The sequence below is a fragment of the Actinomadura sp. NBRC 104425 genome (genome assembly GCF_030269545.1).
GTDB classification, from domain to species: Bacteria; Actinomycetota; Actinomycetes; order Streptosporangiales; family Streptosporangiaceae; genus Spirillospora; species Spirillospora keratinilytica.
Window position 1 is genome coordinate 1 of the sequence record NZ_BSTN01000021.1, and the last position, 57,330, is coordinate 57,330.

47 protein-coding genes, 1 tRNA gene and 1 riboswitch (1 of these 49 only partly in view) are annotated in these 57,330 nt (G+C 72.7%); of the genes, 26 read left to right on the plus strand and 22 right to left on the minus strand.

Annotated elements, in window-relative coordinates; genetic code table 11:
• From QSK22_RS25270 to QSK22_RS25280, 3 genes are all read right to left on the minus strand, one after another.
• Positions 1-1,675: condensation domain-containing protein (locus QSK22_RS25270; protein WP_285496857.1), on the minus strand; the 1,675-nt coding region annotated here is incomplete at its 3' end.
• Positions 1,676-2,001: 326 nt separating this feature from the next.
• On the minus strand, positions 2,002-4,320 hold the full coding sequence (locus tag QSK22_RS25275) for an ABC transporter permease (protein ID WP_285496858.1): 2,319 nt from the start codon (positions 4,318-4,320) through the stop codon (positions 2,002-2,004).
• Positions 4,305-5,018 (minus strand): ABC transporter ATP-binding protein, encoded by a 714-nt coding sequence (locus QSK22_RS25280; protein WP_285496859.1) that lies wholly within the window; start codon positions 5,016-5,018, stop codon positions 4,305-4,307. Before QSK22_RS25280 ends, QSK22_RS25275 begins: the two co-directional genes overlap by 16 nt.
• 76 nt (positions 5,019-5,094) lie before the next feature.
• Here QSK22_RS25280 and QSK22_RS25285 point away from each other — a divergent pair, with 76 nt between their 5' ends.
• Complete coding sequence (locus QSK22_RS25285; RefSeq protein ID WP_285496860.1) at positions 5,095-6,024, plus strand: sulfotransferase domain-containing protein; 930 nt, start codon at positions 5,095-5,097, stop codon at positions 6,022-6,024.
• A gap of 43 nt (positions 6,025-6,067) precedes the next feature.
• Complete coding sequence (locus tag QSK22_RS25290; RefSeq protein WP_285496943.1) at positions 6,068-6,877, plus strand: sulfotransferase family protein; 810 nt, start codon at positions 6,068-6,070, stop codon at positions 6,875-6,877.
• Positions 6,878-6,978: 101 nt separating this feature from the next.
• Here the strand turns inward: QSK22_RS25290 and QSK22_RS25295 are convergent, their stop codons facing one another.
• The 5 genes from QSK22_RS25295 to QSK22_RS25315 form a co-directional block, all read right to left on the minus strand.
• Positions 6,979-8,175 carry an ABC transporter permease gene (locus QSK22_RS25295; protein ID WP_285496861.1) on the minus strand — a complete coding sequence of 399 codons (1,197 nt, stop codon included), beginning with the start codon at positions 8,173-8,175 and terminating at the stop codon, positions 6,979-6,981.
• Positions 8,172-8,882 carry an ABC transporter ATP-binding protein gene (locus QSK22_RS25300; RefSeq protein WP_285496863.1) on the minus strand — a complete coding sequence of 237 codons (711 nt, stop codon included), beginning with the start codon at positions 8,880-8,882 and terminating at the stop codon, positions 8,172-8,174. The genes QSK22_RS25295 and QSK22_RS25300 overlap by 4 nt, the downstream gene beginning before the upstream one ends.
• Positions 8,879-10,015, minus strand: coding sequence for an efflux RND transporter periplasmic adaptor subunit (locus tag QSK22_RS25305; protein ID WP_285496864.1), 1,137 nt, complete (start codon positions 10,013-10,015; stop codon positions 8,879-8,881). Before QSK22_RS25305 ends, QSK22_RS25300 begins: the two co-directional genes overlap by 4 nt.
• 225 nt (positions 10,016-10,240) lie before the next feature.
• Positions 10,241-11,044 (minus strand): alpha/beta fold hydrolase, encoded by an 804-nt coding sequence (locus tag QSK22_RS25310; protein ID WP_285496865.1) that lies wholly within the window; start codon positions 11,042-11,044, stop codon positions 10,241-10,243.
• A 15-nt stretch (positions 11,045-11,059) separates the two neighbouring features.
• Positions 11,060-12,652 (minus strand): MBL fold metallo-hydrolase, encoded by a 1,593-nt coding sequence (locus tag QSK22_RS25315; RefSeq protein ID WP_285496866.1) that lies wholly within the window; start codon positions 12,650-12,652, stop codon positions 11,060-11,062.
• Between the two features lie 377 nt (positions 12,653-13,029).
• Between QSK22_RS25315 and QSK22_RS25320 the strand changes: the two genes are divergently transcribed.
• The 3 genes from QSK22_RS25320 (at position 13,030) to QSK22_RS25330 (ending at position 15,171) form a co-directional block, all read left to right on the plus strand.
• Entirely contained in the window at positions 13,030-13,242 is a 213-nt protein-coding gene (locus tag QSK22_RS25320) for an MbtH family protein (RefSeq protein ID WP_285496867.1), read from the plus strand.
• Between the two features lie 79 nt (positions 13,243-13,321).
• A complete protein-coding gene (locus QSK22_RS25325; RefSeq protein ID WP_285496869.1) occupies positions 13,322-14,266 on the plus strand; it encodes a TauD/TfdA family dioxygenase in 945 nt (314 codons plus the stop codon).
• Positions 14,267-14,712: 446 nt separating this feature from the next.
• Positions 14,713-15,171: a hypothetical protein gene (locus QSK22_RS25330; RefSeq protein WP_285496870.1), complete on the plus strand. Its 459-nt coding sequence runs from the start codon at positions 14,713-14,715 to the stop codon at positions 15,169-15,171.
• Positions 15,172-15,255: 84 nt separating this feature from the next.
• Here the strand turns inward: QSK22_RS25330 and QSK22_RS25335 are convergent, their stop codons facing one another.
• A complete protein-coding gene (locus QSK22_RS25335) occupies positions 15,256-21,714 on the minus strand; it encodes a non-ribosomal peptide synthetase (protein WP_285496871.1) in 6,459 nt (2,152 codons plus the stop codon).
• A 256-nt stretch (positions 21,715-21,970) separates the two neighbouring features.
• Here QSK22_RS25335 and QSK22_RS25340 point away from each other — a divergent pair, with 256 nt between their 5' ends.
• The 4 genes from QSK22_RS25340 to QSK22_RS25355 all read left to right on the plus strand — a co-directional run bounded on the left by QSK22_RS25340 (position 21,971) and on the right by QSK22_RS25355 (position 27,322).
• On the plus strand, positions 21,971-23,218 hold the full coding sequence (locus tag QSK22_RS25340) for a cytochrome P450 (RefSeq protein ID WP_285496873.1): 1,248 nt from the start codon (positions 21,971-21,973) through the stop codon (positions 23,216-23,218).
• Between the two features lie 88 nt (positions 23,219-23,306).
• Entirely contained in the window at positions 23,307-25,034 is a 1,728-nt protein-coding gene (locus QSK22_RS25345) for a fatty acyl-AMP ligase (protein ID WP_285496874.1), read from the plus strand.
• A 20-nt stretch (positions 25,035-25,054) separates the two neighbouring features.
• Positions 25,055-25,339: an acyl carrier protein gene (locus QSK22_RS25350; RefSeq protein ID WP_285496875.1), complete on the plus strand. Its 285-nt coding sequence runs from the start codon at positions 25,055-25,057 to the stop codon at positions 25,337-25,339.
• Between the two features lie 45 nt (positions 25,340-25,384).
• Positions 25,385-27,322 carry an ABC transporter ATP-binding protein gene (locus QSK22_RS25355; RefSeq protein WP_285496944.1) on the plus strand — a complete coding sequence of 646 codons (1,938 nt, stop codon included), beginning with the start codon at positions 25,385-25,387 and terminating at the stop codon, positions 27,320-27,322.
• A 148-nt stretch (positions 27,323-27,470) separates the two neighbouring features.
• Here QSK22_RS25355 and QSK22_RS25360 read toward each other — a convergent pair whose 3' ends face one another.
• The 4 genes from QSK22_RS25360 to QSK22_RS25375 all read right to left on the minus strand — a co-directional run bounded on the left by QSK22_RS25360 (position 27,471) and on the right by QSK22_RS25375 (position 32,626).
• Positions 27,471-28,421, minus strand: coding sequence for a ParB/RepB/Spo0J family partition protein (locus QSK22_RS25360; protein ID WP_285496876.1), 951 nt, complete (start codon positions 28,419-28,421; stop codon positions 27,471-27,473).
• Between the two features lie 256 nt (positions 28,422-28,677).
• A complete protein-coding gene (locus QSK22_RS25365) occupies positions 28,678-29,439 on the minus strand; it encodes an SDR family oxidoreductase (RefSeq protein WP_285496877.1) in 762 nt (253 codons plus the stop codon).
• Positions 29,440-29,900: 461 nt separating this feature from the next.
• Positions 29,901-31,184, minus strand: coding sequence for a cation:proton antiporter (locus tag QSK22_RS25370; protein WP_285496878.1), 1,284 nt, complete (start codon positions 31,182-31,184; stop codon positions 29,901-29,903).
• Between the two features lie 1,211 nt (positions 31,185-32,395).
• Positions 32,396-32,626, minus strand: a complete 231-nt coding sequence (locus QSK22_RS25375; RefSeq protein ID WP_285496879.1) for a cytochrome P450 — start codon at positions 32,624-32,626, stop codon at positions 32,396-32,398.
• Positions 32,627-32,835: 209 nt separating this feature from the next.
• Between QSK22_RS25375 and QSK22_RS25380 the strand changes: the two genes are divergently transcribed.
• Positions 32,836-33,642, plus strand: coding sequence for a mycofactocin-coupled SDR family oxidoreductase (locus tag QSK22_RS25380; protein ID WP_285496880.1), 807 nt, complete (start codon positions 32,836-32,838; stop codon positions 33,640-33,642).
• Positions 33,643-33,685: 43 nt separating this feature from the next.
• On the opposite strand, the gene QSK22_RS25385 is transcribed toward QSK22_RS25380, so the two are convergent.
• Both QSK22_RS25385 and QSK22_RS25390 read right to left on the minus strand, forming a co-directional pair.
• Complete coding sequence (locus tag QSK22_RS25385; RefSeq protein ID WP_285496881.1) at positions 33,686-34,765, minus strand: tartrate dehydrogenase; 1,080 nt, start codon at positions 34,763-34,765, stop codon at positions 33,686-33,688.
• A gap of 133 nt (positions 34,766-34,898) precedes the next feature.
• Positions 34,899-35,813, minus strand: coding sequence for a LysR family transcriptional regulator (locus QSK22_RS25390; RefSeq protein WP_285496882.1), 915 nt, complete (start codon positions 35,811-35,813; stop codon positions 34,899-34,901).
• 165 nt (positions 35,814-35,978) lie between these two features.
• On the opposite strand from QSK22_RS25390, the gene dctA reads away from it, so the two are divergent.
• The 5 genes from dctA to QSK22_RS25415 all read left to right on the plus strand — a co-directional run bounded on the left by dctA (position 35,979) and on the right by QSK22_RS25415 (position 40,751).
• Positions 35,979-37,436, plus strand: a complete 1,458-nt coding sequence (dctA, locus tag QSK22_RS25395; RefSeq protein WP_285496883.1) for a C4-dicarboxylate transporter DctA — start codon at positions 35,979-35,981, stop codon at positions 37,434-37,436.
• 144 nt (positions 37,437-37,580) lie between these two features.
• Entirely contained in the window at positions 37,581-38,111 is a 531-nt protein-coding gene (locus QSK22_RS25400; protein WP_285496884.1) for a PadR family transcriptional regulator, read from the plus strand.
• A complete protein-coding gene (locus QSK22_RS25405; protein WP_285496885.1) occupies positions 38,108-38,788 on the plus strand; it encodes an ABC transporter ATP-binding protein in 681 nt (226 codons plus the stop codon). Before QSK22_RS25400 ends, QSK22_RS25405 begins: the two co-directional genes overlap by 4 nt.
• Positions 38,785-40,143 (plus strand): FtsX-like permease family protein, encoded by a 1,359-nt coding sequence (locus QSK22_RS25410; protein WP_285496886.1) that lies wholly within the window; start codon positions 38,785-38,787, stop codon positions 40,141-40,143. Before QSK22_RS25405 ends, QSK22_RS25410 begins: the two co-directional genes overlap by 4 nt.
• Positions 40,144-40,340: 197 nt before the next feature.
• Positions 40,341-40,751 carry a hypothetical protein gene (locus QSK22_RS25415; protein ID WP_285496887.1) on the plus strand — a complete coding sequence of 137 codons (411 nt, stop codon included), beginning with the start codon at positions 40,341-40,343 and terminating at the stop codon, positions 40,749-40,751.
• 528 nt (positions 40,752-41,279) lie between these two features.
• Here the strand turns inward: QSK22_RS25415 and QSK22_RS25420 are convergent.
• Together QSK22_RS25420 and QSK22_RS25425 are read right to left on the minus strand one after the other, a co-directional pair.
• Positions 41,280-42,302, minus strand: coding sequence for a cytochrome d ubiquinol oxidase subunit II (locus tag QSK22_RS25420; protein WP_285496888.1), 1,023 nt, complete (start codon positions 42,300-42,302; stop codon positions 41,280-41,282).
• Entirely contained in the window at positions 42,299-43,654 is a 1,356-nt protein-coding gene (locus tag QSK22_RS25425) for a cytochrome ubiquinol oxidase subunit I (RefSeq protein ID WP_285496889.1), read from the minus strand. Before QSK22_RS25425 ends, QSK22_RS25420 begins: the two co-directional genes overlap by 4 nt.
• Positions 43,655-44,233: 579 nt before the next feature.
• A riboswitch (cyclic di-AMP (ydaO/yuaA leader) is annotated at positions 44,234-44,382 on the plus strand.
• 330 nt (positions 44,383-44,712) lie between these two features.
• On the opposite strand from QSK22_RS25425, the gene QSK22_RS25430 reads away from it, so the two are divergent.
• The 4 genes from QSK22_RS25430 (at position 44,713) to QSK22_RS25445 (ending at position 47,698) form a co-directional block, all read left to right on the plus strand.
• Positions 44,713-45,516 (plus strand): peptidoglycan recognition protein family protein, encoded by an 804-nt coding sequence (locus tag QSK22_RS25430; RefSeq protein WP_285496890.1) that lies wholly within the window; start codon positions 44,713-44,715, stop codon positions 45,514-45,516.
• A 263-nt stretch (positions 45,517-45,779) separates the two neighbouring features.
• Positions 45,780-46,274: a hypothetical protein gene (locus QSK22_RS25435; RefSeq protein ID WP_285496891.1), complete on the plus strand. Its 495-nt coding sequence runs from the start codon at positions 45,780-45,782 to the stop codon at positions 46,272-46,274.
• The gene (locus tag QSK22_RS25440) at positions 46,169-46,936 is read left to right on the plus strand and encodes a hypothetical protein (protein WP_285496892.1); all 768 of its coding nucleotides are present in this window, start codon (positions 46,169-46,171) and stop codon (positions 46,934-46,936) included. Before QSK22_RS25435 ends, QSK22_RS25440 begins: the two co-directional genes overlap by 106 nt.
• 51 nt (positions 46,937-46,987) lie before the next feature.
• On the plus strand, positions 46,988-47,698 hold the full coding sequence (locus tag QSK22_RS25445; RefSeq protein ID WP_285496893.1) for a hypothetical protein: 711 nt from the start codon (positions 46,988-46,990) through the stop codon (positions 47,696-47,698).
• A 31-nt stretch (positions 47,699-47,729) separates the two neighbouring features.
• Here the strand turns inward: QSK22_RS25445 and QSK22_RS25450 are convergent, their stop codons facing one another.
• Positions 47,730-48,407, minus strand: coding sequence for an IclR family transcriptional regulator (locus QSK22_RS25450; protein ID WP_285496894.1), 678 nt, complete (start codon positions 48,405-48,407; stop codon positions 47,730-47,732).
• Between the two features lie 127 nt (positions 48,408-48,534).
• On the opposite strand from QSK22_RS25450, the gene QSK22_RS25455 reads away from it, so the two are divergent.
• From QSK22_RS25455 to QSK22_RS25475, 5 genes are all read left to right on the plus strand, one after another.
• Positions 48,535-49,026: a nuclear transport factor 2 family protein gene (locus QSK22_RS25455; protein ID WP_285496895.1), complete on the plus strand. Its 492-nt coding sequence runs from the start codon at positions 48,535-48,537 to the stop codon at positions 49,024-49,026.
• Positions 49,023-49,859, plus strand: coding sequence for an SDR family NAD(P)-dependent oxidoreductase (locus QSK22_RS25460; protein ID WP_285496896.1), 837 nt, complete (start codon positions 49,023-49,025; stop codon positions 49,857-49,859). Before QSK22_RS25455 ends, QSK22_RS25460 begins: the two co-directional genes overlap by 4 nt.
• Entirely contained in the window at positions 49,852-50,652 is an 801-nt protein-coding gene (locus QSK22_RS25465) for an SDR family NAD(P)-dependent oxidoreductase (protein ID WP_285496897.1), read from the plus strand. Before QSK22_RS25460 ends, QSK22_RS25465 begins: the two co-directional genes overlap by 8 nt.
• The gene (locus QSK22_RS25470) at positions 50,649-52,064 is read left to right on the plus strand and encodes an FAD-dependent oxidoreductase (RefSeq protein ID WP_285496898.1); all 1,416 of its coding nucleotides are present in this window, start codon (positions 50,649-50,651) and stop codon (positions 52,062-52,064) included. The genes QSK22_RS25465 and QSK22_RS25470 overlap by 4 nt, the downstream gene beginning before the upstream one ends.
• Positions 52,065-52,157: 93 nt before the next feature.
• On the plus strand, positions 52,158-53,474 hold the full coding sequence (locus QSK22_RS25475; RefSeq protein WP_285496899.1) for an MFS transporter: 1,317 nt from the start codon (positions 52,158-52,160) through the stop codon (positions 53,472-53,474).
• 92 nt (positions 53,475-53,566) lie between these two features.
• Here QSK22_RS25475 and QSK22_RS25480 read toward each other — a convergent pair whose 3' ends face one another.
• Complete coding sequence (locus QSK22_RS25480; protein ID WP_285496900.1) at positions 53,567-54,046, minus strand: DUF8820 family protein; 480 nt, start codon at positions 54,044-54,046, stop codon at positions 53,567-53,569.
• Positions 54,047-54,077: 31 nt separating this feature from the next.
• Positions 54,078-55,235 carry a DUF6745 domain-containing protein gene (locus QSK22_RS25485; protein ID WP_285496901.1) on the minus strand — a complete coding sequence of 386 codons (1,158 nt, stop codon included), beginning with the start codon at positions 55,233-55,235 and terminating at the stop codon, positions 54,078-54,080.
• A 341-nt stretch (positions 55,236-55,576) separates the two neighbouring features.
• Here QSK22_RS25485 and QSK22_RS25490 point away from each other — a divergent pair, with 341 nt between their 5' ends.
• Both QSK22_RS25490 and QSK22_RS25495 read left to right on the plus strand, forming a co-directional pair.
• Positions 55,577-56,374 carry a Scr1 family TA system antitoxin-like transcriptional regulator gene (locus QSK22_RS25490; RefSeq protein ID WP_285496902.1) on the plus strand — a complete coding sequence of 266 codons (798 nt, stop codon included), beginning with the start codon at positions 55,577-55,579 and terminating at the stop codon, positions 56,372-56,374.
• 342 nt (positions 56,375-56,716) lie between these two features.
• Positions 56,717-56,968, plus strand: coding sequence for a tyrosine-type recombinase/integrase (locus tag QSK22_RS25495; RefSeq protein ID WP_285496903.1), 252 nt, complete (start codon positions 56,717-56,719; stop codon positions 56,966-56,968).
• A gap of 83 nt (positions 56,969-57,051) precedes the next feature.
• Here QSK22_RS25495 and QSK22_RS25500 read toward each other — a convergent pair.
• Positions 57,052-57,125: transfer RNA gene (locus tag QSK22_RS25500), tRNA-Ala, on the minus strand.
• Positions 57,126-57,183: 58 nt separating this feature from the next.
• Positions 57,184-57,330 carry the 3' portion of a divisome protein SepX/GlpR gene (gene sepX / locus QSK22_RS25505; protein ID WP_285496904.1) on the minus strand. Its footprint extends 378 nt past the window's final position, so only the last 147 of its 525 coding nucleotides appear in the window; the start codon falls outside the window, past its right edge; the stop codon is at positions 57,184-57,186.

A 57,330-nucleotide genomic window follows, 5' to 3' on the forward strand; every position in this document is an offset into this window, starting at 1 on the left:
GCATGAACTCCACACGCTCGGCCGGACTCACCGGATCGATCGGCAGATACGCCGCACCCGCCTTCCACACACCCAACATCGCCGCCACAACATCCACACCACGCGGCAGGCGCAGCGCAACCACCGACTCCGCACCCACGCCCAGGCCACGCAGGTGATGCGCGATCCGATTCGCCCGCGCGTCCAGCTCGGCATACGTCACCCGCACCCCGTCGTGCACGACCGCGACCGCATCCGGAGCTCGACGCACCCACTCCTCGAACAACTCCACGACCGCAGAGCCCGCCACATCCGTCGCGGTGTCATTCCATCCGCGCACCAAGAGGTCCCGTTCCCCCGGGTCGAGAACGTCCACGGCATGCAGACGCGCATCCGGTTCCGCGGTCACGGTCTCCAGAACGCGGACGAAGCAGCGCACGAGCCGTGTGACGGTCTGCTCGTCGAACAGGTCCTCGGCTCCGACGATCGCCCCGTGCAGGCCGTTCGGGCGGCCCTGCTCGTCGAAGGTCTCCGACAGCGACACGTCCACGTCGAACTTGGCCACCGGCTGGTTGGACGGAAGCGGCCGGGCCGTCACGCCGGGCAGTTCCAGGGTCGCCTCTGCGGTGTTCTGGAGGACGAGCATGACCTGGAACAGCGGCTGGCGGGCCAGCGACCGGGCCGGGGCCAGTTCCTCCACCAGCCGTTCGAACGGCACGTCCTGGTGCGCGAACGCCTCCAGGCTCGTCCGGCGGACGCGGGCGAGCACCTCCCGGAACCGCGGGTCGCCGGACAGATCCGTGCGGATCACCAGCGTGTTGACGAAGAACCCGACCAGGTCGTCCAGGGCCTCGTCGGTGCGGCCGGCGACCGCCGACCCGATGGGAATGTCGGTGCCGGCGCCGAGCCGCGACAGCGTCACCGCCAGCGCGGCCTGCAGCACCATGAACGGGGTCGCGCGTTCGGCCTGGGCCAGTTCCGCCAGCCGCCGATGCACCTCGGCCGGAACCGAGAACGGCACCCGGTGTCCGCGATGACTGGCCACGGCCGGACGGGGCCGGTCCGCCGGAAGCGTCAATTCTTCGGGGATTCCCGCCAGTTTCCGCCGCCAGTAGTCCACTTGGACCGAGTACCGGCTGTTCGGATCGGACTCCGGGCCGAGGAGTTCCCGCTGCCACAACGTGTAATCGGCGTACTGGACCGGCAGCGGCTGCCACTGCGGGGCCTCGCCGCGCACCCGCGCCGCGTACGCGGCCGACAGGTCCCGGCCCAGCGGGCGGTGCGACCAGGCGTCGGTGGCGATGTGGTGCAGCGCCAATATCAGGACGTGCTCGTCCGCCGCGACGGCGAGCAGCCATGCCCGGATCGGCACGTCGGCGGCCAGGTCGAACCGGTGCCGCCCCGCCTCGGCCACGGCGTCGGCGACGTCCTCCCGGCCGGCCTGCCGGATTTCCAGCTCCCAGTGCAGTTCCCGCGGGTCCAGGACGTGCTGGTGCGGCTCGCCGTCCACCACCGGGAACACCGTGCGCAGCGACTCGTGGCGCTCCAGCACGTCCCGCAGTGCCGCGCCCAGCGCCCGCACGTCGAGCCGGCCGTGCAAGGCCACTGCGATGACGTTGTTGTAGGCCGTGCTCGCGTCTTCCAACTGGGCCAGGAACCATAACCGGCGCTGCGCGAAAGAGAGCGGAATCAGCACTGGATCTCCCTGTTTTTCGAACGCCACACCGAAGCCACGCCTGAGCGCCCGGCAACAGGCTCTCGCACTTCGGTCCGGCAGACCAGGCCATCCCAACGCATCCGCGCGCGGCGAACAAGACCGCCGCCGATCGGCCGTCTGTTCAACCGAAAAGGTGACGCAGTTGAACAGGCCGGGCGCCGGGGCGGGGCGAAGCGGCCGACGCGCGATGCGCCGGGGGTGTTCAACTGTTGTCGTGTCCAGTTGAACGGGTGTGTTCCGCGCGCCGAATATCCGCGATAGGCATTCCGATTGGCAAGGCGCCGGATTATCCGTGTGGAACGCCGTCACTCGCCGCGCAGCACCGTGGCGGTGCGGGTGGCGGCGGCCCGGCCGGCGGGCGGCCAGGAGCCGAGGACCGCGATCAGCAGTCCGGCGCAGGCCGGCAGGGCGAGCAGCCACCAGTCGTAGACGTGGATCCACGACGCGGCCATCCCGCCGGCGGTCAGCCGGCCGGTGAGGTCCACCACAGCGTGATGGACGGCGACTCCGAGCGGAATCCCGAGCGCGGCGCCGACGGCGCCCAGGGCCGCCATCGACGTCACCATCATGAGGGCGACCTGCCGCGGGGTCATCCCGACGGCCTTGAGGACGCCCAGGTCGCGGCTGCGCTCCTGGGCGTTGAGCAGCACGCCGTTCAGCACGCCGAGCCCCGCCGCGGTGCAGATGATCAGCGAGAGGAGCAGGAACAGCCCGTGGAAGACCACGGCGCCGCCGGTTTCGGGCTCGGTGACCTTGGCGGACATTCCGTCGCCGGACAGCAGCGCGTTGATCCGGGCGGCGTAGTCCGCCGGGGCCGTGCCCGGTGTCACGATCACCGAGATGGGCCGCCGCAGGCCGGCGGCGCCCTCCGAGTCCGGGAAGTTCCGCGCGTCGAGCATCAGCCGGTTCGGGTCGGGCTGCGCGAACGAGCCCACGATGCGCACCCGGGCAGGTGCGCCGTCCTCGGCCCGCAGCGTGAGGGTGTCGCCGACGCGCAGGTGATGGAGCCGCAGGAGGCTTTCGCTCGGCACGACCTCGCCCGGACCGGTGAACCAGCGTCCGCGGATGAGGTTGTCGCCGAGGAACGGGCGGTAGTCCCCGTTGTAGGTTTCGGCGGTCAGACCGTCGGGGAGCCCCGCGCCGCGCACCTTCAGCAGGTCGTACGACATCACGTGGGCGGTTCCCGGCTGCTCGCGCAGAAGCGTGAACACCTGCCGTTCGGACAGGTCCGGCCGCGTCGGGCCGAACGGGGCGGCGCCCACGGTGACGGACGTGTGGCCCTCGGGGTCCGCCGTCATGATCTTCGAGACGGTCTGGTGCAGGCCGAGTCCCAGGGTCGCCGCGGTCACGCCGAGGCCGAGCGCCGTCAGGACGAGCGCGGTCCGGGCGGGCCGGGCGACCGGAAGGCCCAGCCCCAGCGCGACCGGCGCCGGCAGCCGGGTGCGGGCCAGCCACCGCTGCGGTCCCCGGCCGCGGCCGCGGCGGGACACGGCCCCGGCGCTGATCGCCTGCACCGCCGGCAGCCGCCCGGCCCGCAGCGCCGGGCCCAGGGCGGCCAGCGCCACCAGGACGACGACGCAGCCGCCCGCCGCCGCGTCCAGCAGGAGGGTGGCTCCCCAGGCCGAGGGCAGCTCGAAGCCGCGCGCCATGTTTTCGGCCATCGCGTCGGCCATCAGGTGGCCGGCCGCGACGCCCGCCGCGCAGCCCGCCAGCGCCGGGGTCATGACCATCACCAGGTACACCGCGGTCACCTGCGCCGGGGTGAAGCCGAGCGCCTTGAGGACGCCGATGTGCCGGAACCCCGCGACCACGGCGCCGCTGACCACGGTGCCGATGATGATCGCGGACACGGCCATGGCGAGGGCGCCGAAGACGGTGATGAACGGGATGAGCTGGTTGAACCTCTCCTGGAACGCCTGCCGGACGGTCACGTACGACTCGTTGCCCGTCACCGGCAGCCCGGCGGTCGCCTCGGCCAGGCTCCGCTGCACCTGCGGCGAGTCGCCGGCGCGCGCGAACCGGTAGAGCATCTGCAGCCCGTCCGGCCGCAGCGCGCCGATCTGGGCGGGGGCCACCCAGCCGTCGGCCGATCCGGTCACCGAGATCGCGAAGCCCACGATGGTCAGCTCCGGCAGGCCCGGCGAGCTGAGCGTGCCGCCCACCCGCAGGGCGCCGCCCGGCCTGCCGTGGAGGACGATCTCGCCCGGTCCGCGCACCCACCGTCCGGAGGTGATGGTGAGCCGGTCCACCGGGCCGCCCGGGTCGGCCCGGCCCGCGACGCGCAGGTCCTGCCCCGGGCCGGGCATTCCGGCGGACGCCCGCGCCTGCCGGAGCACCGCCGTCTGGAACGGCCCGGCGGCGGCGGTGACGCCGGCGGCCCGCGCTGTCGCGGCGACCCTGGCGGCCGAGACCTCGGCGGCGTCGAACGCGGCGGTCGCCTGCGCCCCGCGGGCCCGGGCGAAGGCGTCGTCGAACAGCGAGTTCGAGGCGGCGAGCAGCCCGAACCCGAACAGCAGGGTCGCCGTGGACAGGGCGACCACGACACCGATGCTCACCGTCTGCAGGCGGCGCCGCCGCACGCCGGCCCGCGAGGCGGCCCACACCGCGCTCAGCGGACGCTCCATGGCCGGCTCCTGTTCGGCTCGGTCTCCCGGACGATCCGGCCGTCGGTGAACTCCACCAGCCGGGTGGCGCACCGGGTGGCCAGCCGCTCGTCGTGGGTGACCAGCAGCAGGGTCTGGCCCGTCCGGTTGAGGTCGAGCAGCAGGTCGACGACCTGGTCGCCGGTCCTGCTGTCGAGGGCGCCGGTGGGTTCGTCGGCCAGCAGCAGCGCCGGACGGTTCATCAGCGCCCGGGCCACCCCGACGCGCTGCCGCTCGCCTCCGCTCAGCACCGCCGGGTAGGCGCCCTGCCGGTCGGCGATGCCGAGCCGGTCCAGCAGTTCCAGGGCCCGCGCCCGGGCCTTGCGCGGCGGCATGCCGACCAGCCGTCCGGCCAGCGCGACGTTCTCCAGCGCGGGCAGGTCGTCCAGCAGGTTGAAGAACTGGAAGACCATTCCGATCCGGCGGCGCCGGAACCGGGCCAGCGCCGACTCGCCCATGCCGGTGAGGTCTTCGCCGTCCACCACCACCGAGCCGCAGGTCGGCCGGTCCAGGCCCGCGACCATGTTGAGCAGCGTCGACTTCCCGCTGCCCGAGGGGCCCATCACCGCGACGGCCTCGCCGCGCCGGATCCGCAGGGTGACCCCGCCCAGCGCGACGACGTCGCCGTAGGTCTTGTGGACCGAGGCGAGCCGTACCACCGTGTCCGCGTGTTCGTCCATCGGCGCCCGTCCCCTTTCGATTCCACGGCTGCGGATCGGCGTGGGTTCAGTGTGGCCGCCGGGAGGTTGTGTCGAGGTGACCGCCGGTGCGGATCGTCCGCCCGCCGGATCGCCGCGGCCGGCGGCCCGCCGAACGCCGCTCGCCATAGGAAAGCGTTTCCCGCATAATCGGGACCTCCGTAACGGACGACCTGGCGAAGGGACGCCGAGCATGCCGATCGCCTGGGTGGCCTCCTATCCGAAATCCGGTAACACGTGGGCCCGCATCCTGCTGGCCAGTTACCTGCGCGACGACGAGGTGCGGATACGCGTCAACGAGATGGGCATTTTGGACGAGGCCGTGACCGACCTGGTGGACATGTTCCAGCAAGGCCGACTGCTGCCGCTCGACCATCCGCGGACACTGGCGGTGAAGACGCACTTCCTGCCCGGGGCCGAAGTGCAGCGCCGGTACCGCTCGGCCACCGGCAAAGTCCTCTACATCATCCGAAACCCGCGCGACGTGATCTACAGCAACGAGCGGTTCCTGCATGTCGGCGAAAAGCACCGCACGGCGTTCGCCAGGCATTTCATCGAACACCGCGGGGTCGATGCCTGGCGGCGGGTCGGGTTCGGCACCTGGCCGCAGAACGTGCTGGAGTGGACCTCCCCGCAGCGGCTGCACCGACACTTCCCGGACGCCGACGTGTGCGTGATCCGGTACGAAGACATGAAGCATGACACCGCCGCATCGCTGCACAAGATGATCGACTTTCTCGGTTTCGACAACCACATCGATCCCGACCGGGTGCAACGGGCCGTGCGGAACTCGACGCTGGACAGGTTGCGCGAGCAGGAGCGCGGCGACAGGTCGCGCCGCCCGGGGAGGAACCCGTTCTTCGGTCAGGGGCTGAGCGGCCAGTCGCTGTCGGGCTACGGCGAGGACGTCGAGGAGGCGTACCTGCGGCTGCTGCGCGAGGACGAGGAATTCGCCGGTCTCGCCGAGCGGTACGGATACGCCCAGTGACCCGGTGCGGACGCCACCCGCGACGAAACGGAGACGAGTGACCATGCACGGTCTCACCTGGCTCGCCGCCGGCCGCCAGTCCGGCGGCAACTCCGCGCATTATCTGATCACCGGCTATCTGCTGGACGCGCCGCCCGCCGAGGTCTCCCTGGAGGAGGCGTTCGAGGTGGCGCCCAACCTGGTCAGGCTGTTCAGCTGGGGCCGCATGGTGCCGCTGGACGAGAACCGCCCGTACGTGGTGAAGGCCGACGGCATGCCGGGCGAGGAGATCCTCGACCCCTACCGCGAGGCGACGGAGAAGGTGGTGTATCTGGTGCGCGACCCGCGCACGGTGATCGGCAGCATCGTCCGCAACAGCCGGCCCGAGCCCGGGGAGCGCCAGGAGCGGGCCAAGCGGCTGATCGCCCGTCTCGGTGCGGTGTCGCGGTCCCCGGACGAGCGCGGCACGTGGGAGCAGCACGTCCGGGAGTGGACGTCGCCGCGGCGGGCCCGCGCGCACTTTCCGAACCTCAAGGACGTGTGCGTGCTGCGCTATGAGGACCTGCTGGCCGACCCGGCCGGGGCGCTGCGCCGCTTCGTCGAGTTCCTCGGCGTCCTCGGCCCGGTGGACGAGGACCGGGTGCGGCGGACCGTGGCGGCGTGGACTCCGGAGTCGGTGCGGGACGCCCCGATCTCGGAGAGGCTGCCGGGGATGGCGGCGTTCGAGGAGCCGCGGAGGCGCCGCCCCTCGGCGCCGGAACCGGTGCCGTCCCTCGCGGAGATCGGCACCGACGTGGAGGCCGCGTACCAGCGGCGGCTGCGCGAGGACGAGGAGTTCGCCGCGCTCGTCCGGCGGTTCGGCTACGAGACCTGATCACCGGGAGCGGACGTCGCGGAGCGGACGACCGGGGTGACCCCGAGGCCGCGCGGGCGGCCGGGGGCACCCCGGTCCGCGGGGGCGGGGCGGTCGGTCCGTCACGTGCTGGTGAGGGCCTCGGTCGGGGGCATGCGCGCGGCCCGGCGGGCGGGGTAGACGCCCGCGAGGGCGCCGATGGCGACGGCGGCGAGGGCGCCGCCGCAGATCGCCTGGACCGGCAGGGCCAGCGGCCAGCCCCGGAAGGCCGCGTAGCCGAAGCAGACGAGCAGGCCGATCAGCACTCCGGCGGCCCCGCCGAGCGTGGAGAGGGTGACGGACTCGGTGAGGAACTGCAGCCGGATCTGCCCGCGGGTGGCGCCCAGCGACCGGCGCAGTCCGATCTCCGACCGGCGCTCCAGCACCGAGATCACCATGATGTTGGCGATGCCGACGCCGCCGGCGAGCAGGGCCACCGCGCCGAGTCCGAAGAACAGCGCGTTGAACGCCCGGTTCGCGGCGGCCTCCGCGGTGAGCACGTCCGACGGGCGGCTCACCTTCACCTCCTCGGGATGCTCCGGGTTGACCGTGGCGCCCAGCGCCTTCTGCACCGACTGCACGGTGGCGTCGGTCGAACGCTCGTAGAGGGTGGTCGCGTGCCCGTCGAACCCCAGCTGCCGGGCGTACGACCAGCCGATCAGCGCGGACCGGTCGATCTCGGGCGCCAGTTTCAGAGAGTCCAGGATGCCGATCACCGTCATCCACCGGCCGGCGATGTAGACGTGCCTGCCGGCGCGGTCGATGCCCAGCCGCTCGGCGGCCACCGAGCCGAGCACCACCGCCGGGTACCGGCTGGAGGCGTCGTTGAGGAACGTCCCGGACCGGACCGAGCCGCCCAGCGCCCGCAGCAGGTTGGGCCGCGCCGCCTGCACCGAGATGCCGCGGGTGGTGGCGGGGTCGATCTTGTCGGTGCGGCGGACGGTGGTGTTCGGCACCAGGCCGACCGCCGACACCCCGGTCACCCCGGGGATCCGGCTCACCATGCTCTCGGCGGTCTCCGGCAGCACCGCGCTCTGCCCGCTCAGCGTCGTCCCCGGGCTCACGGTGAGCAGGTTCGTGCCGAGCTGCCGGATCTCCTCCATCAGCCCGGCCTTGCTGACCGTGCTGATGCCGACCAGGCCGACCATCGCGGCGACGCCGATGGCGATGCCGAGCGCGGAAAGCACCGCCCGCAGCGGCCTGCCGCGCAGCCCGTCCAGGCCGACCAGGGCCAGGTCGGCGGCGCGCAGCCGGGCCGGTTCCGGTAGAGCGGTCGTCATGCCGGTACCCCCGTGTCGGCGTGGATCCGTCCGTCGCGTATCTCCAGTCGGCGCGGCAGCGCGGCCGCGACCTCCAGGTCGTGGGTGATGACCACCACGGCGGTGCCGTCGCGGTTGAGGTCGGTGAGCAGCTCCAGGACGCCGGCGCCGGCCACCGAGTCGAGGTTGCCGGTGGGCTCGTCGGCGAGCAGCAGCGGCGGGTCGCCGACGACCGCGCGGGCGATGGCGACGCGCTGCTTCTCCCCGCCGGACAGCTGGTTCGGCAGGTGGTGCAGGCGGTGGCCCAGCCCCACCCGCTCCAGCGCGGCCCGGGCCAGCTCGCGGCGGCGCCGGGGCGACACGCCGTGGTACAGCAGCCCGGTGGCGACGTTGTCCAAGGCGGTCAGGTGCGCGGTCAGAAAGAACTGCTGGAACACGAACCCGATCCAGCGCGCCCGCACCGCGGCCAGCTGCCGGTCCGGCAGCCGGGCGACGTCGTGCCCGCGGATGAGGACCCGGCCGGACGACGGGGTGTCCAGCGTGCCCATCAGGTGCAGCAGGGTCGACTTGCCCGAGCCCGACGGCCCCACGATCGCCACGAGCTCGCCCGGCCGCACGTCCAGCGACACCTCGCGGAGCGCCCGCACACCGCCGGGGTAGTCCTTGACCGCGCGCTGCACCGACACGACCGGGGTCGTGTCCCCGCCGGTCAGGAGGCCCTCGCTCATGACTTGGGCACCTGCACCTTCATGCCCGGGCTGAGGGCGCCGCTCACCTCGACCATGTCGTCGTCGAAGATGCCGAGCCGCACCGGTACGGAGCGGACCGCGCCGGACGCGTCCACCACGTTGACCGAGTAGTCGCCGTCGCCGGACGCCAGCAGCGCGGTGATCGGCACGGCCAGCACGTTCCTGCGCTCGGCGCTGGCGAACGCGACCGTGACCGGGGCGTTGTCGAGGTTGCCCACGCTGCCGGACTTGTCGAGGGTGATGAAAACGGGGATGGTGGCGGTCTCGGTGCTCTGGCCGGTCTGCGTCGAGGAGCCGGTGGAACCGGCGGTGGCGACCGTGCCGACGGAGGTGATGCGTCCGGTCGCCTTCTTCCCGCCGGGCAGGGTGACGTCCACCTTGGCGCCCTTGACGGCCATGCCCTGCTGGCCGACCGGCAGGTTCACCGTGACCTCGCGTCTGGTGCCGCTGGCGGTGAGCACGGTGCCGCTCGCACGGGCGCCGAGGACCGCCTTGACCTTGGTGACGCGGATCGCGTCCGGCTGCACCACCACGTCGCCGACCTTCACCACGCCGGTCTGGGGGACGCCGATGTCGTCCTGCCATTCCTCGATGGCCTGCTGGGTGGCGTAGGTGAAGTCGCGGTCCACGGTCATGCCGTCGCCGAACCCGAGCGCCTTCAGGTTGCGTTCCAGCACCAGCACGTCGTAGCCGTTGGAGACGCCGCTGTGCAGGGTCCGCCAGAACGGCATCTTGCCGTAGAACAGGGGGACGCGGCGGCCGTCCACCCCGTACACCTGTTCGCCGCGGCGGATCACGGCGCCCTCCCGCGGCAGCCAGGTGATCCGCTTGCCGCCGTCGGCGAGCACGGTGTGTTCGCCCGCGTAGCCGAGGGTGCCGTCCACGTTGGCGGTCGTGGTCAGGTTGGTGCGGACCACCGTCGCGGTGGGCAGCGCGGAGGTGGCGGGCGTTTTCGAGCCGCCGCCGTCGTTCAACGCGTACGCCGCGCCGGCCGCGCCGATGGCCAGCACGGCGGTTCCGCCCAGCAGCGCCCGGCCCCTGCGGCGCCGCGGCCGGGGCGGCGGCACCGTCTTCTTGTCCGTTAGGGGGTTGTCCAGCTCAGAATCCAGCATCGTCAGCCTCCGGCTGCTCCCCTGCCGATGTCCTCACGGTGACCAGCCTGTCCGACGAACGGTTTCCCCGAGGTGACCGCTTCCCCGAGGTGACCGCTTCCCCGAGGTGGCCGCGGGCGTTGGCCGCGGCCGGCCGCCGGGCGGCGGAAGCGCGCGGTTCGCACGCCCGGCGGTCATGGACGGCGCGGGTCGCGACGGTGCGCGGGTCGGAACTCGGCGCGCGGGTCAGTGCTTGTCGAAGAACTCCACGATCGCGTCGTTCACCGGGCCGGGGCGTTCCAGATGGCCGAGGTGCCCGCAGCCGGGGATCTCCACCAGGTCGCAGTTCGGGATGGCGTCGGCCACCTCGGCGCCCAGGTGCGGCGGGCAGACCAGGTCGTCGGCGAACGCGATGACCCGGCAGGGCGCGCTGACGCGGCGCAGCTCGGCGCGGTGGTCGGCGTCGGTGTCGACCCACTCCAGGCCGGGCGCGACGGGCGCGCCGGCGGCGGTCAGCTCGAACAGCTCCAGCCACGAGGCCACCGCCTCGTCGTCGCCGAGCGTCCGCGGGGAGAACATCTGCATCACCAGGTTGACGGCCTGGTACTCCGGCGGCAGCCGCACACCGCTCTCCAGCAGCCTGCGCTCGGCGGCGGACCGGGCCCGGCGGAACGCGTCCGACCGGGCCCGGGTCGCCATGAGCACCGCCGAGCGCACCAGCCGCGGCGCACCGATCGCCAACCGCTGCGCGATCAGCGCGCCCAGCGAGGTCCCGACGATCCGGCACGGCGCCAGGTCCAGCGCCTCGATCAGGCCCCGGACGTCGGCCACCATGTCCGCCATCGTGTACTCGCCCGCGGGGGCGTCCGACGGCGGCACGCCGCGGCTGTCGAACGTGACGGTCGCGTAGCCCGCCTCGTGCAGCGCCGGCGTCTGGTACATGTCCCACTGGTGGCCGGCCGCACCGGAACCCGTGATGAGCAGGACGGGTTCGCCGCGGCCGGACCGCCGGTAGGAGAGCCGGACACCGTTGACGCGCAGGAAGGGCATCGTCGTACGGGCTTCCTACCAGCGCCACTCTCGCTTGTTGAACAGGTGCTCGGCGGCGATGTCGTGCTCCTTGCACCAGGCGAGGAACTCCTCGATCTGCTTGATCTGGTAGGTGTCCGGCGTGTAGGTGGTCGCCATGACGTGCCCCTGCCAGCTCTCCTCGCCCATGGCGTACACGTACGCCTCGCCGCAGCCGAGCTCCGTCATGATCGCCGCGGCCTGCTGCGCGTTGGAGCCGGACAGCTTGCGCGAGTCGCTCATCTTCTTGGTGACCGGCCGGGTCAGCAGGCCCTGGTAGAGCCAGGTCAGCGGGGCGCCGTCGCACTCCATGCCGAGGAACGCCATGTCGACGTCGCCCAGGTGCGAGCGGATGTACCGGTACAGCGCCGGGTCGATGCCCGAGGAGTCCGCGCCGACGAACGCCTTCTTTCCGGCGATGTCCACCAGGTAGGTCGACTTGGCGCGGATGTCCAGGTCGGAGTGCTCACCGAGGAACGGCGTGGCGACCACCCGGTTGCCGCCCGGCAGCGGCACCTCGTCGAACTCCTCCACCTCGATCACCGTGAAGCCCATCGACTTCAGGTAGAGGCCGATCGACGGGTCGCACAGGTTGCCCCGGGACGCCCGCGGCACCACCACCGCGTCGGTGCGGTGGCGAAGCTGCAGCAGGGTCTCCAGCACGATGTGGTCCTGGTGCCCGTGGGTGATCAGCACCAGGTCGATGTGGTCCGGCAGGTCGTCGAGGGTGTACCGGTCGCCGTGCCGGTTGTCGGCGCTGATGAACGGGTCCACCACGACGGCGGCGTCCGGGGCCTGCAGCACCAGGCAGGCGTGGCCGAAGTAGCGGATCCGCCCGCCGCTGTCGATGTTGCGGTCTTCGGCGAGGCTGGGCTCGTCGGCGAGCAGCCGGTTCAGTTGCGCCGCCTGGTCGGCGTCCAGCTCCAGCGCCTCGTGCAGCCGGGCCCGGGGGGTGGCGGTCACGCGCGCCGCGAACAGCTCGTCCAGGCCCGGGTGGTCGAAGGTGATGGGCAGTTCCAGCACGTCGCGCGACGGCAGCCGCGGGGTGCTGAGGATGAACGGCCGCTCCACCCCTGTCTCCAGCGACAGCTGCACCGACTGGCGGCTCCGGTCGAACACCGGGCTCTGGTACAGCAGCGGCTCCAGGATGTGCAGCGAGGCCTGGTTGCCGGTGTCGTAGGCCAGCTCCACCAGGCCGTTGAGCGCCGCCGGCAGCTTCGGGTACAGCGGGGTGAGGTCGAACCCCGTGGCGTTCTGGCGGAGCAGCTCGTCGGCCTCCGCCACGGCCGCGGCGAAGGTCAGCATCTCCGTGCGGTCCCGTTTGATCTGGTCCAGCAGATCGCGGATCTCGTCGGCGCGCGCCTCCTCGACGTTGACGAAGTAGCCGCCGCGCAGCGCGGGGTTGTTGCTGGCCGCGACGTGCACCTGCGGCGAGTGCAGGTACGACTCCAGCAGCGGCACCTGCACGTTCGCCAGGTTCATGGCGGCCTGGGCGGGCGTGACGACGTGCATCCAGGCATAGAATCTGTCGACCAGCGGCTCGATGATCGCATTCGAGCGGAGAAAGACCCGCTCCTGGCTTTCGGGCATGTGCTGTCTCCCGTCTGGAATCGACTTGCGGCACAGCCGTACCGTTTCTCGCGCGCCGCCGCCGTACCGATCGCCGCGAGCGGTTTCCCGTCGGGCACACTGAATGCGCCCGCTCTGTCCGTTGCACTAACGCACCACATCGCCGTGCGGACGTCAACGCGCGGCGCACCCCGTCGAATGCCCCGGTGAAGTCCGGGCGCGGACATGTTCGACTGGAGTCCGCGCGCAGTTGAACGCCGGTGCGAACGGCGCGGCCGGGCCGCCTTGCCCGGCCCTTTCCGCCCGTGTCACAGTGGTTGCGCCCGCCGCTGCGGTGCTGACAGCGCTTGGTCACCCTGTCTGTACCATCCTTGTCGCCGAGCAGTGAGGACAGTACGGTGCCCAACCCGTTCGAGGATCCCGACGCCAACTATCTGGTCCTGGTCAACGACGAAAACCAGCATTCGCTGTGGCCGGCCTTCCTGGACGTTCCGGACGGCTGGACCACGGTATTCGGTGAGGCGTCCCGCGACGAATGTCTCGAATACATCGAGAAATCGTGGACCGACATGCGCCCCAAGAGCCTGATCGAGGCGATGGAGAAGAAATAGCGGCGGCACTGCCCGCGGCTTCGCTGACCAGGCCGACGGCCCGTCCGGGCGTCGGCCTGGCGTGGGATTGGAGGGCGTTATGCAGACCGCGAACGGCCGTGCGGCCTGGCGGCCGCACGAGATCACCGGTGACGCGGCGGGCACGCCGGACCTGGCCGCCTGGCTGGATGCCCTGGGGCGCGACCGGCTGGCCGAGTTGCTGACCGAGCACAAGGCGCTCGTCTTCCGGAATTTCGCGGTGACCCCGGAGAACGTCGAGGACGTGCTCGACCGGCTGGTGCCGAACCGGCTGCCGTACGTGCACGGGAACTCCCCGCGCACCCGGGTGCGCGGCAACGTCTACACCTCGACCGAGTATCCGCGGCAGTACACCATCTCGATGCACAACGAGCTGAGCTACGCCCATCGCTGGCCGGCCCGGCTCGCGTTCTACTGCGAGAAGGCGCCCGACAGCGGCGGCGCCACTTCGGTGGTCGACGGCGCGCTGTGGCTGGAGTCGCTCGACGCCGAGGTGCGCGACGCGTTCGCCGGCGGGCTGCGCTACATCCAGAACCTGCACGACGGGTTCGGCTTCGGGAAGAGCTGGCAGGAGACGTTCGAGACCGACGACCGCAAGGCGGTCGAGGAATTCCTCAGACAGTCGCGGGCCGAGTGGGAGTGGGGCCCGGACGGCCTGCGCATCGTCCAGCTGCGCCCCGCGACCACCAGGCACCCGGTCACCGGCACGGAGGTCTGGTTCAACCAGGCCGACCAGTGGCACCCGGCCGGGCTCGGCGACGAGACGTCGCAGGAGCTGTACGACATCCTGTCGCCCGACGAGTTCCCGCAGTACGTGACGTTCGCCGACGGCACCCCGATCCCGGACGCCTACATCGAACAGATCCGCGACCGCGGGCTGGCCGCCGCCGTCGACGTGGACTGGCGCGTCGGGGACGTGCTGCTCATCGACAACATCCTGGTCGCGCACGGCCGGCGCCCGTTCGAGGGCACCCGCCGGGTGCTGGTGGCGATGTCCGACGGGTGACCGCGGCGGGCGCGGTGCCGCGCCCCGGCGTCCGACAGGGAGCATGCCCGGGCGCCGCCGGGCGCGGCACCACCGTTGTTCACCGGCGCGCCGGCATCGTACGGCGACAGGCCCGTCTCGGGCCGCCCCGCGGGGCGGCACCGCAGCCCGGCGCGGGCGCGTAGACGGCCCGGGCGGTCCGGATCCGTCATGCCCCCCGCAGCCGGCCGTACCGTCCGGGTCCGCCGAGCATTTCTGTCATGCGCAAGCGGCGACTTTGGTGGCTGCTTCCGGCCGGCGGCGCGATCAACACGCGCCGCCTTTTCCATCAAGCGTGTTCCGGCGGTGGAAATCGAGCCGTTCCGGCCCGTGAAGACTTCACAGAAGATGTCTCGCCCCGCGCATAAGGGCCCGGTCAACGTTGCCGGTCACCGCGCAGAAACCTGGCGGCCGCCATGCTGGAGGACATGAGGACGCTGAGATTCGCGGCGGTGGCGCTGGCCGCCGTCACCTCGTTCGGACTGGCCGGGTGCGGTGAGGAGAACCCGCCGGTGTCGCAGAGCGAGCAGGACAAGATGGTGAAGTTCGCCGAGTGCATGCGCAAGCACGGCGTCGAAATCCCGGACCGCGGCCCGAATGCCCCGGAGAAGACCTTCGACCCCAATGACGTGAAGATGCAGGCGGCCCAGGCGGCCTGCCGGTCGCTCGCGCCGGATCCGCACCAGGAGGGCAAGCCGTCCGCCGCCCAGGAGGACCGCGCCCTGAAACTCGCCGAATGCCTGCGCAAGCGCGGCATCAACGCCAAGGACCCCGAGCCGGGATCGATTCAGATCAGCATCGAGGAGAACCCGAACGACGACCCGCAGAAGACCGTGGCGGCATATGCGGCCTGCAACAAGGAAGTGCCCGCCGTGTCGGGCGGCTGACGCGGTCGGCGGCGGGTGCGCCCGCCCCGGCCCGTCCGCGCCGGCCTCTCCGCGCCGCCCGGGGCGCCGCGCGGGGCCGCGCCGTCAGCGCCACGCCCGCATCGGCCGCAGCGCCGGGCGGCTGCCGCCGCCCCCGTCGCCCCGGGCGGCGCGGTCGGCGAGCCAGGAGGCGAGCGCGGCCGGCGTGGGCCGGTCGAACAGCTCCTGGATGGGCAGGTCCTCCCCCAGCAGCGCCCGCACCCGGCTGACCAGCCGCGTCGCCAGCAGCGAATGCCCGCCGAGGAGGAAGAAGTCGTCGTCGGGGCCGACGGCGGGCAGGCCGAGGATCTCCGCGAACGCCCGGCACAGCGCCTTCTCCCGCTCCCCGCTGGGCGGCGGACCCGCCTGCGCCGCCGCGGCGCGGTCCGGGTCCGGCAGCGCGCCGCGGTCGAGCTTGCCGTTCCCGGTCAGCGGCAGCGCGTCGAGCGGGACGAGCACGGCGGGCACCATGTGCGGCGGCAGGTGCTCCTCGGCGAACCGCCGGACCGCCTGGACCAGCGCGCCGTCGGCCAAGGCGGCCCGGTCGACGGGGACGACATAGCCGACCAGGCGCCGGTCGCCCGGCGCGTCCTCCCGGACGACCACCGCGGCCTGCGCCACGGCCGGATGTCCGGCGAGCACCGCCTGCACTTCGCCGGGCTCCACCCGGTACCCGCGGATCTTGACCTGTTCGTCGGCGCGGCCCAGGTACTCCAGGAAACCGCCGGCGTTCCAGCGCACCCGGTCGCCGGTGCGGTACATCCGGGCGCCCTCGGCGAACGGGCAGGCCACGAACCGCTCGGCGGTCAGCCCCGGGCGGCCCGCGTAGCCGCGCGCCACCTGGGCCCCGGCCACGTACAGCTCCCCGGCCGCCCCGACGGGCACCGGCCGCAGCGCGTCGTCGAGCACGTACACCGCCGTGTTGGCGACCGGTGTCCCGATCGGCACCGCCGCGCCGGTCGCCGCGTCGGGGGCGAGCCGTCCCGCCACGACCCCGATGGTCGTCTCCGTCGGGCCGTAGTGGTTGAACACCGGCAGGTCGCCGGCGGTCTTGAGCAGCTCCTCGCCCCAGTCCGGCGGGACCGCCTCGCCGCCCAGCACCAGCGACCGCTCCGGCAGCAGCCAGCCGAGGTCGCCGGCGGCGCCCAGCGCCGCCAGGTGCGACGGCACCACCTTCACGTAGTCGATGCGGTGCCTGGCCAGATATCCGGCGACCGCGACCGGGTCCAGCACCGTCTCGGCGTCCAGCATGTGCAGTTCGCCGCCGGTGGTCAGGCTGGCGAACACCGCGGTGTTGCCCAGGTCGGTCGCCAGCGGCTGCAGCAGCGCGTACCGTCCGTCCTCGGCGCCGAACCCGATCCGCCGCGGCACGTGGACGACGTAGTTCGCCAGGTTGCCGTGCGTGACCGCGACGCCCTTCGGCCGGCCGGTGGACCCCGAGGTGTAGATCACGTACGCCAGCCCGGCGGGGTCCACGCCGATCTGCGGTGCCGTCGTCGGCATCGACTCCAGGGACGCCTCGACGGCCGGATCGTCCACCGCGACGGTGGGGACGCGTCCGGTCGGCATGTCGTCGAGCACGTCGGCGGTGCCGACCAGCATCGCGGCCCGGCTGTCGTTGAGCATGTAGGCGAGCCGGGCCGGGGGGTGTCCCGGGTCCAGCGGAAGGTAGGCCGCCCCGGCCTTCCACACGCCGAGGATCGCGGCCACCATCTCGGTGCCGCGCGGCAGGCACAGCCCCACGACGGTCTCCGGTCCGGCGCCGAGACCGCGCAGGTAGTGCGCCAGGCGGTTGGCGCGCGTCTCCAGCTCGCGGTAGCCGACCCTGTCCCGTCCCGAGACCAGCGCGACGGCCTCGGGGGTGCGCGCCGCCTGCGCCTCGAACAGGCCCGGCACCGTCAGGGCGGGCCCCGAGACGGCGGTCGGGTTCCACCCTTCGAGGATCTGCCGGCGTTCGGCCGCGTCGAGCACGTCCACCGCGGCGAACGGGGTGTCCGGGGCGGCGGCCATCGCGTCGGCCAGGTTGTCCAGGCAGGTGTGCAGCAGCGCGTAGATCCGCTCCGGGTCGGCGGGGCGCACCGCGTCCACGGTGACGTCGAAGGCGGCCCCGGTGTCCCGGACGATCAGCGTCACCAGGTAGTTGGTGCGCTCGGTGACCGACAGCAGCCGGACGCCGTCCAGGCCGATGCCCGACTCGCCGGCGGACTGGTCGCGCCGGTAGTTGATGATCGCGGTGAACAGCGGGCCGCCCGGCGGCACCGAGCTCGCCCGCTGCGCCAGGGTCAGCGGCGCGTGCTCGTGCTCCAGCAGTTCGGCCAGCTGCCCGCGCAGCCCGGCCAGCGCCTCGGCCACGCCGCGGCGGTCGACGCGCACCCGCACGGGCAGGGTGTTGAGGAACAGGCCGGGCACCCGGTCCGCGCCGGGTCCGGCGCTGAGCCGCCCGGCCAGGACCGTGCCGAACACCACGTCGTCGCGTCCGGACGCCGCGGCGAGCACCCGCGCCCAGGCCAGGTGGAAGATCGTCGCCGGGCTGACCCCCAGGTCCGCCGCCAGGCGGCGGATCCGCGCCGCCGTCGCCTCGCCGATCGGCCGCCCGGCGCGCGCCACCTCGGCTCCGTCGCCGCGCACGTCCAGCAGCCCGAACGGGGCGGTGGGCTCGGTGACGTCGCCGAGCAGGGCGGCGAAGTGGCGTTCGTGCTCGGCGCGGGCCGTGCCCAGCCGGGCCTGCGCCACGAAGTCGCGGAACGGCGGCGGCGCCGGCAGCCGCTCGCCCCGCCCGGCCATGAACTCGCGGACCTCGTCGATCAGCACCCGCAGTGTGGCGAGGTCCTGCACCATGTGGTGGACGCGCAGCAGCGCCAGCCAGCGTCCGTCGGCCGGCTCGGTGAGCACGTGCGCTCTCAGCAGGGGGGCGCGGTCCAGGTCCATCCACCGCCCGCCGGCGGCGAGCAGTCGCTGCACCGGGTCCGCGGCCGGGTCGGTGGCGACCTCCTCGACGGGAAGCCGGACGCGGCGCGCGACCACCTGGACCGGTTCCCGCAGCCCGTCCGAGACGATGGCGGTGCGGTAGATGTCGTGCCGGTCCACGACCCGTTGCAGGGCTTGGAAGAACGCGTCGCGCCGCTCCCGCGAGTCGAACTCCAGCACCGCGGACCTCAGGTACACGTCCGGGTCGCCTTCGGCGCGCGCGAGGTGGTGGAAGAGGATGCCCTCCTGCAAGGGCGCCAGCGGGTAGACGTCCTGCAGGTTCGCCGCGCCGCCGTCGACGTGGGCGAGCACCCGTGCGATCTCGGCCTCGTCCAGTTCGACGAGCGGCAGCATGTCCGGGGTGATCTCGGTCGCCCCGTCGGGGATCCGGTTCTCCGGCACCTCCACCCACTCCGGTCCGGCGGCGGGGGCGAGCCCGCGCGGCGTCGGGGTGAGGAACAGCGCGCGCACCGACAGGGAGATCCCGCGCGTCCGCAGGTCCTCCACCAGGGCGACCGCGACCAGCGAGCTGCCGCCGAGCGCGAAGAAGTCGTCGTCCGGGCCGACGGCGGGCAGCCCGAGCACCCGGGCGAACGCCGCGCAGATGACCTCCTCCCGCAGGGTCGCCGGTGCGGAGCCGCCGCCCGCGGACGCCGCCCGGTCCGGCCACGGCAGGGCCCTGCGGTCCAGCTTGCCGTTGCCGGTCAGCGGCAGCTCGTCGAGCACGGCGACCACGGCGGGGACCATGTGGGCGGGCAGCCTGCGCGCCAGATGCCCGCGCACCTGGTCGGGGAGCCCGTCCCGCTCGCGCGGGTCGGCGGGCACGACGTATCCGACCAGGTCGCCGCGCACGGCGACGGCGGCCCGCGCGACGGCGGGGTGCGCGGTGAGCGCGGCCTCGATCTCGGCGGGCTCGATCCGAAAGCCCCGGATCTTCACCTGGTCGTCGACTCGGCCCGCGAAGACGAGCCGCCCGTCCGCGTCCCACCGGGCCCGGTCCCCGGTCCGGTACATCCGCTCGCCGGTGCCGAACGGGCAGGCCACGAACCGCTCGGCGGTGAGGCCCGGCCGGTTGGCGTATCCGCGGGCCAGCCCGGCGCCCGCGATGTACAGCTCGCCGGTCACCCCGACCGGCACCGGACGCAGCGCGGCGTCGAGGACGTAGGCCCGCACGCCGTCGATGGGCGCGCCGATCGGCAGCCGGCCGTTGTCGGCGTCCCGGGAGGTCAGCAGGGTGGTGGTGACGCCGATGGTGGTCTCGGTCGGGCCGTAGTGGTTGAAAATCCTCCGGTCGCCGGCGGCCGCCAGCAGCTCGCCGACCCAGCCGGGCGCGGCGGCCTCGCCCCCGAGCACCAGCGAACGCGCCGGCAGCACGCTCTCCGGCCCGCGGTGGGCCGACAGCGCCGCCAGATGCGACGGCACCGCCTTGACGTGGTCGATCCGGTGGTCGGCCAGGTACGCGGCGACCGAGGCGGGGTCGAGCGCGTCGTCGGGGGGCAGGACGTGCAGCTCACCGCCGGCGGCCAGCGAGCAGAACAGCATCGTGTTGCCCAGGTCGGTCGCCTGCGGCTGCAGCAGCGCGTACCGGGCCCCGGCGCCGCCGAGATCCAGCCGCTCGCGCACCGACGCCACGTAGTTGGCCAGGGCGCCGTGCGTCACGGCGACGCCCTTGGGGGTCCCGGTCGAGCCGGAGGTGTAGATGACGTACGCCAGCCCGTCCGGGTGAACCCGCGGGTAGGCGCCGGCGGGCGGCTCCGGCGGGGCCGACGCGTCCGGCTCGTCCGGCGGCACGATCCGCACTCGCCCGGCCGGGAGGTCGTCGGCGACCTCGTCCGGGGCGATCAGCAGCACGGCCCGGCTGTCGGCCAGCATGAACGCGGTCCGCTCGACCGGCTGCGCGGCGTCGATCGGCAGGTAGGCGGCGCCGGCGCGCCACACCCCCAGAATCGCCGCGATCATGTCGGCGCCCGGCGGCAGGCACAGCCCGACCACCGACTCCGGCCCGATGCCCGACGCCGTCAGGTACCGGGCCAGCCGGTCGGCCCGGGCGCCGAGCTCGGCGTACGACACCGCGGCGCCGGCCGAGACGACCGCGGTCCGGTCCGGGGCCTCGGCGACCCGCGCGGCGAACTGCTCCGGCAGCGGCGCCGGCGGCGCGTGCACCGCGGTGTCGTTCCAGGCGTGCACCACCCGGTGCAGCTCGTCCTCGTCCATGATCGCGGCATGGCCGACGGGCTCGTCCGGCGCGGCCGCCGCCAGCCACTCCAGGATCCGGCGGAACCGCCGGGACAGCCCGGCCGCCGCCGACGGCTCGTTGCGGTCGGTGTCGACGTCCACGTCGATCTGGATCGGCGCCTGCGCGGACCGGTCGTAGACGGCGATCCGCCGGTCCTCGGTCGCGCCCTGGGTGAGGTTGCGCACCCTCACCGCGGCGTCGCCGAACCGCATCGGGTAGCCGTAGCCCATGACGTCGACGATCAGGCCGCACAGCGGGGCGCCGTCGACGATCCGCAGGTCGCGGGCCATGTCCTCGTACCGGTACCGCTGGTGCCGCAGCCCCTGGCCGATCGCCCGGCCGGTGCGGCCGACGAGCTCGGCGACGGTCGTGCCGGGGGTGACCTCCACCCGGATCGGCATGACGTTGGAGGTCATGCCGGGCACCCGCAGCGCCCGCCGCCCGGACCGGCCGGCGACCGACACCCCGAGCACCACGTCGGCGGCCCCGGTGGTGCGGTGCTCGTGAACGGCGGCGGCGGCGATGACCAGCACGGCGAAGCTCGTGCGCAGCCGCCGGGCGGCCTCCCTGAGCCGCGCGCTGCCGGCCGGGTCGAGCTCGGCGCTCTCCCGCGCCGGTGTCCCCGGGCCCGGGCGGACGTTGCGTCCGCCGCGTTCGACCGGTTCGTCGAGGCCGTCCAGGGCGGCACGCCAGAACTCGCGGTCCGCGTCGAGGGCGGCGGAGCCGCGGTAGGCCCGCTCCGCCTCCAACAGCGCCGGGAACGGCTCGAACAGGTCGCCGGGCGGTTCCCGGCCGGCCCGCAGCGCGGCGTACGTCTCCGCCACCGCGGCGGCGATCAGCGCGGCGCCGTGGCCGTCCATGATCAGGTGGTGCGCGCGCTGGTACCACAGCAGCAGGTCGTCGCCCAGCCGGAGCAGGGCGCACGTGTACAGGGGGCCGCGCGTCGGGTCGACCGAGCGGAGCGCGTCGTCGCGCATCCAGCGGTCCGCCGCCGCGCGCGGGTCGGGTTCGGCGCGCAGGTCCATGACCCGCACCGGGACCTCGGCGTCCTCGGCGACGTGCTGGCGGGGTTCGCCGTCCACCCGGTGGAACCGGATCCGCACGGCGTCGACGCCCGCCAGCACGTGGCGCAGCGCCCGGGCGAACAGGTCCGGGTCGACGCCGCCGTGGAGTTCCACGCACTCGGCGATGTTGTGGACGCGCTCCGGCGCGATCTGCTGGGCGTACCACAGGCCCTGCTGGGCGGAGGTCAACTCGAACCGCGCCGCATCGTTGTCCAGAACCGGAAATGCAGTTTCGGGATCGTCGAATGGAATCGGCACGGCCGTCCTCTCGGGTGAGTGAATGCGGCTCGGTCGGTCGAGTCCCAATGCATTCGAATTGTCATCGTGGTCGGCCCGCGCACCGGCCGTCAACCGGCCGCGCACGCCGGAAGCGGCTGTTCAACTGCGGCATCGCCAATGTTGAACACCCGCCCGCGGGGCGGCTATCAGGGTCGCTCCGCCTCCGTCTTTCACCGCCTCCCGCGGTACCGGTACTGTCGGCGAGGACCAGCCTCGACGGAAATGGATTCTGGTGATGAGCGGAACCGCCGGCGGAACCGGGGCACCGATCGATCGCCCCGCGTTACCAGCGGAGATCGCCGAGCTGACCGATCCGGGAAATCGGGAGGACCCCTACCCGTACCTCGGCAAACTGCGTGATCGCTCGCCCTACATCCCTTTCGACGGCCTGGTCGTGGTGGGCCGGCACGCCCAGTGCTCGGCGCTGCTGCGCGATCCCTCGATGAGCGCGGCGCGGGACCGGGCCAGGCTGTCCCCCACCCCGAACGGCCCCCGGACGCGCAACTTCCTGCACCTCGACCCGCCCGAGCACACCCGCTACCGGCGCCTGGTGTCGGGCGCGTTCGCCTGCCGCAAGGTCGGCGCCCTGGCCCCGCGGATCCGGCAGATCGCACTGGAGCTGTTCCGGTCCGTCCCGGAATCGGGCACTCTGGAGGTCGTCCAGGACCTGGCCTATCCGCTGCCGCTGCGGGTCATCTGCGAGGTGCTGGGCGTGCCGTTCACGGACCGCCCGCTGCTGCAGGAATGGTCGAGCAGGCTCTCCGAGAGCCTGGACCCGCCGCTCGGCCCGCCGCCCGCCCACGTCGCGACGGAGGCGGCGCGGGCCCGCGCCGCGTTCGTCGGCTACTTCCGCGACCTGATCAGGGAACGCCGCAAGGCCCCCCGCGAGGACCTGATCTCGCACCTGCTGCGCGTCGAGGAGAACGGCAGCCGCCTCGACGAGGCGGACATCCTGGCCACCTGCGTGCTGCTGATCAACGCCGGGCACGAGACCACCGTCAACCTGATCGGCAACGCGGTCCTGGCGTTGCTGCGGCATCCCGAGGAGTTCCGCCGGCTGCGCGCCGACCCCGGGCTGGCCGCGCCCACCGTCGAGGAGGTGCTGCGCTACGACGCGCCGGTGCAGATGACCAGCCGGATCGCGACCCGCCCGGGGCGGATCGGCGACACCGAGGTCGCCCCCGGCGACACGGTGCTGCTGCTGCTCGGCGCCGCCAACCGCGACCCCGACGTGTACCCCGACCCCGACCGGTTCGACATCGGCCGCTCCTCCGCCGCGTCCCACCTGTCGTTCGGGGCGGGCCCGCACTTCTGCCTCGGCTCCGGGCTGGCGCGGCTGGAGGGCGTCATCGCGCTGGAGCTGTTCAGCACCCTGCTGGTCCGGCCCCGGCTGCGACCGGACGGGATCACCTACAAACCCAACCTGAACCTGCGCGGACCGGCGCGCCTGCTGGTCGACTTCGACGGCGTCCGCACCGGCTGACCGGCCGGACGGCGCGGCCCGCGCCGTCCGGCCGCTCCGCCCCGCCCGCCCATCGCCGTCCCGCCAGTCCCTCGCCGGAGGACGACCCATGACGCTCTCCCCGACCGACGCCCCGGACCTGGTGACGCTGCTGCGCGACCGCGTGGCGGCCCACCCGGACGCGGACGCGATCGCGTACCTGGCCGATCCCGCCGACCTCACCGGCGGCCTGGTGCGCTGGTCCTACGCGCGCCTCGACGAGGAGGCGCGCGGCCGCGCGGCCTGGCTGCGCGAGCGCCTGCCCGCGGGCTCCCGCGTGCTGCTGCTGCACCCCAACGGGCTGGAGTTCGCCGCCGCCATGCTCGGCTGCCTGTACGCCGGGATGATCGCCGTGCCCGCGCCGCTGCCCGGCCGGCACCGGCACCACCGCAGGCGGCTCGCGGCGATCGCGAACGACTGCGGCGCCGCCGCCGTGCTGACCACCTCGGCGGACCTGCCCGAGGTGCGGGACTGGATGGCCGACGTCGGCGGCCCGGCCATCCCGGTCGCCGCCGGGGACCGGCCCGGCTTCGCCGACCCGCGGGACTGGACCCCGGTGCCGCTGGACCGCTCGACGACGGCCATGCTGCAGTACACCTCCGGCTCGACCGGCGACCCCAAGGGCGTCGTCCTGCAGCACGACCAACTGCTCTTCAACGCCGCCGAGGGCGCCCCGGTGCTGCGCTGGCGCGGACGCTCGGGCGGCTGGCTGCCGCTCTACCACGACATGGGGATCGGCTCCCAGCTGCTCTGGCCGCTGATCTTCGGCGGGAGCAGCGTGCTGATGACGCCGACCGCGTTCATCCGCCGCCCCGTGCGGTGGCTCCAGCTGATCGACGTCCACGGCCTGAACATCTCCTTCGCCCCCAACTTCGCCTTCGAGCTGTGCGTGCGGAAGGTCGCCGACGACGAGGCGGCCGCGCTGGACCTGTCCCGCTGGCACCTGGCCGGATGCGGTTCGGAGCCGATCGACCCCCGGGTCCTGGCCGCGTTCGCCGACAAGTTCGCCGTCTCCGGGTTCCGGCGGGAGGCCCTGGCGCCCGCCTACGGCATGGCCGAGGCCACCGTCTACGTCACGGGACGGCCGGGGCGCGCGCCGGTCACCCGGCACATCGACCCGGACGCGCTCGCCCGCGGCGTGTTCACACCCGCCCCCGGGGACCGCCAGGCCCGCGAGGTCGTCAGCTGCGGCCCGCCCACCGGCGTGTGCGAGGTCCGCATCGTCGACCCGGCGACCCGCGAGGTGCTGCCGGAGGGCCGCCTCGGCGAGATCTGGCTGCGCGGCCGCAGCGTCTCCCCGGGGTACTGGCGGCGCGCCGACAACGCGGGGGTGTTCGACGCGGTCACCGCGGCCGGGGACGGCGGATACCTGCGCACCGGCGATCTCGGCGTGCTGTACGACGGCGAACTCTACGTGCACGGACGCCTCAAAGACATGATCATCGTGCACGGGCGCAACGTGTACCCGCAGGACGTCGAGCAGGAACTGCGCGCCCAGCATCCGGAGCTGGGCAAGGCCGGCGCGGTGTTCGCCGGGCCGGGTCCGGTGCTCGGCGGCGACGACTCCGCCGTGGTGGTCGCGCACGAGGTGGCGAACGTGCCGGGCGACCGGATGCCCGCGCTCGCCGCCGCGATCCGGCACACCGTGGCCCGCGAGTTCGGCATCGGCGTCGCCACCGTCGCCCTGCTGCGTCCCGGCGCCGTGCTGCGCACCACCAGCGGCAAGGTCCGCCGCTCGGCGATGCGCGACCTGTTCCGGGAGGGCCGGCTGGCCTCCCTGTACCAAGACACCCGCTAGCCGAACGCCTGAGGAGCCCCATGGACGACACCGGGAGGGACGGCCTGCGCGCCGAACTCCAGGACTGGCTGTGCGCCCGCCTGGCCGAGGAACTGCGGCTGCCGGCCGGGTCGATCGACCCGGCGGAGCCCATGTCCGCCTACGGCCTGGACTCGGTCCGGGCCATCACCCTGCTGTCCGACGTCGAGGCCCGGGTGGGCTTCGAGATCGCCCCCAACGCCCTGTGGGAGTTCCCCACCGTGGCGTCGTTCACCGACTTGCTGATCGACGAGATGACCCGGACCGACCGCAGTCGCCTCGGCTGACGCCCCGGACGGCTCGGCACGGCCCGAAAGTGAGGTTTCGTGACCATGAGGGGTGGCCCCCGCCTGGGCCCGGCACGGCTGGGATTCGACGAATCGATCACCAACCAGAAGATCAGGCCCGGGACCGTGCGGCGCATCATCCCGTTCGCGATGCGATATCGCTGGTCACTGGCCGTGGTCATGCTCGCCACCGCCACCCACGCGGTCATCACGGCGGCCGGCCCGGTGCTGCTCAAGGTGATCGTCGACGACGGGATCATGCCCCGGCGGCACGCGGTCGTGCTGGGCGTCGCCCTGGTGATCGCCGGCCTGGCCGTGCTGGACGCGGCGGCCCTGTACACCCAGACCCGGTTCTCCGGCCGGGTCGGCCAGGGCATCGTGTACGACCTGCGCTGCAAGGTGTTCCGCCACGTGCGGCGGCAGCCGGTCGCGTTCTTCACCCGCACCGAGACCGGCTCGCTGGTCAGCCGGCTCAACACCGACGTGGTCGGGGCGCAGCAGGCGGTCACCACGCTGCTGTCCCAGACGGTGTCCACGCTGCTGACGCTGGTGCTGGTGTTGGGCACGATGTTCTACCTGTCGTGGCAGATCACCGTGGCGGCGCTGGTGATGATCCCGTTCTTCCTGCTGCCCGCCCGGCTGATCGGCCGCCGGCTGCAGCGGCTCACCCGGGAGAACATGCGGCTCAACGCCGACATGGGCTCGATGATGAACGAGTGGTTCGACGTGTCCGGGGCGATGCTGGCCAAGCTGTACGGCCGGGCCGAACGGGACGAGGAGGCGTTCGCGCAGCGCGCGTCCCGCGTCCGCGACGTGGCCGTCAAGTCCACCGTCTGCGGGCAGCTGCTGTTCATCATCACCACGCTGATCACCGCGCTGACCACCGCGCTGGTCTACGGCCTGGGCGGCATGCTCGCCATCGCCGGGGGCCTTGAGATCGGCACCCTGGTGGCCATGGTGACCCTGCTGCTGCGGCTGTACGGCCCGATCAACCAGCTGTCCAACATGCAGGTCAACGTCATGACCGCGCTGGTGAGCTTCGACCGGGTCTTCGAGGTGCTGGACCTCGAGCCGCTCATCACCCAACGCCCGGGGGCGCGTCCGCTGCCCGCCGACGCGTCCGGCGGCGGCACCGCCCCGGAGATCGAGTTCGACAACGTCTCCTTCCGCTACCCGACCGCCGAGGAGGTCTCCCTGGCGTCGCTGGAGTCGACCGCGCTGCGGGCGGCGGAACGGCGCGGCGGCGGGCAGGTCCTCACGGACGTGAGCTTCACCGCCCCGGCCGGGAAGCTCACCGCACTGGTCGGCCCGTCGGGCGCCGGGAAGACCACCATCACCCACCTGGTGCCCCGGCTCTACGACCCCACCTCGGGGACGGTGCGGATCGGCGGGCACGACGTGCGGGACCTGACGCTGCCCTCCCTGACCGACGCCGTCGGCGTCGTCACGCAGGATGCGCACCTGTTCCACGACACGATCCGGGCGAACCTGCTGTACACGCGTCCGGACGCCACCGAGCGGGAGCTGATCGAGGCGTGCGAGGCGGCGCGGATCTGGGAGACGATCGCCTCGCTGCCGGACGGCCTGGACACCGTCGTCGGGGACCGCGGCTACCGCCTGTCCGGCGGGGAGAAGCAGCGGATCGCCCTGGCCCGGCTGCTGCTCAAGTCACCACCGATCGTCGTGCTCGACGAGGCGACCGCGCACCTGGACTCCGAGTCCGAGGCGGCGATCCAGCGGGCGCTCAAGACCGCCCTGGCCGGGCGCACCTCCCTGGTCATCGCGCACCGCCTGTCCACCATCCACGAGGCCGACCAGATCCTGGTGCTGGAGTCGGGTCGGATCCGGGAACGCGGCACGCACGCCGAGCTGATCGCCCAGGACGGGCTCTACGCCGAGCTGTACCGCACCCAGTTCGCCAAGCACCCGGTGAACGGCGTGGGCGCGGGCGCCGCGGCGCGCACGCCGGACCCGGCGGGATGACAGGCCCTGCGCAGGCCGCGGCCACCGGCGGCCGGTCACCGGGCCCGCCGGTGTCACCGACAGGGATCGAGCGGCCGTCTGACGTGCGTCCGCCGCGGGCACCGCGTCCCGGGTTCCGGTCATGAGGTCCGTCGTACGACGAACACGGCTACGCCATCTCGCTGCGGGCCCTCTGCTGCAGTATCTCGGCGAACCTGGCCCACTCGTTGGCGAGGCCCAGGGCGTAATCGGCGACGAGCGGAACGCAGTGGGCCGGGATCTTGTCCTCGATGCTCTCCCACTCCTCGATGTTCACCGCACGCGCGCGCAGCCAGCGCAGCAGCACCCGCCCGTTGTCGTTCAGCCGCAGAGACGGGTCGCGCAGCAGCTTGCGCAGTGTCTGCGTCGTGTCCGGTGCTCGCTCCGTCCGCTGCAGCCTGCCCACCACGCGTGCCGCCGGCCTGCGGCCGTGCGCCGCGGCCGTGTTCTTGCGCTCGGCCAGCGCGAGCTTGGCGGGCACGGGGTCCTCGCCGCGGCTCAGCCGTTCCCGCACGTCCTTGGCCGTCGCGGGCGAGATGCCGGCCATCTCGGCGATCTCGCGGAGCGAGGCGTGCGGGTGCTCGGCGAACAGCTTGCCGGCCAGGCGGCGGCCCGCCGCGCCGTTGATCGGGCGGACCCTGCCGTCCCTGCCGACCCTGGTGTCGGGCTGCGCGTCCTTGTCGGTCCGGCGGCGGCGGATCCGGGCGACGGTGGTGGAGGCCAGCCCGACGGCCTCCCCGATGGCACGGTCCGACCACTGCGGATGCGTGCTGAGGATGCGCGCCGCGGCGGCCTCGCGGTCGGCCAGCGACAGCGGAAGCCCGTGCCCGATGTTGGCGCGGACCGCGGCGACGAACACGTCGGCGTCCGGCCCGTCGACGAACCGGACGCTGATCTCGCGCCGCCCCTGGAGCCGGGCGGCGCGCAGCCGGTGCATGCCGTCCACCACCCGCATCGTGCGGCGGTGCACGAGGATCGGCGGCAGCACCGCGTCCATTTCCGCGAGCGCGCGGATGTGCTCTTCGTTCTCTCCGGCCAAGCGCGGCGAATCGGCGGGGTTCAGCGAATCGATCGGCACCATTGTCGGCGCGTCTTGGACGGTTAACTCAAGCTGATCCTGAACGGTATTCTTCAAGGTGACTCCGGGACGCATCGCGATGTGTTACCGGTGCGCTGCGGCATCGGCCTCCTGGTGCCCCATCCGGGCGGGATGCAGCGACATTCCAGGTAATGCCATAACGTAGGCGACCGGATATTGCCCAGCAAGGTCGCATTTTGGACGGTCCGCGCCACCGCGTGGCGGGCCCGGCGTCCCGGCGGCGAACCTGCCGGCGCGGTCAGATGGCCAGGCCGCCGTCGATCTCCAGGCACCGGCCGGTGAAGTAGTCGCATTCGATGATGAACCGCACCCCGGCGAAGATCTCCTGCGGCGTGCCGAGCCGCCGCAGCGGCACCGTGTCGACCCACTCGCCGAGCTTGGCGGGATCCATCGCGGCGAGGATCGGCGTGTCGATGAAGCCCGGCGCGATCGCCGCGGCCCGGATGCCGTACGGTGCCAGCTCCAGCGCCATCGTCCGGGTGAACGCCACCACGCCCGCCTTGGCCGCCGCGTAGTTGCCCTGCCCGGCGTTGCCGGCCCGGGAGATGGACGAGATGTTGATGATCACACCGGGCCGCACCCGCTGCTCCACCATCCGCAGGCAGACCTCGCGCGACATCAGGAAGGTGCCGGTGAGGTCGGCGTCGACGACGGTCCGCCACTGCGCCAGCGGCATGCCGGCGTACCGGCCGCCGTAGGAGTTCACCAGCAACCCGTCCCGGTAGATCCCGGCGCTGTTGACGAGCACGTCGATGGGGCCCCACTCGCCGAACGCCTTGGCGACGACGGCCGTCACCTCGTCCTCGCGCGTCACGTCGAGGCGGTAGGTGTGCAGGTCGCCGGGCGCCTCGCCCAGGTCGGCGGCGAGCCGGGCCAGCCCCCGCTCGTCCTTGTCGACCGCGACCACGGTCGCGCCCGCGCCGGTGAGCCCGGCGCAGAACTCCCGGCCGAGCCCGCTGGCCGCACCGGTCACGATCGCCCGGCAGTCGGTGATGCGCATGTCGCCCTCCTCGGCGGTGCCAGATGTCAGGTCCCCCGGTCGGCGGCGCGGCGCCGGCGGGCACGTCCACGGGACCGGGCCGCCGCGTGCGGGCGTGTTCGGCGAACGCGCCGGACGGAGCCGTCCGGCCGGGGAGCACCCGCGTGAATCACGCGGTGCGACCATCGCGCGATCGTCGTATTCGCACCGGATAATTCAACGTGGTCGACCGCGCCGACATCCATTCGCGCTACCTCCGCAATGGCGTCGGCACCATTTTCGGGCACCGTTCGGCCGATCCGGGGGACACGACCGAGGCTACGCCGCCCGCCCCCAAATTCCCACCGCGCTTCCAACGAACGACGATGCCGGTCCCGGCCGATCTCCACAAGAAATCCGGCACCGCTCTCACCTCACCGCGCAGGTGAGTTCTGTTGGACCGCCGTCCCCTTGCCACGATCTGCCGGCAGGTGTCAACGCGATCATCTGGGCGTTCCCTCGGCGTCGGCCGGTGCGGTCGCCGGCGCCGGCGCGGACCGCTCCCGACGCGTGAGCACCGCCAGCAGCGGCCCGGTCATCAGCGTGGTGATCAACGCCATCAGCATGAGCACGGTGAACAGCTCGCCGCCGACGAGTCCGGCCGCCAACCCCACGTTCAGCGCGATCAACTCGGTGAGCCCCCGGGTGTTGACCAGCGCCGCGACCAATGCGGACGAGTGCGGGCCCAGCCCGGCCAGACGCGCCGCACCGTAGGCGGGCAGCAGCTTCCCGGCGATCGCGATGACCAGGATCAAGCCGAGCGGCGGCAGCCCGCGCCATTCCAGCGACCCGAGGTCGAACGACAAGCCGGTGGTGACGAAGAACAGCGGCAGCAGCAGGTTCGCGCTCTGCTCCATCGGCCGCAGCACCTCGGGCTCGGGCGTGCCGTTCGGCCGCGGCATGGCGAGCCCGGCGAGGAAGCCGCCGAAGACCGGGTGCAGCCCGAGCGACGCGGTGACCCACGCGCTGCCGAGGGCGAGCCCGAGGGCGATCGGGAGCTGTTCGGCCAGCAGCGCGGCGGGCCGCGCCAGCCACCAGCCGAGGACCGGACGGACGACCAGGAACATCACCGCGACGAAGCCCGCGGCGAGCAGCAGGATCACCGGCCAGGGCCAGCGCGTCTGGTGTCCGGTGCCGGCCAGGGCGGCGGCCAGCACCACCCATGCGGCCACGTCCATGAACCCGGCGGCGGTCGTGGCCACGGTGCCCGCCGGGGTGCCCGCTAAGCCGCGCTCCCGCACGATGGCGGCCAGCACCGGCAACGCGGTGATCGACGTGGCCACCATCATGAACAGCAGGAACGACCGCCCGTCCGCATGCTCCCCACGCAGACCGGCGAAAGCGTCGTGGAACAGCGCGATGACACCGGCCGTCAACCCCATCGGCACGGCCAGCGCCAGCACGGCGACCATGACCGCGCCGCGGCCGCCCCCGCGCAACGACCGCGGGTCGATTTCGTACCCGGCCACGAACATGAAGATCACAACGGCGACCTGGGACAGCACCGTCAGGAACGGCCGGGCTTCAGCCGGGAACAGGTGCTCGGTCGGGTTGCCGGGCAACTGCCCGAGCAGGGTGGGTCCGAGGGCGATGCCCGCGACGATGTGCCCGATCACGGTGGGCTGCCCGAGCCGGCGCGCCACCGAACCCAGCAGCCAGGACGCGACCACGATCACCCCCACGCCGCCGATCACCATGGCGGTGATCGCCTCTCCATCCATCGCCATCACCCACTCCTCCCACAACGGCTGTACAACTGCGCAATTGGACACTTGGTCACCCAGACGACGAAGAGGTCGCCCCTCACCCGCCACCCCGCCCGCCTGCGGCCACCGCGACCAGCCCGAGCCGCTCCAACCAACACAGCCTCCGCTCCCACCCGATCACCAGCCGAAAGCCCAAGTCGCACCCTTACGAAGCCGACGAGGGCAGCGCCCACCACACCCCACGCGGCCAGAGCGCCGGCCAGGACGGCGGCCAACACCGGCAGCGCAGCGATCGACGTCGCCACCACCATGAACAGCAATCGACCACCCGTCCGCATGCTCCCTACGCAAACCGGAACGCCACCGCCTCGGCGGCACACAGCCAGACGCCACCGACACGCAACGCACCCCGGCCAAGCGGTCCAAGAAGCGAATGCCGCCCGAAACCGCCAACGCAAACACGGGCACGACGCCGGGAGAACGCAACGACCGTCGGCCTCACCGCACACAGCCGCCATCACCCAGACCATCTCGGCGACGCACGGTTAGACACCGCCGCTGTGCAACGCACCCCAGCCAAGCGATCCGAGAAGCAGATGCCGTCCAAAGCCACAGACGCTTACACGGGCACGACGCCCGGACCGCCACGGCCTCCGGCCCCGCCCCGGACGTCTTCCACCGTCCAGACCAATTCGGCAGCACACAGCCGGGCACCGCCGACGCGCATCGCGCCACCGCCAAGCGGTCCAGGCATCGGCGAACGCGGACGAGGATTCGGTCGTTGTCGGAGAAAACTTCGTACGGACGGCCGGGCGCGAACCGGATCGCCCCTCGACAGCGCATGGCGATCTCGCTGACAAACGCCATCACGTCCAGTACCGGATTGGACACGCCGACTTGCAGGTCCGCCTTGCGCAGTGATCCGATAGACAACGTCCATAAATCAGGATCTGCCAGCTCATCGACCTGATCGGAAGTGCCCCCCAAGCCGTTCACAGGGTGCGCGGACATGTCGTTTCCGGCCCTCGGTCCGACCATGATCTTCCTCTGCGGCGGCGGCTCCCTGGACAGGTCAGCATCACACGGCACAAACCCTATGAACAAGGCGGCGGGCGACTGTCCAACCAACCAGATGCCGTCCGAGCACAACTGCACCGTTCGGAGAGTGCGCCAGAAAGGTTTTCGTCCCACCAGCCGAATAGCAGTGGAATGCCGACCTGAAAAGGGATCGATCAACGGCCCGAATACGAGCGGCGACGCTCGTTCGGCGCGGCCGTCGGGACGAGGGTGAAGTCGCGCAGCACGGTGCGCAGGACGACGTTCATCTCCATGGTCGCGAACGCCGCGCCGAGGCGGCGCCGCCCACCGCCGCCGAACGGGATCCACCCGTACAGGTCCGGCCGGGCGTCTAGGAAGCGTAGAGGCCGCCTCAGCGACGTCACCGAGGTCGCGGTCCGGTCCACGATCGCCCTGCTCGGGCCGCACGCCCGGGACTGACCGCGGCGGACGCCCGCCCGGGCCGCTGCCCGCCCGGATGCCGCGGCACAAACCGGCCTAGTTTTTGACACCCAGTGCCATTAGAGTGTTGATCATCATCGGTCCGGCATTCCGGACGGACGCCCCCGCCCCCGGATCGCCGGTCCGGACAGCTCCGGCCAACGTGGAGGCATCCATGGGACGTTTGACGGGCAAGGTCGCTTTCATCACCGGCGCCGCACGGGGCCAGGGCCGCGCGGAGGCCATCCGGCTCGCCGCCGAGGGCGCGGACATCATCGCCGTCGACCTCCTCGACACCCCCAGCCCGTACGTCTCGTACTCCCCGGCGACGCAGGCCGACCTGGACGAGACCGCCAAGCTCGTGCAGGAGCAGGGGCGGCGGATCGTGGCCCGCAAGGCTGACGTGCGCAGGCTGGACGAACTGCAGGCCGCGGTCACCGAGGGCGTCGCCCAGCTGGGCCGGCTCGACATCGTGGTGGCCAACGCCGGGATCGTGAACTACGGCCGCACGTGGGAGCTGACCGAGGAGCAGTGGGACGACGTCATCGACATCAACCTCACCGGGGTGTGGAAGACGGTCAAGGCCACGGTGCCGACGCTCATCGAGCAGGGCGAGGGCGGCTCGATCATCATCACCAGCTCGGTGGCGGGCCTGAAGGGGCTGCCGTTCCTCGCCCACTACGCCAGCTCCAAGCACGGCGTCGTGGGATTGGCCAGGGTCCTCGCCAACGAGCTGGGCGAGCACGACATCCGGGTGAACACCATCCACCCGCACGGCGTGCGGACCGGCATGAACGACGGAGCGCTCAACGGCCTGCTGGACGAGGCGCCCAACCTCGGCCCCCTCTACATGCCGGCGCTGCCCTACGAGGCGGTCGACCCCGAGGACATCGCCGCCATGGTCGCCTTCCTGGCCTCCGACGAGGGCAAGTACATCACCGGCAGCCAGCTGCGGGTGGACCTCGGCGCCATCAACCGGTAGGGCCGCCCCGGCCGCCGGCCGGGGCGGCCCCGGTGCGGACGCCCTACGCGAGGTGGTCGATGACCGCCGCGGTGACCTCGGCGGTCTTGGCGCTGCCGCCCAGGTCGGGGGTGAGGACGCCCGCCGCGGTGGTGGCCTCGATCGCCTTGTTGAGCCGGGCCGCCTCGTCCGGGAGGCCGAGGTGGTCGAGCATGAGGGCGGCGCTGCCGATCGCCCCGATGGGGTTGGCCACGCCCCGGCCGGCGATGTCGGGGGCGGATCCGTGCACCGGTTCGAACATGCTGGGGAAGCGGCGCTCGGGGTTGAGGTTGGCGCTGGAGGCCAGGCCGAGGCTGCCGGCCATGGCGCTGCCCAGGTCGGACAGGATGTCGGCGTGCAGGTTGGACGCCACCACCACCGACAGGTCCTCGGGGTGCAGGACGAACTTGGCGGACATCGCGTCGACCAGCACGCTCTCGGTCTCGACGTCCGGGTAGTCGGCCGCGACCCGGGCGAACACCTCGTCCCACAGCACCATCCCGTACTGCTGGGCGTTGCTCTTGGTGACGCTGGAGACCTTGCGACGGGCGCGGGTGCGGGCGAGGTCGAAGGCGAACCGGATGATGCGCTCGCATCCGGCCTCGGTGAACAGCGCCGACTGCACCGCCACCTCGCTGCCCGGGCCGCGGGCGGACAGGTTGCGGCCGCCGAGGCCGGAGTACTCGCCCTCGCTGTTCTCGCGGACGACCACCCAGTCGAGTTCGGCGTGGTCGGCCTTGCGCAGCGGGCTGACCACGCCGGGCAGGAACCGCACCGGACGCACGTTGGCCCACTGGTCGAAGCCCTGGCAGATCCGCAGCCGCAGGCCCCACAGGCTGATGTGGTCGGGCACGCTCGGCCAGCCGACGGCGCCGAAGTAGATCGCGTCGAATTCCTTCAGGGTCTCCAGGCCGTCCTCGTCCATCATCCGGCCGGTGCGCGCGTAGTGGTCGCATCCCCAGGGGAACTCGGTCCACTCGAAGGCGAACGCGCCGTGCGAGGCGGCGGCGAGCGCGTCCAGGACGGCGCTGCCCGCGGCGACGACCTCCGCGCCCACACCGTCGGCGGGGATGGCGGCGATCCGGTACGTGTGCTGGGACGTCACTGGCACTCCTCGGTGGGGATCGTCGGGCTCGCGCCGACACGGAACGGGACGCGTCGAGTGAAACCCGGCGCGGCCGCCCCCGTCCAAGACCGGCTGCCGATACCACCGATAGGCAGCGCCTATGCCTCAGCGCCTATGGATTGGCATCCGGCAATAGGCTGGGCTCCGGCGGCGTGTAGGCGCGGGCGGTGCGCAGGAAGGCGGCGGCCGCCGGGCTCAGCGGCGCCGCCCTGCTGAGCAGGGAGATCCGCAGGAACGCCGGCGGGTCCAGCGTGGCCACGCGCGCCCCGGCGCTGCGCGCGAGCGGCGCCCAGGCGGCGGGCAGCACCGCCAGGCCCACCTCGCGCAGCACCAGCGGCAGGATCGAGGTGCGGTGGGCGACCTCGGCGACGATGTGCAGCTCGATCCCGGCGGCCATGATCTCGTCGACGATCTGGCGCATGCGGCTGCCGGGCGGCGACACGATCATCCGCGCGCCCGCCAGCGCCGTCCGCGGCACGGGGTCGCCGGACGGGAAGGGCCCTCCCGCCGCGCCGACCAGGATGAACGCCTGGTCCCCGAGCGGCAGCACATCCAGCCCGGGGGGCGGCGTCCACGCGGCCGACCCGACCAGCCCGAGCTCGCAGGAGCCGTCGCGCACCTTCTGCGCGACCTCGTCGGGGGTGAAGGCCGCCTCGGCGCTCAGCGTGATGCCCGGATGGCGTTCGCTGAACGCGCGGGTCAGCGCGCCCAGCGGCTCGATGCCGGGCGACGGCATGGTCACCAGCTCGACCCGGCCCCGCCGCAGCCCCTTCATCGACTCCATCGCGGCGCGGGCGGTGCTGAGGTCCCGCATCACCTGGCGGGCGTGCCCGGCCAGCTCGCGTCCGGCGTCGCTGACCACCACCCCGCGGCCGGTCCGGTGGAACAGCAGGACGCCGAGTTCGCGTTCCAGCTGCGCGATGGCCTGCGACAGCGAGGGCTGGGCGATCAGCAGATGCTCTGCGGCGCGGCCGAACCCGCCGTGGTCGACGATGGCCAGGAAGTATTCGAGCTGTCGAGCGTCCATCGTGCCTCCTTCGGGCCGGCGGTCTCATAGGCGGAACCTATAGGGGGCGTAGGAAGCCGGTCTTTGACGAATGACTGTGACAGCCGTCACCGTGGGCGCACCGTTCCAACCCCTGCTCGGACCGACAAGGTATTCGCCCCGGTCGCCACCCCCACAGGAGGTCTGATGAGCCGACCCGAGAACGCCGCCCACGTGCCGCGCCGCGCCTCCGCGCCCTGGTACCGGCAGCTGTACGTGCAGGTGCTGGTCGCGATCGTCATCGGCATCGTGCTGGGCTGGCGGTGGCCGGACCTCGGCCAGGACATGGAGCCGATCGGGACGACCTTCATCACCGCGATGAAGATGCTGATCGGCCCGATCGTGTTCCTGACGATCCTGGGCGGCATCGGCGGCGTGGCGGACCTGAAGAAGGTCGGTGTGACCGGGCTCAAGGCCCTGGGCTACTTCCAGGTGGGCACCATCATCGCCCTGGCCACCGGGCTCGTGGCGATCAACATCCTCCGGCTCGGCGAGGGCGTGCACGCCGACCCCGCCAAGATCACCACGACCGAGACGGCGCAGCAGTACATCAAGACCAGAGAGTCCCGGCACTGGTGGGAGTTCCTCACCGGGCTGGTGCCCGACAGCTTCTTCGGCGCCTTCGTCGAGGGCGACATCCTCCAGGTCATCTTCCTGGCGGTGCTGTTCGGCATCGCCCTGAAGTCCGTCGGCCCGGTCGGCGCGCCCTTCATCGAGGGGGCCGCGCGGCTCACCGAGGTCGTGTTCAAGGTCCTGGGCATCGTGATGAAGGCCGCGCCGCTGGGCGCCTTCGGCGCCATGGCCTACGCCATCGGCAAGTTCGGCCTGTCCACCCTCACCAGCCTCGGCTCGCTGATCGCGCTGTTCTACGTGACGTCGATCCTGTTCGTCGTCGTGGTGCTGGGCGGCGTGCTGGCGGCGTACGTCCGGCTGAACATCTTCCAGCTGTTCCGCTACCTCAAGGAGGAGTTCCTCCTCATCCTGGGCACCTCCACCGCCGAGCCCGCCCTGCCCGGCCTGATGCGCAAGCTGACGTTCATGGGCGCCGACCGCACGACGGTGGGCCTGGTGGTGCCGACCGGCTACAGCTTCAACCTCGACGGCGCCGCCATCTACCTGTCCCTGGCCACCCTGTACATCGCGCAGGCCACCGACACGCCGCTGACCGTCGGCCGGCAGCTCGGGCTGCTCGCGGTGATGCTGCTGACCTCCAAGGGGGCGGCCGGCGTGGCGGGCGGCGGGTTCATCGCCCTCACCGCGACGCTGTCCACCGTCGGCACCGTCCCGGCCGCCGGGATCATGCTGATCTTCGGCATCGACAAGTTCATGTCCGAGTGCCGCGCCCTGGTCAACTTCTACGGCAACGCGGTCGCCACCCTCTTCATCGCCAAGTGGACCAACACGCTGGACCTGGACCGCGCCCGGAAGGTCCTCTCCGGGAAGCTCACCCCCGCCGCGGAAGGCGAAGCCCCGCTGGAAGGCCCGGTGGAAGACCAGGCGGCAGCCCCGGCGAAGGCCCCGATCGAAGGCCCGGCGGAGGCCCCCGCCGGCGCGGCCGAGCCCGTACGCGACGCCGAGCTGGAGAAGGCGGACGGCCGCAAGTAAGTCATCCCCCAGGCCGGGGGCGCGCGTCCTGCGCCCCCGGCCTCGCCATGTCCTCGGTCTGGCCACCGCGGCCCACCGGCAGGAAAGACGCCCAGGCCCGCAAGCTATTCACTCGGTATATACATCGGGTGTATAGTCGCGGCCATGTCGACTCCGCAGATCCTGCTGGCGTTGCTCGCCGAACGCCCCAAGCACGGATACGAGCTCAAGCGGGAACACGACGAGCGGCTCCCAGGGGCCAAGCCGCTGCCGTACGGCCAGGTCTACTCGACGCTGCAGCGGCTGGAGCGGGACGGGTTCGTTGCCGTCGCCGAGGTCGTCCAGGAGAGCGGGCCCGAGCGCACGGTCTACGAGCTGACGGCCAAGGGCGAAGAGCGGATGCGGGCCTGGCTCGCCGAGACCGAACCGCCCCTGCCCTACGTCGGCGGCGCCCTGTTCAGCCGCGTCGTCATGGCACTGGTGGCGGGCGGTGACGCACGCGCCGGGCTGGACCGGCAGCGCGCCGCCCACCTGGAGCGGATGCGCGAGCTGACCCGCGCCAAGACCGCTCCCGGCGCGTCCGCCGCCGAGGTGCTCGCCGCCGACTACGCCCTGCTGCACCTGGACGCCGACCTGCGGTGGATGGAACTGGCCGTGCACCGCCTGGCCGACCTGACCAAGGAGATCAGCCGATGAGTCCCCTTCTGCACGCGCGCGGCGTCACCAAGACGTTCGGCCGCACCCTGGCGCTGCGCGGCGCCTCCCTGACCATCGACGCCGGAGAGGTCGTGGCGATCTCCGGCCCGAGCGGCTCGGGCAAGAGCACCCTGCTGCACTGCCTGGCCGGAATCCTCGTCCCCGACGAGGGCGAGATCCACTACGGCGAGACCCGCCTGGACGAACTGGACGAGGACGCCCGCACCCGCCTGCGGCGCGAGGCGTTCGGCATCGTGTTCCAGTTCGGCGGGCTGGTGCCGGAGCTGACCGCCGAGGAGAACGTGGCGGTGTCGCTGATGTTCCGCGGCAGCGGCCGCGCCGAGGCGTCCGCCACCGCGCGGGACTGGCTGGACCGCGTCGGCGTGGGCGACTGCGCCACGCTGCGGCCCGGCGAGCTGTCGGGCGGACAGGCGCAGCGGGTCGCGGTGGCCCGGGCGCTGGCCACCGAGCCCACGGTGGTCTTCGCCGACGAGCCCACCGGCGCGCTCGACAGCGTCGCGGGCGAGGAGGTGCTCGGTTTGCTGCTCGGGGCGGCCCGCGAGCGCGGCGCCACCGTCGTCCTGGTCACCCACGACAACCGGGTCGCCGCCTACGCCGACCGCGAGGTCGTGGTGCGCGACGGCGTCGTGTCCGAGGTTCCGGCGGTGGTCCGGTGAGCGGGGGCGGGACGCACATGCCGTTCGACATCGCCGCGATGCTTGCGCGCGGCACCTCCCGCGCCGAGCGGCGGCGGCGCCGGCTGCTGGCCTGCTGCGCCGCCCTGACCACGTTCCTGCTGCTCGGCGCGGTGAACCTGATGATGATCAGGGGCACCGAGCAGACCGACTGGGCGGGGCTGGTCGCCGAGGAGGGGCTGCGGCCGGGCACCGCGCTGGCGCTGGTGCTGCTCGTCATCCCGGTGCTGGCGCTGCTGCACCAGAGCGGACGGGTCGCGCAGGCCACGCAGGAGCGGCGGCTGGCGGCGCTGCGGCTGGCCGGCGCCACGCCGGGGGACGTCAGGCGGCTGGCGGCGGTCGAGGCCGCCCGCATCGGCGCGGCCGGGGCGGTCATCGGGGGCATCGCCTACGTGTGCGCGCAGCGGGCGGCGATGGCCGCGCTCGGGGTGCGCGACACGGGGCGGTACGCGATCGCGCTCTGGGTGGTTCCGTTCGTGCTCGTCCTGGTGGTGGCGGCAGCGGCGGCGGTCAGCCTGCTGGTGTCGCGCCACGTCGTCACCTCGCCGCTGCACGTCGCCCGGCGCAGCACCCGTCCCCGGCCGCGCCGCGCCGCCCTGATCCCGCTGGCCGCCGGGGTCGCGCTCATGATGGTGGGCACGTTCGTCCAGTGGCTCGACCTGGGGATCTCGCTGCTGTTCCTCGGGGCCGTCGCCACCCTCGTCGGCGTCATGACGGGCTCCGGCCGCCTGGTCCTGGAGGCGGCCCGGCTGACCGCCCGCCGGGCGCGCAGCCCGGAGACGCTGCTGGCGGCGCGCGCCCTGGAGGCCGACCCGCGCGCCACGGGCCGCACCATGGCGGTCGTCGGCCTGGTGGTCGCCTTCGGCACCGGCGCCGGTGTCATCGAGTGGGACGTGTACCACAACGCCTCCACCGCGGACGCGCCGATCGGGTCGTTCTGGCTGGTCAGCTTCGGCCTGACCTACGCGGCGCTGCTGTTCGCGCTGCTGGTCGCGGTCGCCGCGCTGGTGGTGCACCGGGCCGAGGCGCTGCTGGAGAACGGCCGCTCCATGGCGGTGCTGGCCGCGTCGGGAGCCCCGGTGGCGTCCCTGCGCCGGGCGGCGGTGCGCCAGACGCTCATCGCCGCGACCCCGGTGTGCGCCGTCGCCGCCCTGGCCACGCTCCTCGGCATGGCGCCGGAGCTCGCCACGGGGCCGAACCCGGTGATGGCCGCATGGACGGCCGGGCGGGCCCTGCTCATGGTCGCCCTCGCCGTCGCGGCCGCGGCCGCCGTCACCGCCGCGTCCGGCCGTCTGCTCTCCCGCGCGGCCGCTCCGGAGCGTCTCCGCACCGAGTAGGCACTCCCCTGTTCGCGTCCGGGCGGACCGCCGTGGAAGGCGGTCCGCCCGGCGCCGTCTTCGACCGGCGCGGACCCGTGTCCGGCGGATGTACGAGGTTTCCCGGATACCTTTCCAGCTGCAGTGATTACAGAATGTCACTGTTAGATCACGGAAAGAGGGGATCGGCCATGAAGGCGATCACACCGTCGGGGGCCTTGCTCCGCAGAGCGGGGACGAGTCCCGTCACGCTCGGCGTGCTGGTCGCGGCGAGCCTCGTCGCGCCGGGCCCGGCGCTGGCCGTCGACGACAAGCCGTGCGCGCCGCCCGTACCGCACCCCGAGTACGGGAAGGTGCAGTACTGCCCGCTGAGCCGCGGGAACGTCCCCGTCTACGCCGGCCGCAAGCAGGAGTCGGGGATCATCGGCTACCTCCGCAAGGGAGGCAGTGCCAACTGGTTCCTCGGCTACCAGTGCCGCGACGGCACCATCCGCCTGGGCAGGCTGGCGAACGACTGGTGGGCCGCCGCAAAGGCCGACAACGGCAGGCTCGGCTGGGTCCCGGAGATCTACTTCGCGGGCGGCGGCAACTTCGAACCGGACGCCGGGCTGCTGAGGACGGCATGCTGAACCCCACTGTCAAGGAGGCGAAGATGAAAGCGTCCCAAGCGATCCTCATGGGAGTCGCGTCGTCGCTGGTCACCGGACTGCTGTTTCCGGTCGGCGCGGCGCATGCCGCCGACGGCCTCGGCGGCGACTTCATCGCCCGCGGCGTCAAGATCCGCGCGGCTCCCCGGCTCAACGCCCCCGTCCGCGGGCACGGCAACCCCGGCGACGGCTTCACCTGGAACGGCGGCCAGAGCTTCGCCGATCCGGTGACCTGCCCGAACGGCGAGGTCAAGGACCACTGGACCTACGTGATCAACAACCGGACGAAGGTCGAGGGCTACGTCTCCGACTGCTTCATCTTTCTAGCCCCGTCTGCGACGGCGGCCCCGGCTCCGAGCTGCGGTCTTAGGGTCCGGCGGGCCGCCGCCCGGCACGCACCGCGCGCCGCGCTCGCGGTGCGTGCTCCTGATCCGGCGGCGCACGGGAACACGCGGCCTCCGTGCGCCGCCTTCGCCGCGACCCGCGCCCGGACGGCACAGGTGATCGGGGTCAGCGGTCGGTGGTCTTCGAGGACGGGCCGGGGGCGGGGCGCTGGAAGAGGACGTACAGCCACAGCAGGGACGGGACGAGCAGGACCATCCCGGCGATGACCGTGCCCAGGGTGGCGTGGAGCACGGCGGGGTCGGCGGCGGCCTCGGGCACCGTCACACCGGGCGGGAGCATGACCGGGTACTGCGCCACGGCCCAGCCCCACAGGACCGCCGCGACGGCGAGCGCGGCGGTGACCCTGGCCAGGGCGTATCGGCGGAAGGCCAGCGCGACCATGGAGGCGAGCCCGGCGACGCCCGAAACGACGACGAGGGGCAGGGCGCGGCCGGTCAACCCGGTGTACAGCGACGGCGCGTCAACGCGCACGACGAAGATGCCCAGGATCGCGACGACGCCGGTGACCGCGGCGGTCCACAGGCCGCGCCGGCGGAACACGTCGGCCAGCCCCGGGTCGCCGCCGCGGCGCGCGTCGGCGGTGAGGTAGACGGCCGCCAGGTAGGCGGTGGCGCCGACCGCCAGCGCGCCGGCCATCAGCGACGTGGCGTTCCACCAGCTCGTCACGATGCCGCCGGCGGCGAGCCCGTAGGGGACGCGTCCGGACGCGACACCGCCCGCGATGGTGCCGAGGAAGAACGGGGTGAGCACCGACGACAGCGCGAACGCGCCGCCGAACAGCCGCTGCTGCCACAGCTCGGTGCTGGCCTTGCGGAACGCGAACGCGGCACCCCGCGCGATGATTCCGATCGCCACGAGGGTCAGCGGTATGTAGAGGGTGGAGCAGACCGAGGCGAAGACCCCGGGGAAACACGTCCAGAACATCACCAGCACGAAGATCAGCCAGACGTGGTTGGCCTCCCAGACCGGGCCGATGGAGTGCTCGATCAGCTCGCGCTGGGCGCGACCGCGCCGGGCGCCGCCGGCCAGCGCGTCCCAGAACCCGCCGCCGAAATCGGCCCCGCCGAACAGCGCGTACAGGGTGAGACCCGCCCACGAGAAGAGCAGCAGCCACTGCGCGGCGGTCACGGCGGGTACTCCTGCCCCCAGCCCTCCTGGGGCGCACTGACGCGCCGCCCCCGCAGCCGGAGAAGGACGTAGACGGTGGCCACGGTGAGCACGACGTACACGGCGAGCACCACGATCAGCCCCGCCCACAGGCCGGGCGCCGGGTTGACCGCGTCCGCAGTGCGCTGGTGCTGCCAGACGATCCACGGCTGGCGGCCGACCTCGGTGGTGATCCAGCCGGTTTCGAGCGCGAGCACCGCGGCCGGGCCGGACAGCACGGTCAGCCACAGGAACCAGCGGGTGCGGGGCAGGTCGCGGCGGCGCCACCACACGACCGCCAGCCAGCAGCCGAGCAGCAGCAGGGCGAACCCGATCGCCACCATCAGCTGAAAGCTCAGGTGCACCGCGTTGACCGGCGGACGGTCGGCGACCGGCACCCTGTCCAGGCCCTGGACGACCGTGCCGGGCCGGTAGCCGACCAGGAGCGACAGCGCGTCCGGGATGCGGAGGGCGTACCGCATCTCCCCGTCCAGGTAGAGGCCGCCCACGGACAGCGGGACGTGCGAGCCGGTCTCGTTGAGCCCTTCGATGGCGGCGAGCTTGGCGGGCTGGCGGTCGGCGAGCAGCCGGGCCAGGCCGTCCCCGACCGCGATTTGGAACGGCGTGACGACCGCCGCCACCGTGAACGGCAGCAGCAACCCGATGCGGTGGTAGCGGTCGCGGCGGCCGCGCAGCATCCCCGCGGCGTACACGGCGGCGATGCCGAAGCCGGCGACCATGAATGCGGCAAGGATCATGTGGACGGTCTGCCAGGGCGTGGCCGGGTTGAACATCGCCGCCCAGGGGCGCACGCCGGTGACCTTGCCGTCCGCCAGGTCGAACCCGCGCGGCTGGTTCATCCAGGCGTTGGCGCTGACGACGAAGAACGCCGACGCGATCCCGGCGATGCACACCGGCAGCCCGGTCAGCAGGTGCACGCGGGGCGGCAGCCGGTCCCAGGCGTACAGGTAGATGCCCAGGAAGATGGCCTCGACGAAGAAGGCGAACCCCTCCAGCGCGAACGGCAGTCCGAGCACCTGCCCGTAGGTCGCCATCAGCCCGGGCCACAGCAGGCCCATCTCGAACGACAGGATCGTGCCGGACACCGCGCCGACGGCGAACAGCACGCCCATCGCCTTGGCCCAGCGGTGCGCGATCCGCTGGTACGCCTCGTCGCCGGTGCGGATGCCGCGCCAATGCGCGAAGACCGTCAGCGCCGGCATGCCCACGCCGAAGCAGGCGAGGATGATGTGCCAGCCGAGGGATACCCCCATCTGCGTCCGCGCCGCCACCAGATCGGCCGGCGTCGCGGCGTCGGCCGCCAGCACTCCCATGCGCCCTCCTCGGCGGTGACCGCTCCGGTTCGTGCCCCCCCCTTTCATCACCGCGATCGGCGGGTTCACTCGCCCGGTTCGCTCCGGCGTCCGGCCGCAGCGCCCGTATCACTGGACGGCAGTCGGCGGGCTCGCCACGACCACCGGCACGCTCGTCCTTCGACCGGCGGCGTCAGCCGCGTGATCCAGCTCACCTGTTCCAACCTGCCGGCGCCTCCCGCCCGTGACCGGGTGGAGGGCAGCGGACGGGTCGATGCGGCGGTCGCCGCGGACAGGGGCGGGCAGGCGCGGCTGGGCGTTCCGGTGCCCGCGAAGGCGGGTGTCCTTGGTCACAATTGCGGATCTGTGTGACGGCGGGACGAGTGCTCGCGGTGGAATTTGCCGCTCCCCACCCCGCCTCTCCGGTGGTTTCCCGCCATGTGTGTTCTCGGTGTGATTGCTGTGAACGGTGTGGTCGGCGGACCGGGGACGGACAAGCAAAGATCGTTTTTAGATTTTACCTTTGCAGGTTTGCGAGTTCTTTGCCTCATCTCCTATGGTCCGTGGTACTCCGCCGTCCGGGCACCGTTCTGCGCACCGGTCGGTGGGGCGCCTAATCCCATGGCGCCGGTCGCCTGGGAACCGGGGACCCAACAGTTCTTCGGGGTGAATCCGCGCGCAGCCGCGGTAGGGCCGCTCCTTGGTCCGAACCCGTCAGCTAACCCGGTCGGCAGTCAAGGAGAGGAGAGAACATGAAGGAGCCTCCCCGGCTCGGCCCCGCCATCTCCGCGGCGCGCCGCAACCGCCTCATGAAGATGCCAACGCCCTGATAGACGGGGCGGCCACGCCCTGAGCCCGGCCGCCTGTGCCTCCCGGCCACGCTGCCCTCCGCGGCGGTCTCCCCCTCGCCGGCCCCGGCTCTTCGACACTTTTCCGCCACTGGCGATACGAGCCGTTTCACACGCGGCTCGACATTTACGGCGCAGCCTCACGCCTCTTTTCCCGCGTGTTCTTCACCGCCTGCTCTCTTTCGGCTGCCCGCATTTCTCCAGAGCAGTTTCCCGGAAGGAAATACCCCCATGAATCCGAACGCCGAGCACCGCCGTGACGATCCCTGGCCCGCCGAGCTGCCGCGCCGCTCGGTACTGCTGGGCGGCGGAGTCCTGCTGGGGAGCGCGGCGCTCGGCGTCGCCGCGGCACTGGGCCCGTCGGGCGAACACGAGGTGGCGAACGCCTCGAACGCCACCGACGCCACCGACGCCACCGGAATGGCGCAGGCCGCCCGGCCCGACAAGCCCCGGACGTCCCGGAAATCGCGTAAACCGGGCGCCGGCGCCCCGTTGATCCACTCGACCGCCGACTGGGGAGCGCGCACCCCCTACCGGCGGGCGACCGTGCTGTCCCGCGCACCCGAGTACATCGTGGTGCACCACACGTGCACCCCCAATGTCAGCGACTACTCGCTGCAGCAGGGCTACCGGCTCGCGCGTTCCATCCAGGGCGCGCACATGGGACAGGGATGGGGTGACACCGGCCAGCACTTCACCGTCAGCCGGGGCGGTCACATCATGGAGGGCCGCAAGGGCAGCCTCTCCGCCGCCCGCAGGGGCCGGATGGTGATCGGCACGCACGTCGCCGGCGCCAACGGCTACACCGTCGGCATCGAATGCGAGGGCACCTACAACTCGGTCCTGCCGCCCCGCCGCCTGCTGGACTCGCTCACCGAGCTGATCGCCTGGCTGTGCCGCCAGTACGACCTCGACCCGATGAACGCGATCGTCCCGCACATGAAGTTCAACGACACCGACTGCTGCGGCTACGAGTTCGCCCCGACCCTGCCGCGCCTGCGCAAGCGAGTCGCCGCCGCCCTCCGCTCCGCCTGACATCCAAGGGACGCGAGCGCCATTGGCCGCAGCCACCCCCGCTGAAGACCGTGGCCAACACCACCACCAGCGGTCACGACGGGGAGCGCGGTTTGACGCCCACAGGTCATGGCGTCCGGGGGCCGCGGTGACGCGCCGAGGCGGGTGATAGGGGCGTCTTCGGCCGACCGAACCGGAGCGCCCGGCCCAACGGGGGACGAGCTGCTGGGCGTGTACACCGTCCGCAACAACGTGTTCAACATGTTCCTGGTGACGGGCTCGGCGTGCCGGGCTACCTGATGAAGAAGGTCGGCTGCGAACCCGGCCCGCTGGTGCTGGCGTTCGTGCTCGGCGGCTTCCTGGAACCGGCCTTCCGCCGCGCGATGCGCACCTTCGAGGGCGACCTCACGGGCGTCCTCACCCAGCCCATCGCCACCACCCTGCTCGGCGCGATCGTCGTCCTCGCCCTGGCCCCGACGGCGGTGCAGGTCCTGACCCGCCGCCGCAAGGCCGCCCCCTCCCCCGAGAAGAACCCCGCTCTCGTCTTAGGCGGACCGCCCGGGCGGGACGAGCAGGGCGGCAGGCCGGCGATTGACCTGTGCCGGATGGACGGCATAGGTCACCGGCCTGCCGTGCATCCTGCGCCATACCGGCTTCTGGCATCCTTTGCCGCATGTCCCTGTCGTACCTGCCCGACTCGGCGCACCCACGGGTGGCGGTCGATCCGACCGTCCCCGCCGAGGACCGGCGGGCCCTTCGCGAGCACCAGGACGTGCTGACACCGGCCTCGAGCCCCGTGCCCGGGCGGCTGCAGGTGCTGATCGGCGGTTCCGTCGTCCGTCTCATCCGCAGATACCACGGCCGCTACATCGTGGCGGCCGACCTCGACCCGGACGCGAAGATTCTGCTGTGCCGGGCGCAGGAGGCGATCGACACGGTGCTGCAATCCGAGGTGAACAGGGCCGGGCTGCTCGACGGCATGGACAACGCGCTCACCCTCCCCGCCGAGGAGTGGGAGATCGCCCAGACGCTCATGACCCACTCGCGGATGCGGGAGGAGCAGCGGCGGCTCCGCGAGTCCGACCTGACACCGCTGGAGAAGTCCCGGTTCGCCCCGCAGCGTGAGGCCCTGCGCCGTTCCGTGGCGGCGGTGACCGAACGGATCGAGGCCCTAGAGGAGTACGCGGCGCATACGGCGGCGGCCGACGACGCCTACCGGCGGCAGCGGCGCCGGGCCATGCCGCCGCCCGACCACAGCGCGCAGATCCTCGAGCTGGAACGGCGCAACGAGGCCTACGAGGAGCTGCTCGCCCGCACCGCCGCACACGAACTGGCGGCCGAGCGGATCGAGGAACTGGCCGAGGACGCCGCGGAGGTCGAGTCCGCCCTGCGCCGGGCGGGCGACGCGGCCAGGCGCGTCGGTGGCCCGTCCGCACCCTGACTTCGCGCGTTCCGGCGCGGTGTCCGCCGCGGAGGCGGATGATGGGACGGGATGGACGAGCGAGCGGTCGAGGGCCTCTACGCGGCCTTCGCGGACGTGCCGCGGCCGAGGGCCGTGGCGGGGTGTCCGTGCTGCGTCGCGCCGGACGAGGACAGGGCGCTGCTCGCCCGGCCGCTGCGGGAGCTCGGCGCGGCCGATCTGCGCAGGTACGCGGCCAAGGCGATGACCACGTGGGGGGCGGAAGAGGAATTCCGCTACTTCGCGCCCCGCCTGCTCGAACTGGCCGCCGACGACGCCTTCGTCTGGCCCAGCGTGGAGATCGTGTTCGGCAAGCTCGGCATGGTCCCGTGGACGCAGTGGCCGCAGCGTGCGGCCCTCGAAGAGTTCCTGGCCGCGTTCTGGGCGCGGACGCTGGCGAGCCACCCGTCCCGTCCGGACGCCGGCACCGCGCTGTGCGCGCTGACCTTGGCCGTCTCCGACGTCGCCCCCTACCTGAGCGGGTGGGAGCGGCTCGACACCGGCGCGGCCGTCCGCCAGCTGCACGACTTCACCGCCGACGGGCTCCGGTGGCGCGGCGGGCGGGTGCGGCTGACCAACGCCGAGTGGGACACCAACGTCCCGGCGTACCGCCAGGTCGTGGCATGGCTCACCGAGGGCCCCGCCCTGCGCGCCGTGCAGGCGGCCTTCGAGCGGCTCGACGACGAGCCGACGCTCGAACTGCTCCTGGAGATCGAGTACTCGCTACCGTCCCCCGCCGGCTGAACGGCGCGCCTCGGCGGCTCACGGCACCGGTTCAGCGCAGGAGGGAACCGAGCCGGGCGGCGGCGTCCACCACCAGGCGTCCCAGCGCGTCCTCGTCGGGCGCCTCGAACAGGGACAGGCCGATGCTGGTCTGCGGGTTGGCGCCGGGCACGACCGCGGAGATCCCGATGATGGACGCGGCGATCTCGCCGAAGGAGACGGCGAAGCCCCGGCGGCGGGCCAGGGCGACCTCCTGGCGTTCGCCGGGGACGGGAGGGCGCGCGGCCAGCATCGCCAGCCCGGCCGAGCCGCGGTCGATCGGATCGAGCTGGCCGGGCCGGAACGCGACGTGCATCCGGGCGCGCCGCGGCTCCACGATCATCAGCATCCGCACCCGGTCGTCGCTCTCCCGCACGACCAGATGGGCGGTCGCGCCGCTGGCGTCGGTCAGCTCCTCCAGCACCGGCCGGGCGAGGGTGCGCAGGTCCTGCTCGACCGGCTCGGCCAGGCGGACCAGGCCGGCGCCGAGCGAGATGCGCTTGAACCGGTCGCGGCGGCACAGGTGGTGGGCCTCCAGGGTCCGGACGAGCCGGTGCGCCACGGTGCGGTGCACGCCGACGGCCTCGGCGATCTCGCTGAGCGTCAGCCCGCGGGGGTGGTCGGCGAGCAGCTCCAGGATCTGCAGCCCGTTGTGCAGCGTCTTGGACATCCCGGAATCGACCGCTGACATGGCGCTCCTCTTGACGACTGTGAAGGGGGTCACTTACCGTGTCCGCACATCGCACTATGCGTGCGATAATCGCACACTACCGGACGGGGCACCACAGCACCAGGGGCGGCCCCGGGAGGGGCAGGGTATGCCGGCGGATGACATCGCCGCCGACACGCTGCTGGGCATCCAGCGGCTGTACGGGGCGCAGAGCCATCTGATCGACGAGGGCAGGGCGGCCGAGTGGGCGGCGACGTTCACCGCCGACGGCGAGTTCCGCTCGCCGTCCTATCCGCGGCCGGCGACCGGCACGCGGGAGCTGACGGCCTTCGCCGAACGCTTCCACGCCTCCGCCCGCGCCGCGGGGCTGGTGACCCGCCACGTCCTCACGAACCTATGGGTGGAGTCGGCCGACGACCACCGGGCCCGGGTCCGCGCCTATCTGCAGATCGTCAGCACCCCGGCGGGCGGCCCGTCCCGGCTGGAGCGGATGACCGTCGTCACCGACGACCTGGTGCGGGACGGCGGGCGCTGGCTGGTCCGGCGCCGCGCCGTCCACCGCGACGACGCCCCGCGCGACGGCGCGCGCGGCGGTCCCGCCCGGCGAGAACACGACGAACACGACGAGGAGAACGCATGACCGAGCCGGTGGGCCGGGTCCAGAACGCCCCGATGACCGCGCAGTACCCCGAGTTCCCGGGCAAGGCGGCCGTGATCACCGGCGCCGCCCGCGGGATGGGGGCGCGGTTCGCCACCGCGCTCGCGGCGCGCGGGGTGCACGTCGTGGGCGCCGACATCGACGAGGCGGCGATGGCGGCGACCGCCGAGCAGATCGGCAAGGAGATCGGCGAGGGGATCGGCAAGGACGGCGCCGGGGAGCCGGAGCCCGGCCGGGTCGTCGCCGCGCGGGTCGACGTCACCAGGCCCGAGGACCACGAGACCGTGGCGCGGCTGGCCCTGGAGCGGTTCGGCCGCCTGGACTTCTGGGTCAACAACGCGGGCGTCTTCCCGTACGCGGCGGCCGAGGAGATCCCGTCCGAGCAGATCGGCGCGACGCTGTCGGTCAACGTCGAGGGCGTCCTGTACGGCGCGCAGGCCGCGGCGCGGCACATGTCCCCCGGCGGCGCGATCGTCAACATGTCGTCGGTGTCGGCGGTGCGGGTGCGGCGGGGCCGCGCCGCGTACTGCGCGTCCAAGGCGGCGGTGGCGCACCTGACCGAGTCCCTCGCCGTGGAGTTCGGTGACAAGGGCATCCGTGTCAACGCGATCGCGCCGGGCTACATCGACACCGACATGACCCGCTGGGTGAAGGAGGACCCGGACGCGCTGCGGCACGCACTGGACTCGGTGCCGCTGCACCGGCTGGGGTCCCCCGAGGAGGTCGTCGGGCCGCTGCTGTTCCTGCTGTCCGACAGCGCCCGCTACGTGACCGGACACAGCCTCGCGGTGGACGGCGGTTCCCGCCATGTCTGACACCGCGTCCACCGAGACCGTGCGCTACCCGTCGGTCGTGCTGGTCACCGGCGCGGCGGGCGGCATGGGCGCCGGGCACGCCCGGGCGCTGGCCGCGCGGGGCGTGCACGTGTGCGTCGCCGACGTGGCCGACACCGGTCCGATCGTCGCGGAGATCCGCGCGGCGGGCGGTTCGGCGAGCGGCCACGCGCTGGACGTCGCCGACCCCGCCGCGTGGGCGCGGGTCGTGGCGCAGATCCGCGACGCGCACGGCGAGCTGGGCGGCCTGGTCAACAACGCCGGGATCTCGCGGCGGCTGGAGTTCCTCGACACCTCCGACGAGATCTGGGAGCAGGTCATGCGCATCAACCTGTTCGGCCCCTTCTACGGGATGAAGGCCGTGGCGGAGCTGATGCGCGACTCGGGCGGCGGCTCGATCGTCAACATCTCCTCCATCGCCGGGCGGATCGGCTACTTCTCGCCCGCGTACTCCTCCAGCAAATGGGGCCTGACCGGGCTGTCGAAATCGGCGGCCGGCGCCTTCGCCGAGTGGGGCATCCGCGTCAACTCCGTCCACCCGGGGCTGGTGGACACGCCGCTGCTGGACGGCGCCGACGCGTTCGTCGCCTCCGCCGTCGCCAGCATCCCCGCGGGGCGGACGGCCCGTCCCGAGGAGGTCACCGACGTCGTGCTCTACCTGCTGTCGGACCGTTCCACCTACCTGACCGGCGGCGAGGTCACGGTGGACGGCGGCCTGACCTCCAACGGCCTCTACCACCGCATCATCGCCGAATCGGGGGGTGCCCTGGCATGAACTGGGATGTGCTCGTCATCGGGGGCGGCGGCGCGGGGCTGGCCGCGGCCGCTTCGGCCGCCGAGAGCGGCGCGTCGGCGCTGCTGCTGGAGTCGGAGCGGGAACTCGGCGGCTCCACGCAGCTGTCGGCCGGGATGTTCACCGCCGCCGGGACCAGCGTGCAGGCCGCGCTCGGCATCGACGACTCGCCCGAGCGCTTCTTCCAGCACTACATGGACCTCAACCAGTGGATGCTGAAACCCGGGCTGGTCAAGGCGTTCTGCGAACAGGCCGGGCCGACGCTGGAATGGCTGCTCGGGCTGGGCGTGGAGATCCCGGCCGCCGTGTCGCACAACGCGCACATGCCGGGGCTGTGCCGGGCCGGGGTCGAGGACGTCTGGCGCGGGCACGTGCCCAAGGACCAGGGGCTCGGGCTCGTCCAGGTACTCACCAGGGCGTGCCGGGCGGGCGGCGTCGAGATCGTCCTGGGCACGCGCGTGGAGCGGCTGCTGCACGAGGACGGCCGGGTCGTCGGGGCGGTGGCCGACGGCGTGGAGGTGCGGGCCGGCGCGGTGGTGGTCGCCAGCGGCGGTTTCGCCCGCGACCCCGAACTGCTGGACCGCTACTACCCGTCGGCCGGGCGCGCCGGCGACGCGCTGTTCGTGGTGGCGGCGCCCGGCAGCCGGGGCGACCACCTGCGGTTCGCCGAGCAGATCGGCGCGGCGGTGACCGGCCGCGAGTGGGGGCTGATGCTGCCGACCGCCTACTTCCAGCGGCTGCACCACTGGCAGTCCGGCTTCCCGCCGCCCTCGCGGGTGTACGTCAACGGGCACGGCCGCCGGTTCATGGACGAGGACGCCTCCTACGCCGTCTCCGGCGGAATCATCGACGCCCAGGACGGCCCGGTGTGGGCGATCTTCGACGAGCGGGCCCGGCGGGGGCTGCCGCCCGGGTACGCGCACTGGACGCCGGAGCACGTGCTGGCCGAGGCGGAGGCGGAACGCACCGCGCGCGCCGCCACCCTGCCGGAGCTGGCCGAGATGATCGGCGTCCCCGCCGACGCCCTGGTCGCCACCGTCGAGCGCTGGAACGCGCAACTGCCCCAAGGCCGCGACGACGACTTCCTGCGGCACCGCACGCTGGCGGCCAAGGGCGCCGACGGCCCGCTCGACCCGATCGCCGAGCCGCCGTTCTACGCCGTCCGCACACTGCCCGCCGAGCTGGTGTGCACCCACGCCGGCCTGGAGATCAACGCGTCCGCCCAGGTCCTGGACCTCCGCGGCGACATCGTCCCCGGCCTGTACGCGGCGGGCGAGGCGGGCGCGGGCGTGCTGGGACCGCGCTACGTCGGCGGCGGCAACGCCGTGGCCAACGCGCTGACGATGGGCCGCATCGCGGGCCGAGGCGCCGCCCGGACCTCCGGAACCGCGTGACGCCCCTCCCCCGCAGTCTCCCCCGCCTGCACCGCCGCCCGTCCCGGGCGGAACCGACGGGCTCCCACCCCGAGTGTTCGAGGAGAACGAACCATGGCCCATCCGACCACCGCCCCCGACGGCGCCGACGTCGGCGCGCGCACCGTCCGCCGGGTGTCGACGCGCATCCTGCCGATCGTCGGGCTGCTGTACGTGTTCAACTACATGGACCGCGCCAACATCGGCTACGCCCAGCTCGGCATGGAGCACCAGCTGGCCATCACCGCGGCCGTCTTCGGCACCGCGGCGGCGATCTTCTTCCTGGCGTACGTGGTGTTCGAGATCCCCAGCAACATGATCATGAAGCGGGTCGGCGCCCGGCTGTGGCTGGCCCGCATCGCGATCAGCTGGGGCCTGGTCACCGCGGTGACCGGGTTCGTGCACGACGTCACCCAGCTCTACATCGCCCGGATCCTGCTGGGCGTCGCCGAGGCGGGGCTGTTCCCGGGCCTGCTGCTGTACATGACGCTGTGGTTCCGCTCCCGGGAGCGCGGACGGGCCATCGCCGCGCTCGCCCTGGCCCAGCCGATCGCGATGATCATCGGCAGCCTCACCGGCGGCCTGATCCTGGACCACGTGCACTGGTTCGGCCTGAGCAGCTGGCGCTGGGTGTTCATCCTGCAGGGCGTGCCCGCGGTGGCGCTGGGCGTGATCGTGCTGTTCTACCTGCCGGACGTGCCGTCCCGCGCCCGCTTCCTCACCCCCGCCGAGAAGAAGTGGCTGGAGGAGGAGATCGCCGGGGAGTACGTCCCGGAGGAGAAGACCGGGCCGCTGGAGGAGCTGCGCGTCATCCGCGACCCGAAGGTGCTCTACCTGGCGGCGGCCAACTTCTTCGCCGCCTGCGGGCTGTACGGGTTCACCTTCTTCCTGCCGCAGATCGTCAAGCAGATGGACCCGTCGTACTCGGCGACCAACATCGGTTTCCTCGGCGCGATCCCGTTCCTGGTCGGCGCCGTCGGCATGCTGCTGGTGGCGCGCAGCTCCGACCGGACGGGGGAGCGGCGCGGGCACGTCATCGCGCTGATGCTGCTGGCCGCGCTGGGCCTGTTCGGGACGATCCAGTTCCGGCACTCCCCGGTGCCCGCCCTGACCTGCCTGTCGATGGTCGCGATCGGGGTGCTCGGCTACATGGCGCCGTACTGGGCGCTGGCGTCCCGGCTGCTGTCCCGCGAGCGCACCGCGGTCGGGCTCGCGGCCATCAACTCCATCGCGGCGCTCGGCGGGTTCTTCGGCCCGTACGTGATCGGCAAGAACGCCACCGCGGACAACGTCACGATCGGCCTGTACTTCCCGATCGCCTGCCTGGTGGTCTGCGCCGTCATGCTGGCGTTCCTGCGCGTCCCGCGGACCGCCCGCGAGACCGGCCGGTGAGCGGGCGGGAGCGGGGCGGACGTGCCCGCCGCCCCGCTCCCGCGCCGCGATGAGCCGACTACCGGATTTTTTCGGCAGGCGCGGTTGCCCGGTCAGTCGGCCACGAACACGTCCCGGGCCGGTGCGAATCCGGCGCCGCGCACGGCATCGCTGCCGGGCCCCCGCCGCTCGCGCTGCCGGCGGATCACGTACGTGCCCGGCGCGATGCCGGTGCCGCCGTGCTCGGGATGCACCAGGTACACCGGGGCGGCCGCCCGCAGCGCTCCGACGGCCAGCCCGTCGCGGTCGGTGAGCTGGGTGGTCCACTGGCAGGTGCGGGGGTCGGCGACGAGCGTGTGCGGGTTGCCGCCCGCCACGCCGCGGACGACCTCCACTCCGGCCTCGGGCACCCACCGCCACGCGGCGGCCGCCCGGATCGTCACCTGCGGCAGCATCGCCAGCGGCACGACGATCAGGTCTCCCTGGGCCTGCAGCCCGTCGACGACCGGGATCGCCGCCTCCCGTTCCAGATGGCCGAGGACGTCCATGCCGGTGCGGCGCGTCAGGTCGGCAAGGGTGAGAACAGAGTTCATGCGTTTCACTTCCTGATGTCGGGTGGCGGGTTCAGGTGCGGCGGGCCAGTTGCGCGTACTGCGCTCTCGTCAGGCCGTACGACCAGCCGGCCGCCGCGACCGGGTCGTCGAAGCCGGCCGGGACGCTCAGCCCGTACCGGCGGCGGTGCCCGTCGCGATCGACCGAGCCGTTGACGGCCAGCAGCACCCGCCCCGTTCCGCCGGACCCCCAGGGCACGTCGTAGAGCCGCAGGACGCAGCCCGGGTTGCCGGGGTCGGCCGCTTCGGCGACCAGGCGCAGCCCGGCCTGTTCGATGTAGGCGTCCCAGCCGATGCGTTCGATGGCGCTGCGGCGCACCTCGACGTTGTCCTCCCGGTGGATGCGCTCGACGGTCGGGTCGGTGACGACCCAGGACGGGACGCGCGTGCCGTGCCAGGAGTACACGCCCCATCCGTCGCGGAACCGCACGGCCGCGCCGTCCTCGCTGTGCAGGCGCCGCTGCCCGTGCAGACCGCCGGGCAGCGGCTCGGCGCGCACGACAGCGGGCCGTTCGGTCACCACGCACACGTCCTCGCCAGACCACCACCAGCCGCACGACCGCGCGACAGTGGCCCATACGTCGAGCCGCCGCCCCTCGGCCGGGTGAACGCGCAGCGCTCCCACGCGCAGCCGCACGTCGACATCGGCGATCCAGTGCGCGTCATGCTGCCCGTACCAGGTGCGCCCGGCGATCTCCGGGGCGTCCAGTTCGGTGCGCAGTGGTGCCGCGACCTGGTCCCGAAGGGTGTATCCGAGCGACGCGCCCACCGTCTCGTCGTGCACGCGGGCCGGCGACCACCCCGCCTCCAGGGCCTCCTGCGGTGTCATCTCCGCGATGCGCCGCCCCAGGCCGAGGGGGCGCGGCGGACCGCCGTTCCGGTGCGGCAGGTGCCGGAGCTCGGACATCTCGCCGGCCAGCCGGGAGAAGAACGGCCAGTCCGCACCCCGCGACAGCGCCGACGCGATCCGCAGCCGCAGGGGGCGGCGCTGGTCGTCCGGTAGCAGGGGGAGGGCGGCACGCGGCGAGTCCACCCAGACGAAACGGGGTGCACGCCGACCGATCAGCCGGTACAGCTCGGTGATGGCCGCCTCGGCGGCGGCCCGGTCGGCCGGGTCCACGGACAGTCCGTGCCCCAGCCACTCGTCACGGATCTCGATGGCCCGGCGCAACCGCTCACTGTCGATCGCCGTTGCGCTCGGGCTGGTGCGGCCCATCACAGGGCGGCGGCGGAACCCGCCTTTCTCACGGTGCACCGCCCTGGCGCGCCTGCACGGCCCGGCATGGCGTCTGCGGTGTGCCGTCGAGCCGGTGCCGGGAAAGGCCCCATTGAAGCCGAATCAACACCTGCACCAGAGAATGTCACCACGACGCCGGGAAGTTCATCGGCGGCCATGATGCGAATGACATATCGCACTTTCTTCAATCTGCCCGGCACATCGGGCGCGATTCCATGTTCTTTACCGCCGTTCCGCCCAATGCAGTGGGCGCCGAGGTGGTAGAACGCTTGGATATGAGCAAGGAGCGGCTGCGTGAGATCGGGCGGGAATTGCGGTGGCGTCGGGCGGCCGCCGGGTTGACGGACACCGAAATCGCATCGCGGGCCGACGTGCCCGAGTTGACGGTGTCGCAGGTGGAGATGGGGCAGCGGGTCTGTGACCCCGAGGCGGTGCTGCGGCTGTTCGCGGTGCTGGACATGGAAGAGACAGAGGCCAGGCGGCTGGCCGCTCTGGTGCGGACCGCCTACGCGGAGACGGAGCCCCCGCGGATCGAAAGGGGCGTGTCCTTCCGGCCCGGTGCGGCGGTGGAACTGGGCGAGCAGGCAACGGCGGTGTGGGGGTTCGGGCCGTTCGTCATTCCCGGGCCGCTGCGGACGGCGGAGTACTCGGCCGAGTCCGCGCTGTTCATCGGAAGCGGCCTGGTGAATTGGGCCGCGGTGCTGGCGGACGGGAGCAAGCTGTTCACGTTCGTGCTGGCGGAGGCGGCGCTGCGGACGCGGCCGGGCGCGGGGACGTGCCTACCGGGGCAGATCGCCCACCTGATGACGCTGGCGGAACGGCCCAATGTGCGGTTGGGCATCGTGCCCGGCTCGGCGGATGGCTGGCCGCGTCTCCCGTTGCACGGCTTCACGGTGTTCGGCACCTTCGCCGTGACGGTGGAGACGTTCACACGCGAAGTGACTTACACCGACGCGGCCGAGGTGCGCAGGTACGCGGACGTCTTCCGGGAGTACGAACGAAACGCGCTGTTCGGCACCGAGGCCCGCCGCATGCTCGGCCTGGCGGCCTGCAGCGCCCCGGAGACGACATGATTCCCGTCGGCCAGTTCATGACGTGAACACGGCGCCCCACAGCGCCCCGCCACCATGTTCAGCCGTCACGCCCAGGCGCCGGAAGCGGCTCGTCACCACTTTCGTGGGGCCGGGCCGCGCTCGGCAACGCCGTCCGGGAAGAGATTTCGCCCCGCAACGTGGCGGCCCTGCTGCGCGCGTCCAAGCCACGGAAACGGCGTGTGAAGCCCCGGAGCACGCGGGGGGAAGCAACGGGTGCCGGCCCCTGCTCATGATCGGCGAGAGAGCGTTTTACGCGCGCGCACGCGTCAACCCCGGTTCTCAGGCCACACCGCGGTGAGGTCCCGGGCCTGCGGTGGGCCGATGTGGACCTGGAAGCGGAACTTAAACCGCGGCTTCGCGGCGGCATGCGACCGGGCGGGCGTGCGCCGGGTTCCCGTCCACGTCACCCGGAAGACCTGCGCCTCGCTCCTTGTGGCCCTGGACGTTCATCCGCGCGTGGTGATGCAGATTCTCCGGCACAGCCAGATCGCCGTCACCATGGACATCTACAGTGAGGTCTCGACGGCGGCCACGCGTAAGGCTCTGCGGAAGCTGGGCAAGCAGCTCGGCTGAGGTAGACAGCGTAGCTGTACATCGCTGCTGTACGAAGACCCGAAAGGCCGGTCTCCCGACGGGGGACCGGCCTTCATCCTGGGTGGAGCTGAGGGGATTTGAACCCCTGACCCCCTCGATGCGAACGAGGTGCGCTACCGGACTGCGCTACAGCCCCGAGGACGCGATAAGGCTAGCAAACTTTCGGGGGTGTTCGCGCATCGGGAGGCGGCGCGTCACTCGCCGACGACGCGGCGGTCGTCGGCGTACTGGTCGAAGACCTCGTCCTGGGCGTGCGGGTCCAGCTCGATGACGTCGGCGTTCCGCTGGGCGGCGGCGCGTTCGCGGCGGCGGGCGGCACGCTCGGCGCGGGCCCGGGCAGC

What these genes read in the sequence shown, in the direction of transcription:
- QSK22_RS25315 (WP_285496866.1), bottom strand. Translation starts at nt 12,652, where the DNA reads ATGCCCGAAAGCCAGGAGCGGGTCTTTCTCCGCTCGAATGCGATCATC.
- QSK22_RS25475 (WP_285496899.1), top strand. Translation starts at nt 52,158, where the DNA reads ATGGCCCATCCGACCACCGCCCCCGACGGCGCCGACGTCGGCGCGCGC.
- QSK22_RS25460 (WP_285496896.1), top strand. Translation starts at nt 49,023, where the DNA reads ATGACCGAGCCGGTGGGCCGGGTCCAGAACGCCCCGATGACCGCGCAG.
- QSK22_RS25490 (WP_285496902.1), top strand. Translation starts at nt 55,577, where the DNA reads ATGAGCAAGGAGCGGCTGCGTGAGATCGGGCGGGAATTGCGGTGGCGT.
- QSK22_RS25430 (WP_285496890.1), top strand. Translation starts at nt 44,713, where the DNA reads ATGAATCCGAACGCCGAGCACCGCCGTGACGATCCCTGGCCCGCCGAG.
- QSK22_RS25455 (WP_285496895.1), top strand. Translation starts at nt 48,535, where the DNA reads ATGCCGGCGGATGACATCGCCGCCGACACGCTGCTGGGCATCCAGCGG.
- QSK22_RS25300 (WP_285496863.1), bottom strand. Translation starts at nt 8,882, where the DNA reads ATGAGCGAGGGCCTCCTGACCGGCGGGGACACGACCCCGGTCGTGTCG.
- QSK22_RS25440 (WP_285496892.1), top strand. Translation starts at nt 46,169, where the DNA reads ATGTCCCTGTCGTACCTGCCCGACTCGGCGCACCCACGGGTGGCGGTC.
- QSK22_RS25425 (WP_285496889.1), bottom strand. Translation starts at nt 43,654, where the DNA reads ATGGGAGTGCTGGCGGCCGACGCCGCGACGCCGGCCGATCTGGTGGCG.
- QSK22_RS25325 (WP_285496869.1), top strand. Translation starts at nt 13,322, where the DNA reads ATGCAGACCGCGAACGGCCGTGCGGCCTGGCGGCCGCACGAGATCACC.
- QSK22_RS25380 (WP_285496880.1), top strand. Translation starts at nt 32,836, where the DNA reads ATGGGACGTTTGACGGGCAAGGTCGCTTTCATCACCGGCGCCGCACGG.
- QSK22_RS25330 (WP_285496870.1), top strand. Translation starts at nt 14,713, where the DNA reads ATGAGGACGCTGAGATTCGCGGCGGTGGCGCTGGCCGCCGTCACCTCG.
- QSK22_RS25305 (WP_285496864.1), bottom strand. Translation starts at nt 10,015, where the DNA reads ATGCTGGATTCTGAGCTGGACAACCCCCTAACGGACAAGAAGACGGTG.
- dctA (WP_285496883.1), top strand. Translation starts at nt 35,979, where the DNA reads ATGAGCCGACCCGAGAACGCCGCCCACGTGCCGCGCCGCGCCTCCGCG.
- QSK22_RS25370 (WP_285496878.1), bottom strand. Translation starts at nt 31,184, where the DNA reads ATGGCGATGGATGGAGAGGCGATCACCGCCATGGTGATCGGCGGCGTG.
- QSK22_RS25445 (WP_285496893.1), top strand. Translation starts at nt 46,988, where the DNA reads ATGGACGAGCGAGCGGTCGAGGGCCTCTACGCGGCCTTCGCGGACGTG.
- QSK22_RS25405 (WP_285496885.1), top strand. Translation starts at nt 38,108, where the DNA reads ATGAGTCCCCTTCTGCACGCGCGCGGCGTCACCAAGACGTTCGGCCGC.
- QSK22_RS25290 (WP_285496943.1), top strand. Translation starts at nt 6,068, where the DNA reads ATGCACGGTCTCACCTGGCTCGCCGCCGGCCGCCAGTCCGGCGGCAAC.
- QSK22_RS25400 (WP_285496884.1), top strand. Translation starts at nt 37,581, where the DNA reads ATGTCGACTCCGCAGATCCTGCTGGCGTTGCTCGCCGAACGCCCCAAG.
- QSK22_RS25310 (WP_285496865.1), bottom strand. Translation starts at nt 11,044, where the DNA reads ATGCCCTTCCTGCGCGTCAACGGTGTCCGGCTCTCCTACCGGCGGTCC.
- QSK22_RS25480 (WP_285496900.1), bottom strand. Translation starts at nt 54,046, where the DNA reads ATGAACTCTGTTCTCACCCTTGCCGACCTGACGCGCCGCACCGGCATG.
- QSK22_RS25470 (WP_285496898.1), top strand. Translation starts at nt 50,649, where the DNA reads ATGAACTGGGATGTGCTCGTCATCGGGGGCGGCGGCGCGGGGCTGGCC.
- QSK22_RS25365 (WP_285496877.1), bottom strand. Translation starts at nt 29,439, where the DNA reads ATGCGCATCACCGACTGCCGGGCGATCGTGACCGGTGCGGCCAGCGGG.
- QSK22_RS25390 (WP_285496882.1), bottom strand. Translation starts at nt 35,813, where the DNA reads ATGGACGCTCGACAGCTCGAATACTTCCTGGCCATCGTCGACCACGGC.
- QSK22_RS25355 (WP_285496944.1), top strand. Translation starts at nt 25,385, where the DNA reads ATGAGGGGTGGCCCCCGCCTGGGCCCGGCACGGCTGGGATTCGACGAA.
- QSK22_RS25350 (WP_285496875.1), top strand. Translation starts at nt 25,055, where the DNA reads ATGGACGACACCGGGAGGGACGGCCTGCGCGCCGAACTCCAGGACTGG.
- QSK22_RS25360 (WP_285496876.1), bottom strand. Translation starts at nt 28,421, where the DNA reads ATGGTGCCGATCGATTCGCTGAACCCCGCCGATTCGCCGCGCTTGGCC.
- QSK22_RS25465 (WP_285496897.1), top strand. Translation starts at nt 49,852, where the DNA reads ATGTCTGACACCGCGTCCACCGAGACCGTGCGCTACCCGTCGGTCGTG.
- QSK22_RS25295 (WP_285496861.1), bottom strand. Translation starts at nt 8,175, where the DNA reads ATGACGACCGCTCTACCGGAACCGGCCCGGCTGCGCGCCGCCGACCTG.
- QSK22_RS25450 (WP_285496894.1), bottom strand. Translation starts at nt 48,407, where the DNA reads ATGTCAGCGGTCGATTCCGGGATGTCCAAGACGCTGCACAACGGGCTG.
- QSK22_RS25495 (WP_285496903.1), top strand. Translation starts at nt 56,717, where the DNA reads ATGTGGACCTGGAAGCGGAACTTAAACCGCGGCTTCGCGGCGGCATGC.
- QSK22_RS25280 (WP_285496859.1), bottom strand. Translation starts at nt 5,018, where the DNA reads ATGGACGAACACGCGGACACGGTGGTACGGCTCGCCTCGGTCCACAAG.
- QSK22_RS25340 (WP_285496873.1), top strand. Translation starts at nt 21,971, where the DNA reads ATGAGCGGAACCGCCGGCGGAACCGGGGCACCGATCGATCGCCCCGCG.
- QSK22_RS25275 (WP_285496858.1), bottom strand. Translation starts at nt 4,320, where the DNA reads ATGGAGCGTCCGCTGAGCGCGGTGTGGGCCGCCTCGCGGGCCGGCGTG.
- QSK22_RS25345 (WP_285496874.1), top strand. Translation starts at nt 23,307, where the DNA reads ATGACGCTCTCCCCGACCGACGCCCCGGACCTGGTGACGCTGCTGCGC.